Annotated in this window: 57 protein-coding genes and 2 tRNA genes (1 of these 59 running past the window's edge); 28 read left to right on the forward strand and 31 right to left on the reverse strand. The window is 69.4% G+C overall.

What is annotated here, in order from left to right:
- The first annotated feature begins 189 nt into the window (after positions 1–189).
- A tRNA-Met gene (locus tag QMZ16_RS12750) sits at positions 190–266 on the forward strand.
- A gap of 373 nt (positions 267–639) precedes the next feature.
- A complete protein-coding gene (locus QMZ16_RS12755) occupies positions 640–2,127 on the forward strand; it encodes a phospholipase D-like domain-containing protein (RefSeq protein ID WP_282603561.1) in 1,488 nt (495 codons plus the stop codon).
- On the opposite strand, the gene QMZ16_RS12760 is transcribed toward QMZ16_RS12755, so the two are convergent.
- On the reverse strand, positions 2,104–2,766 hold the full coding sequence (locus tag QMZ16_RS12760) for an autoinducer binding domain-containing protein (RefSeq protein WP_282603562.1): 663 nt from the start codon (positions 2,764–2,766) through the stop codon (positions 2,104–2,106). The two genes, QMZ16_RS12755 and QMZ16_RS12760, sit on opposite strands and share 24 nt — an antisense overlap.
- 356 nt (positions 2,767–3,122) lie before the next feature.
- Here QMZ16_RS12760 and QMZ16_RS12765 point away from each other — a divergent pair, with 356 nt between their 5' ends.
- Together QMZ16_RS12765 and QMZ16_RS12770 are read left to right on the forward strand one after the other, a co-directional pair.
- The gene (locus QMZ16_RS12765; RefSeq protein WP_282603563.1) at positions 3,123–4,181 is read left to right on the forward strand and encodes an aldo/keto reductase; all 1,059 of its coding nucleotides are present in this window, start codon (positions 3,123–3,125) and stop codon (positions 4,179–4,181) included.
- Between the two features lie 62 nt (positions 4,182–4,243).
- Entirely contained in the window at positions 4,244–5,140 is an 897-nt protein-coding gene (locus QMZ16_RS12770) for a DnaJ C-terminal domain-containing protein (protein WP_282603564.1), read from the forward strand.
- Here QMZ16_RS12770 and QMZ16_RS12775 read toward each other — a convergent pair.
- Genes QMZ16_RS12775 through ccmI form a run of 3 tightly spaced genes read right to left on the reverse strand, consistent with a single transcriptional unit; the run spans position 5,122 to position 6,978 of the window.
- Entirely contained in the window at positions 5,122–5,298 is a 177-nt protein-coding gene (locus QMZ16_RS12775) for a DUF1289 domain-containing protein (protein WP_282603565.1), read from the reverse strand. The two genes, QMZ16_RS12770 and QMZ16_RS12775, sit on opposite strands and share 19 nt — an antisense overlap.
- Positions 5,295–5,765: a Holliday junction resolvase RuvX gene (gene ruvX, locus QMZ16_RS12780; protein WP_282603566.1), complete on the reverse strand. Its 471-nt coding sequence runs from the start codon at positions 5,763–5,765 to the stop codon at positions 5,295–5,297. The genes QMZ16_RS12775 and ruvX overlap by 4 nt, the downstream gene beginning before the upstream one ends.
- Positions 5,755–6,978: a c-type cytochrome biogenesis protein CcmI gene (gene ccmI, locus QMZ16_RS12785; RefSeq protein ID WP_282603567.1), complete on the reverse strand. Its 1,224-nt coding sequence runs from the start codon at positions 6,976–6,978 to the stop codon at positions 5,755–5,757. Before ccmI ends, ruvX begins: the two co-directional genes overlap by 11 nt.
- 172 nt (positions 6,979–7,150) lie before the next feature.
- On the opposite strand from ccmI, the gene QMZ16_RS12790 reads away from it, so the two are divergent.
- The 9 genes from QMZ16_RS12790 to der all read left to right on the forward strand — a co-directional run bounded on the left by QMZ16_RS12790 (position 7,151) and on the right by der (position 16,977).
- Positions 7,151–8,416, forward strand: coding sequence for a sarcosine oxidase subunit beta family protein (locus QMZ16_RS12790; RefSeq protein ID WP_282603568.1), 1,266 nt, complete (start codon positions 7,151–7,153; stop codon positions 8,414–8,416).
- Between the two features lie 91 nt (positions 8,417–8,507).
- Positions 8,508–8,723 (forward strand): hypothetical protein, encoded by a 216-nt coding sequence (locus QMZ16_RS12795; protein WP_282603569.1) that lies wholly within the window; start codon positions 8,508–8,510, stop codon positions 8,721–8,723.
- Positions 8,724–8,819: 96 nt separating this feature from the next.
- Positions 8,820–9,158 carry a sarcosine oxidase subunit delta gene (locus QMZ16_RS12800; protein WP_022705755.1) on the forward strand — a complete coding sequence of 113 codons (339 nt, stop codon included), beginning with the start codon at positions 8,820–8,822 and terminating at the stop codon, positions 9,156–9,158.
- Positions 9,155–12,085: a sarcosine oxidase subunit alpha family protein gene (locus QMZ16_RS12805; RefSeq protein ID WP_282603570.1), complete on the forward strand. Its 2,931-nt coding sequence runs from the start codon at positions 9,155–9,157 to the stop codon at positions 12,083–12,085. The genes QMZ16_RS12800 and QMZ16_RS12805 overlap by 4 nt, the downstream gene beginning before the upstream one ends.
- Positions 12,078–12,584, forward strand: coding sequence for a sarcosine oxidase subunit gamma family protein (locus QMZ16_RS12810; protein ID WP_282603571.1), 507 nt, complete (start codon positions 12,078–12,080; stop codon positions 12,582–12,584). Before QMZ16_RS12805 ends, QMZ16_RS12810 begins: the two co-directional genes overlap by 8 nt.
- A 117-nt stretch (positions 12,585–12,701) precedes the next feature.
- A complete protein-coding gene (locus tag QMZ16_RS12815) occupies positions 12,702–13,301 on the forward strand; it encodes a superoxide dismutase (protein WP_022705752.1) in 600 nt (199 codons plus the stop codon).
- 160 nt (positions 13,302–13,461) lie between these two features.
- The gene (locus QMZ16_RS12820; RefSeq protein WP_282603572.1) at positions 13,462–14,130 is read left to right on the forward strand and encodes a hypothetical protein; all 669 of its coding nucleotides are present in this window, start codon (positions 13,462–13,464) and stop codon (positions 14,128–14,130) included.
- A 43-nt stretch (positions 14,131–14,173) separates the two neighbouring features.
- A complete protein-coding gene (locus QMZ16_RS12825) occupies positions 14,174–15,496 on the forward strand; it encodes a PQQ-binding-like beta-propeller repeat protein (RefSeq protein ID WP_282603573.1) in 1,323 nt (440 codons plus the stop codon).
- A complete protein-coding gene (gene der / locus QMZ16_RS12830; RefSeq protein ID WP_022705749.1) occupies positions 15,493–16,977 on the forward strand; it encodes a ribosome biogenesis GTPase Der in 1,485 nt (494 codons plus the stop codon). Before QMZ16_RS12825 ends, der begins: the two co-directional genes overlap by 4 nt.
- Here the strand turns inward: der and QMZ16_RS12835 are convergent, their stop codons facing one another.
- The 4 genes from QMZ16_RS12835 to QMZ16_RS12850 all read right to left on the reverse strand — a co-directional run bounded on the left by QMZ16_RS12835 (position 16,978) and on the right by QMZ16_RS12850 (position 19,926).
- Positions 16,978–17,772: a hypothetical protein gene (locus QMZ16_RS12835; protein WP_282603574.1), complete on the reverse strand. Its 795-nt coding sequence runs from the start codon at positions 17,770–17,772 to the stop codon at positions 16,978–16,980. It abuts the gene before it with no gap.
- Positions 17,773–17,815: 43 nt separating this feature from the next.
- Positions 17,816–19,108: a serine--tRNA ligase gene (gene serS, locus QMZ16_RS12840; RefSeq protein WP_282603575.1), complete on the reverse strand. Its 1,293-nt coding sequence runs from the start codon at positions 19,106–19,108 to the stop codon at positions 17,816–17,818.
- Between the two features lie 66 nt (positions 19,109–19,174).
- On the reverse strand, positions 19,175–19,537 hold the full coding sequence (locus QMZ16_RS12845; RefSeq protein WP_022705746.1) for a metalloregulator ArsR/SmtB family transcription factor: 363 nt from the start codon (positions 19,535–19,537) through the stop codon (positions 19,175–19,177).
- A 14-nt stretch (positions 19,538–19,551) separates the two neighbouring features.
- Positions 19,552–19,926, reverse strand: a complete 375-nt coding sequence (locus QMZ16_RS12850) for a SoxS protein (RefSeq protein ID WP_282603576.1) — start codon at positions 19,924–19,926, stop codon at positions 19,552–19,554.
- A 73-nt stretch (positions 19,927–19,999) separates the two neighbouring features.
- Here QMZ16_RS12850 and meaB point away from each other — a divergent pair, with 73 nt between their 5' ends.
- The 5 genes from meaB to QMZ16_RS12875 all read left to right on the forward strand — a co-directional run bounded on the left by meaB (position 20,000) and on the right by QMZ16_RS12875 (position 23,565).
- The gene (meaB, locus tag QMZ16_RS12855; RefSeq protein ID WP_282603577.1) at positions 20,000–21,037 is read left to right on the forward strand and encodes a methylmalonyl Co-A mutase-associated GTPase MeaB; all 1,038 of its coding nucleotides are present in this window, start codon (positions 20,000–20,002) and stop codon (positions 21,035–21,037) included.
- A gap of 73 nt (positions 21,038–21,110) precedes the next feature.
- Complete coding sequence (locus tag QMZ16_RS12860) at positions 21,111–22,190, forward strand: trifunctional transcriptional activator/DNA repair protein Ada/methylated-DNA--[protein]-cysteine S-methyltransferase (RefSeq protein WP_282603578.1); 1,080 nt, start codon at positions 21,111–21,113, stop codon at positions 22,188–22,190.
- A gap of 104 nt (positions 22,191–22,294) precedes the next feature.
- Positions 22,295–22,597, forward strand: coding sequence for a 50S ribosomal protein L28 (rpmB, locus tag QMZ16_RS12865; protein WP_022705742.1), 303 nt, complete (start codon positions 22,295–22,297; stop codon positions 22,595–22,597).
- 130 nt (positions 22,598–22,727) lie between these two features.
- Positions 22,728–23,159, forward strand: a complete 432-nt coding sequence (locus tag QMZ16_RS12870; protein WP_282603579.1) for a hypothetical protein — start codon at positions 22,728–22,730, stop codon at positions 23,157–23,159.
- On the forward strand, positions 23,098–23,565 hold the full coding sequence (locus tag QMZ16_RS12875) for a copper chaperone PCu(A)C (RefSeq protein ID WP_282603580.1): 468 nt from the start codon (positions 23,098–23,100) through the stop codon (positions 23,563–23,565). The genes QMZ16_RS12870 and QMZ16_RS12875 overlap by 62 nt, the downstream gene beginning before the upstream one ends.
- Here the strand turns inward: QMZ16_RS12875 and QMZ16_RS12880 are convergent, their stop codons facing one another.
- Both QMZ16_RS12880 and QMZ16_RS12885 read right to left on the reverse strand, forming a co-directional pair.
- A complete protein-coding gene (locus QMZ16_RS12880; RefSeq protein WP_282603581.1) occupies positions 23,566–24,219 on the reverse strand; it encodes an arylesterase in 654 nt (217 codons plus the stop codon). It abuts the gene before it with no gap.
- A complete protein-coding gene (locus QMZ16_RS12885) occupies positions 24,216–26,591 on the reverse strand; it encodes a heavy metal translocating P-type ATPase (RefSeq protein ID WP_282603582.1) in 2,376 nt (791 codons plus the stop codon). Before QMZ16_RS12885 ends, QMZ16_RS12880 begins: the two co-directional genes overlap by 4 nt.
- 377 nt (positions 26,592–26,968) lie before the next feature.
- Here QMZ16_RS12885 and QMZ16_RS12890 point away from each other — a divergent pair, with 377 nt between their 5' ends.
- Both QMZ16_RS12890 and mnmH read left to right on the forward strand, forming a co-directional pair.
- Positions 26,969–27,520, forward strand: a complete 552-nt coding sequence (locus QMZ16_RS12890; RefSeq protein ID WP_022705737.1) for a L,D-transpeptidase — start codon at positions 26,969–26,971, stop codon at positions 27,518–27,520.
- 2 nt (positions 27,521–27,522) lie between these two features.
- Positions 27,523–28,572 carry a tRNA 2-selenouridine(34) synthase MnmH gene (mnmH, locus tag QMZ16_RS12895; RefSeq protein WP_282603583.1) on the forward strand — a complete coding sequence of 350 codons (1,050 nt, stop codon included), beginning with the start codon at positions 27,523–27,525 and terminating at the stop codon, positions 28,570–28,572.
- Here mnmH and QMZ16_RS12900 read toward each other — a convergent pair whose 3' ends face one another.
- The 9 genes from QMZ16_RS12900 to QMZ16_RS12940 all read right to left on the reverse strand — a co-directional run bounded on the left by QMZ16_RS12900 (position 28,573) and on the right by QMZ16_RS12940 (position 36,309).
- Positions 28,573–29,376, reverse strand: a complete 804-nt coding sequence (locus QMZ16_RS12900; protein ID WP_282603584.1) for a purine-nucleoside phosphorylase — start codon at positions 29,374–29,376, stop codon at positions 28,573–28,575. It abuts the gene before it with no gap.
- Positions 29,360–30,388: an ABC transporter permease gene (locus QMZ16_RS12905; protein WP_282603585.1), complete on the reverse strand. Its 1,029-nt coding sequence runs from the start codon at positions 30,386–30,388 to the stop codon at positions 29,360–29,362. Before QMZ16_RS12905 ends, QMZ16_RS12900 begins: the two co-directional genes overlap by 17 nt.
- Complete coding sequence (locus tag QMZ16_RS12910; protein WP_282603586.1) at positions 30,385–31,485, reverse strand: ABC transporter permease; 1,101 nt, start codon at positions 31,483–31,485, stop codon at positions 30,385–30,387. The genes QMZ16_RS12905 and QMZ16_RS12910 overlap by 4 nt, the downstream gene beginning before the upstream one ends.
- Positions 31,485–33,134: an ABC transporter ATP-binding protein gene (locus QMZ16_RS12915; protein ID WP_282603587.1), complete on the reverse strand. Its 1,650-nt coding sequence runs from the start codon at positions 33,132–33,134 to the stop codon at positions 31,485–31,487. Before QMZ16_RS12915 ends, QMZ16_RS12910 begins: the two co-directional genes overlap by 1 nt.
- Positions 33,134–34,123 (reverse strand): BMP family ABC transporter substrate-binding protein, encoded by a 990-nt coding sequence (locus QMZ16_RS12920; RefSeq protein WP_282603588.1) that lies wholly within the window; start codon positions 34,121–34,123, stop codon positions 33,134–33,136. The genes QMZ16_RS12915 and QMZ16_RS12920 overlap by 1 nt, the downstream gene beginning before the upstream one ends.
- Positions 34,124–34,204: 81 nt before the next feature.
- A complete protein-coding gene (locus tag QMZ16_RS12925; RefSeq protein ID WP_282603589.1) occupies positions 34,205–34,627 on the reverse strand; it encodes a GNAT family N-acetyltransferase in 423 nt (140 codons plus the stop codon).
- A complete protein-coding gene (tsaB, locus tag QMZ16_RS12930; RefSeq protein ID WP_282603590.1) occupies positions 34,624–35,241 on the reverse strand; it encodes a tRNA (adenosine(37)-N6)-threonylcarbamoyltransferase complex dimerization subunit type 1 TsaB in 618 nt (205 codons plus the stop codon). Before tsaB ends, QMZ16_RS12925 begins: the two co-directional genes overlap by 4 nt.
- Positions 35,234–35,791, reverse strand: coding sequence for a NifU family protein (locus tag QMZ16_RS12935; RefSeq protein WP_022705728.1), 558 nt, complete (start codon positions 35,789–35,791; stop codon positions 35,234–35,236). The genes tsaB and QMZ16_RS12935 overlap by 8 nt, the downstream gene beginning before the upstream one ends.
- Before the next feature lie 62 nt (positions 35,792–35,853).
- Positions 35,854–36,309, reverse strand: a complete 456-nt coding sequence (locus QMZ16_RS12940; protein WP_022705727.1) for a universal stress protein — start codon at positions 36,307–36,309, stop codon at positions 35,854–35,856.
- A gap of 165 nt (positions 36,310–36,474) precedes the next feature.
- Here QMZ16_RS12940 and QMZ16_RS12945 point away from each other — a divergent pair, with 165 nt between their 5' ends.
- Positions 36,475–37,290 carry a sugar transferase gene (locus QMZ16_RS12945; RefSeq protein ID WP_348984668.1) on the forward strand — a complete coding sequence of 272 codons (816 nt, stop codon included), beginning with the start codon at positions 36,475–36,477 and terminating at the stop codon, positions 37,288–37,290.
- Here QMZ16_RS12945 and truA read toward each other — a convergent pair.
- The 9 genes from truA to tsaD all read right to left on the reverse strand — a co-directional run bounded on the left by truA (position 37,266) and on the right by tsaD (position 44,432).
- The gene (truA, locus tag QMZ16_RS12950; protein WP_282603591.1) at positions 37,266–38,042 is read right to left on the reverse strand and encodes a tRNA pseudouridine(38-40) synthase TruA; all 777 of its coding nucleotides are present in this window, start codon (positions 38,040–38,042) and stop codon (positions 37,266–37,268) included. The two genes, QMZ16_RS12945 and truA, sit on opposite strands and share 25 nt — an antisense overlap.
- The gene (locus QMZ16_RS12955) at positions 38,042–39,046 is read right to left on the reverse strand and encodes a 5-bromo-4-chloroindolyl phosphate hydrolysis family protein (RefSeq protein WP_282603592.1); all 1,005 of its coding nucleotides are present in this window, start codon (positions 39,044–39,046) and stop codon (positions 38,042–38,044) included. The genes truA and QMZ16_RS12955 overlap by 1 nt, the downstream gene beginning before the upstream one ends.
- Positions 39,047–39,198: 152 nt before the next feature.
- Complete coding sequence (lpxK, locus tag QMZ16_RS12960) at positions 39,199–40,185, reverse strand: tetraacyldisaccharide 4'-kinase (RefSeq protein ID WP_282603593.1); 987 nt, start codon at positions 40,183–40,185, stop codon at positions 39,199–39,201.
- Entirely contained in the window at positions 40,185–41,414 is a 1,230-nt protein-coding gene (locus tag QMZ16_RS12965; protein WP_282603594.1) for a glycosyltransferase N-terminal domain-containing protein, read from the reverse strand. The genes lpxK and QMZ16_RS12965 overlap by 1 nt, the downstream gene beginning before the upstream one ends.
- On the reverse strand, positions 41,414–41,659 hold the full coding sequence (locus QMZ16_RS12970; protein ID WP_022705721.1) for a DUF4170 domain-containing protein: 246 nt from the start codon (positions 41,657–41,659) through the stop codon (positions 41,414–41,416). The genes QMZ16_RS12965 and QMZ16_RS12970 overlap by 1 nt, the downstream gene beginning before the upstream one ends.
- Before the next feature lie 73 nt (positions 41,660–41,732).
- The gene (locus QMZ16_RS12975) at positions 41,733–42,155 is read right to left on the reverse strand and encodes an EVE domain-containing protein (protein WP_022705720.1); all 423 of its coding nucleotides are present in this window, start codon (positions 42,153–42,155) and stop codon (positions 41,733–41,735) included.
- On the reverse strand, positions 42,155–42,427 hold the full coding sequence (locus QMZ16_RS12980) for a YciI family protein (RefSeq protein WP_282603595.1): 273 nt from the start codon (positions 42,425–42,427) through the stop codon (positions 42,155–42,157). The genes QMZ16_RS12975 and QMZ16_RS12980 overlap by 1 nt, the downstream gene beginning before the upstream one ends.
- On the reverse strand, positions 42,427–43,365 hold the full coding sequence (locus tag QMZ16_RS12985; protein WP_282603596.1) for an NAD(P)H-dependent glycerol-3-phosphate dehydrogenase: 939 nt from the start codon (positions 43,363–43,365) through the stop codon (positions 42,427–42,429). Before QMZ16_RS12985 ends, QMZ16_RS12980 begins: the two co-directional genes overlap by 1 nt.
- A complete protein-coding gene (gene tsaD / locus QMZ16_RS12990) occupies positions 43,362–44,432 on the reverse strand; it encodes a tRNA (adenosine(37)-N6)-threonylcarbamoyltransferase complex transferase subunit TsaD (protein ID WP_282603597.1) in 1,071 nt (356 codons plus the stop codon). Before tsaD ends, QMZ16_RS12985 begins: the two co-directional genes overlap by 4 nt.
- A gap of 54 nt (positions 44,433–44,486) precedes the next feature.
- Here tsaD and QMZ16_RS12995 point away from each other — a divergent pair, with 54 nt between their 5' ends.
- The 4 genes from QMZ16_RS12995 (at position 44,487) to QMZ16_RS13010 (ending at position 48,387) form a co-directional block, all read left to right on the forward strand.
- Entirely contained in the window at positions 44,487–45,152 is a 666-nt protein-coding gene (locus QMZ16_RS12995; RefSeq protein ID WP_282603598.1) for a uroporphyrinogen-III synthase, read from the forward strand.
- A gap of 95 nt (positions 45,153–45,247) precedes the next feature.
- On the forward strand, positions 45,248–46,486 hold the full coding sequence (locus tag QMZ16_RS13000; protein WP_282603599.1) for a mitofilin family membrane protein: 1,239 nt from the start codon (positions 45,248–45,250) through the stop codon (positions 46,484–46,486).
- A gap of 10 nt (positions 46,487–46,496) precedes the next feature.
- Positions 46,497–48,212 carry a heme biosynthesis HemY N-terminal domain-containing protein gene (locus QMZ16_RS13005; protein ID WP_282603600.1) on the forward strand — a complete coding sequence of 572 codons (1,716 nt, stop codon included), beginning with the start codon at positions 46,497–46,499 and terminating at the stop codon, positions 48,210–48,212.
- Positions 48,213–48,311: 99 nt separating this feature from the next.
- Positions 48,312–48,387, forward strand: a tRNA-Thr gene (locus QMZ16_RS13010).
- Positions 48,388–48,428: 41 nt separating this feature from the next.
- Here the strand turns inward: QMZ16_RS13010 and QMZ16_RS13015 are convergent.
- From QMZ16_RS13015 to secG, 3 genes are all read right to left on the reverse strand, one after another.
- Positions 48,429–48,962, reverse strand: coding sequence for a DUF3578 domain-containing protein (locus QMZ16_RS13015; RefSeq protein WP_282603601.1), 534 nt, complete (start codon positions 48,960–48,962; stop codon positions 48,429–48,431).
- A gap of 41 nt (positions 48,963–49,003) precedes the next feature.
- Complete coding sequence (locus QMZ16_RS13020; RefSeq protein WP_022705712.1) at positions 49,004–50,647, reverse strand: CTP synthase; 1,644 nt, start codon at positions 50,645–50,647, stop codon at positions 49,004–49,006.
- Positions 50,648–50,800: 153 nt separating this feature from the next.
- Positions 50,801–51,325, reverse strand: coding sequence for a preprotein translocase subunit SecG (gene secG / locus QMZ16_RS13025; protein ID WP_282603602.1), 525 nt, complete (start codon positions 51,323–51,325; stop codon positions 50,801–50,803).
- Positions 51,326–51,397: 72 nt separating this feature from the next.
- Between secG and QMZ16_RS13030 the strand changes: the two genes are divergently transcribed.
- From QMZ16_RS13030 to rnhA, 3 genes are all read left to right on the forward strand, one after another.
- Complete coding sequence (locus QMZ16_RS13030; protein ID WP_282603603.1) at positions 51,398–52,828, forward strand: cobyric acid synthase; 1,431 nt, start codon at positions 51,398–51,400, stop codon at positions 52,826–52,828.
- Positions 52,829–52,928: 100 nt separating this feature from the next.
- Positions 52,929–53,534 carry a glutathione S-transferase family protein gene (locus QMZ16_RS13035; protein ID WP_282603604.1) on the forward strand — a complete coding sequence of 202 codons (606 nt, stop codon included), beginning with the start codon at positions 52,929–52,931 and terminating at the stop codon, positions 53,532–53,534.
- Positions 53,527–53,663, forward strand: partial view of a ribonuclease HI gene (gene rnhA / locus QMZ16_RS13040; RefSeq protein WP_028725435.1) — the 5' portion only. 313 nt of this gene lie beyond the right edge of the window; the window shows 137 of its 450 coding nt (coding positions 1–137); the start codon lies at positions 53,527–53,529; its stop codon lies beyond the right edge, outside the window. Before QMZ16_RS13035 ends, rnhA begins: the two co-directional genes overlap by 8 nt.

The raw sequence follows: 53,663 nt of genomic DNA on the forward strand, positions 1-53,663 counted from the left end.
CCCCCCCCCCCCCCCCCCCCCCCCCCCCCCCCCCCCCCCCCCCCCCCCCCCCCCCCCCCCCCCCCCCCCACCCCCCGGCCGTTTCAAGCCCTGCAAGGGGCGTTCCGGAAAAATGCACCGGGGGCGCAGATTTCGTGCCGAATGCGCTTGACCTTGTTCGCGGCACGCCGTACATCGCCCGCACTCCGTGGCGGAGTAGCTCAGTTGGTTAGAGCAGCGGAATCATAATCCGCGTGTCGGGGGTTCAAGTCCCTCCTCCGCTACCATTTCCCCCATCGTCGTTGATACGCGCCACACGGCTGGTGGCATGCCGCCTGCGGAATATCGTGATCGGGCTATGTGCCCTGTCGGTGGGGCAGAACAGACCGTCGCACCCCCGATTGCGCAGGCGATCGCATTGCGCGCCTTGCTGCCGTTGCGTTGCGGGGGTTCCTGAACCATCGCCTCGTTCGGTCGCGTTTCCTGTCCGCAAGGCGGCGCGCAGGCCATCATTGCCGATCGCGCCGCGAGACCCGCCGAACATCGCGGCTGACGGTCGCGGGAACGACCCTTGCGCGGCAGACGTTGTCACGCCGCGCGGGACGCGGCATCCTGCGCGAAAATCGCACGCACACGGACGAGGGGGCGCAAGACAGCTGCATGGAAGGTTCGACGACCCGCCTTACGCGTCCCGGTCACAATTGCTGGCGGATCGAGCAGTCGAACCGCTTTGCCTTCATCGTCGATGCCGACACCTATTTCACCGCCGTGCGGCAGGCGATGCTGCAGGCGCGGCGCAGCATCCTGATGATCGGCTGGGATTTCGATGCGCGGATCGAGCTGGGCAACCCCGAGGATGGAGGCCCCGCGAAGCTGGGCGATTTCGTGCGCTGGCTGGCGGACCGGAACGACGGGCTGCAGATCCGCTTGCTGCGGTGGGACACGGGCGCGCTCAAGGCGATGTTCCGGGGCAACACGCTGCTGACCATCCTGCGCTGGAAGGCGCATCCGCGCATCACGCTGCGGCTGGACGGCAAGCATCCGATCGCCAGTTCGCATCACCAGAAGATCGTCGTCATCGACGATTGCCTGGCCTTCTGCGGCGGCATCGACATGACCGAGGGGCGGTGGGACACGCGCGAGCACCGCGACGACGATCCCCGCCGCGTGGCGCCCTCGGGGGCGGCGCTGAAGCCCTGGCACGACGCGACCTCGGCCTTCGACGGGCCTGCGGCGCGGGCGCTCGGGGATCTGGCGCGGGACCGTTGGCGGATCGCGACGGGGCAGGACCTTGCGCCCGTGACGGATGCGCAGGGCTGCTGGCCGCAGATCCTGACGCCCGAGTTCCGCGACATGCCGCTTGCCATCGCGCGCACGCGGCCCGACATGCCCGACGTGCATCCCAGCTTCGAGATCGAGCAGATGTACCTGGACCTGATCGCGCGCGCGCGGCGCACGATCTATGCCGAGAGCCAGTATTTCGCATCCCGCCGCGTGGCGCAGGCCATCGCGCGCCGCCTGATCGAGGACGACCCGCCCGAGATCGTGATCGTGAACCCGGTCTCGGCCCAGGGCTGGCTGGAGCCCATCGCGATGGACAGCGCCCGCGCCAAGCTGTTCGAGGCGCTGAAGCGGCTGGATCACCGCGACCGGCTGCGCCTGTATCATCCGGTGACGGACGGGGGCGAGGACATCTATGTCCATGCCAAGGTGACGGTTGTGGACGATCTGTACCTGCGTGTCGGGTCGTCGAACTTCAACAACCGCTCGATGCGGCTGGATACGGAATGCGATGTCGTGCTGGCGGCGGACCGACCCGGGGCCGAGGGCATCGGCCCGCGCATCACCGCGCTGCGCGACGATCTTCTGGCCGAACATCTGGGCCTGTCCCCGGACGACATGACCGCGGCCATCCGGGATCATGGCGGCCTGATCCCCGCGATCGAGGCGCAGCTGCGTCCGCGCGGGCAGGGGCGCACGCTGGTCCCTTATCAGATTCCGGATCTGAACGGCTTCGTCGAATGGCTGGCCGAGAACGAGATCCTGGATCCCGACGGCCCCGACCAGATCTTCGAGGCCCCCGCCAGGCGCGGCCTCAGGCTGGGCTGGTTCCGCAGGCTGCGGTCACTTCGCCGGTCCCGTCGGTAGGCCATGCGCGATGCCGGCCGGGCTGTCGCTGGACAGCAGGCCGGATTCGATCGCCTTCTGGATCGCCTGGCGATTGTCCTGCGCGTCCAGCGCCTCTCGGGCGGCGTTCAGCCGGTATCGCAGGGCGGTGCGCGAGATGCCCAGATGGGCGCAGGCCTGTTCGTGGGTCATGCCGCAGGCGATGGCCTCCAGCGCCTCGATCAGGATGGGGCGCAGATGCAGGTCGCGGCCCACGATCTCGTGGCCGCGCCGGACCAGGTCCAGCAGTTCCTCGATCTCGGCGTCGCTGAATTCGCGGCTGCCATGCGCGACGCCGCAGACGGTGCGCGACTGCGGATCGCCCACCCCGATCGACAGCCCGTAGGCGACGCCGAAGCTGCGCGCCATCGCCATGACACCCATCGGATCGTCGCAATGCCGTTCAAGCGTGCTCCAGCGCAGGGCGCCGTCGTTCATCATCCCCCAGATCACCGAGGGGTCCGCCACGATCATGTTCCGCCGGGTATATTCCTGCGTCCATTCCGTGGCATAGGTCGTGACCCTGCGCACCGGCCGCGAGAAGCGGATATGGTATCCGCACATGAAGCCGCGCGGGGCCAGCGTGCTGATCCTGTCTTCGATATCCTGAATTTCGTTCATTGAATAAGCGCCTGAAATACACGCGTTTGTTGTAATTGAATGGATCGCTTCCCGCTGCAGGGAAGCCAGAATATACTTTGGAATAGAGCTATCATTCGGTGGGCCCGTGTCCAACAGGCAACATAGCCCCAATGCGCTATGGAAACGACCGTTTTGTCTATTTAATTGACCTGTGCGTCACCGGCGCGGGCGTTGATTGGTTTTGCCGTTTCGGCAGTTTTTGTTGGTTCAGGCATCCCCGTCGCGGGGTGCCGGCGTCCGCCCGGTGCCGCCTGCGATCTGCTTGCGCTCCGCGCCGCGATCGCTAGCTTGCCCCCCGAAACGTCGTTCCGACACGGATTTGCGGAGAGAGCAGCATGAAACGCGTGAAACTTGGCGGCAGCGATGTCGAGGTCAGCGAGATCTGCCTGGGCACCATGACCTTCGGCAACCAGACCCCCGAGGCCGAGGCCCATCGCCAGATGGACATCGCGCTGGATGCCGGCATGACCTTCATGGACGTGGCCGAGATGTATCCCGTGAACCCCGTTCGCCGAGAGACGATCGGCGTGTCGGAACAGATCATCGGCAACTGGCTGGCCCGCACCGGCAATCGCGACCGGGTCGAGATTGCGACGAAGATCACCGGCCCCAGCCAGATCCTGCGCGACGGCAGGCCCTACGACGGGGCGACGGTGCGCGAATGCATCGACGTCTCGCTGGCGCGCCTTCAGACGGACCGCATCGACCTGTACCAGCTGCATTGGCCGGTGCGCGGGTCCTGGGCGTTCCGCCAGAACTGGCGCTACGACCCCTCGGGGCAGGACAAGGCCCGCACGCTGGACCACATGGCCGATGTGCTGGACGCCCTGCACGAGGCCGTCCGCGCGGGCAAGCTGCGCGCCATCGGCCTCTCGAACGAGAGCGCCTGGGGCACCGCCCGCTGGTGCGACGTGGCCGACCGCACGGGTGCGCCGCGCATGGCCGCGATCCAGAACGAGTATTCGCCGCTCTATCGTCTGTTCGACACCGATCTGGCCGAGACGGTCGTGAACGAGGACCTGACGCTGCTGTCCTATTCCACGCTGGCGGCGGGGCTGCTGACGGGGAAATACGCAGGCGGCGCCATGCCCGAGGGCAGCCGCGCATCGGTGGACAAGGCAAGCGGCGGGCAGGGCAACCTGGGCGGTCGCAAGACGGCCGCGGGCATGGCCGCCGCGCAGGATTACGTCGATCTGGCCGCCGAGCACGGCTGGGACGTGGTCCACATGGCGACCGCATGGCAGCTGACGCGCCCCTTCAAGGTCGTGCCGATCATCGGCGCGACCACGGTGCCGCAGCTGACGCACCTGATCGAGGGTCTGGGCCGCGAGCTGCCCGAGGAGCTGGTCCGCGGCATCGACAGGCTTCACCGCGCGCATCCGTTGCCCTATTGATACCCGCCGGGCCGCGTCTATCTTGGGTGCAGCCCGGTTGATTGCACAAATGGGGACCATGCATGGCAAGCGATCCATATGCGGCGCTTGGTCTGTCGCGCGGTGCCGGCACCAGCGACATCAAGAGCGCCTATCGCCGTATCGTCAAGACCGACCATCCGGACGTGAACCCGGACCCGGAGGCGACCGCGCGCTTCAAGGCGGCGACCGCCGCCTATGACCTGCTGAAGGACGAGGACCGCCGCCGACGCTTCGACGCCGGAGAGATCGACGCCGACGGCAACGAGAAGATGGCGGGCTGGGGCCGTGGCGGCGGCAACCCCTTCGGCCAGGGGCCGTCGCATGGCGATCCCGACCTGTCGGACATCTTCGCGGACCTGTTCGGACAGGCGCAGTCCCAGCAGGGGCGTCGCGGCGGCTTCGGGGGCTTCGGCGGCTTCGGCGGCGGCACCCGGCGCGGAGAGGATCTGCGCATGGCCATGCGGGTCGATTTCATGACCGCCGCCACCGGCGGGCGCAAGCGCATCACGCTGCCCGATGGCAGCACGCTGGAGGTGGCGATCCCCAAGGGCGTGCGCGACGGTCAGTCCATCCGCCTGCGCGGCAAGGGAGAGCCGGGCATGGGCCGCGGCCCGGCGGGCGACCTGTACCTGGAGGTGTCGGTCGATCCGCATCCGCAGTTCCGCCGCGAGGGCGACGACATCCATGTCATCCTGCCCATCACCATCGACGAGGCCGTGCTGGGGGCCAAGGTCGCCGCGCCGACCATCGACGGTCCGGTGCGGCTGTCCATTCCGGCGGGTGCGACCTCGGGTCAGAAGATGCGCCTGCGCGGACGCGGCATCAACGGCGGCGACCAGCATGTCGAGCTGCGCGTCGCGATGCCCGAACCCGACGAGGAACTAGCGGCCTTCCTGACCGAATGGCGCAAGACCCGCGGCTACGACCCGCGGAGCTGATCCTTCCGCCGCGCGGGCAGGTCGTCCATCACCGCGCGGCGTTCCGCATCCGACATCCCCGCCCATGACGCGATCTCGGACAGGGTGCGCAGGCATCCCGCGCACAGCTGGCTGTCCGGGTCGATCCGGCAGGTCCCGATGCAGGGGCTGCGTGTCATCCGCGCAGGTGGCGCAGCCGGTCCAGCGCGCCCTGCAGGATGTATCCCGCCGCGACCTGGTCGATCACCTCGGCGCGCTTCCTGCGCGAGGTGTCGGCCTCGAGCAGGGCGCGTTCGGCGGCGACGGTCGACAGGCGTTCGTCCCAGAACCCGATGGGCAGCTCGGTCAGCCGCGACAGGTTGCGTGCGAAGGCGCGGGTGGACTGGCAGCGCGGGCCTTCGGACCCGTCCATGTTGCGCGGCAGGCCAAGGATCAGGCCCTTGAGGTCGCGGTCGGCCACGATCTCCAGCAGCGCCTGCGCGTCGAGGCCGAACTTCTTGCGGCGGACCACCGTGATCGGCGTCGCGACCGAGCGCATCCCGTCGCTGACTGCGACCCCGATGGTCTTGGTGCCAAGGTCGAGCCCCGCGATCGCGCCCATCGGCGGCAGGGCGGTCATGAAATCGGCGATGTCGTCATGGACCATCCGGGGTCCCTTTCGTGTCGGGGGCGTCAAGGCCCGCGCGGCTGGCTGCCGCGTTGATGCTGTCCAGCGCGGATGCGCTGTCCTCGAATATCGTGCGGGCCTCGGACAGGACCGCGTTGGCGTCCGCCGTCCGGCCCTGGACGGCCAGCGCGCCGATCAGCCGCGCCCATTCGGCGGGGCTGCCGCCTTCGCGGGCCAGGCGGTCGCGCAGGCCCTCGACCATGCCGTCGATCATCTGCGCGCGTTCCTCGTCGCTCAGATCGCCTGCGGCGGCGATGTCGTCGGCGGTGGGGCCGGGACGGGCAGGAAGCTCGTAATCGGGCTGCCCCGCAAGCCAGGCCAGTTCGGGCAGGGTCGCGCGTAGGAAATCGTTCCAGGGCGCGTCCTCGGGGCCGGTCTCCAGCAGGTCGCGCCAGATCGGAAAGGCGCGGTCGGGCCGCCCGTTCTGCACCATCAGCACGCCCTGCAGGTATCGCGCCTGCGGCTGGCCGGGATCGGCGCGCAGGCTGCGGGCCAGCTCGGCCTCGGCCTCGGGGGTGACGATGCCGCCCGCCGCCTCGACCATGACCGAGGCAAGCCGCGCGTGGTTCAAGGCCGAGGGCTGCAGATCGGTCAGCCGCTGCTGCGCGTCGCGCGCGGCGGCAAGGTTGCCCAGGTTCGCCTCGCTCTCGGCCAGAAGGGCAAGGCCCTGCGGGTCGTCGGGGCGGTCGGCCACGCGGTCGCGCAGGCGGTCCACCAGGTCGCGGTAATCCTGGTCCGCCTGAACCTGCGGGGCCGGGGCCAGCGTTTCGGCCTGCGCCTGCGACGGGCGGTTGCGATAGGCGTCCTCGGCGGCCTCGAACCGCGCCTGCAGGGGCAGGTCGCGCGCGCCGGGCACGCCCTGCCACAGATACAGCCCGACCCCTGCCGCCATCAGCACGGCCAGCACCGCCACCGCGACGCGCCCGCCCGCCGCGCCGCCCGAAGGTGCGGCCCCCGTCATGCGGCGGTCGGCATCCAGCACCTTGCGGCCGATCTCGCGGCGCAGACGCTCGGCATCCTCGGGGGCCAGTACGCCGCGTTCCAGGTCGCGCTCCACCTCTCGCAGCTGGTCGCGATAGACGCGCAGGTCATAGGCCGCCGCCGGTTCGGCACGCGCATCCGCACGGCGCAGCGGCATCGCGATTGCGGCTGCGGTCGCGGCGATCATGGCTGTCCCGACGATCCAGAACATCTGTGTCCCCCTTGGCTTCGCTGCCCTGACTATCGCCATTCCCGCCCGATCGAAAGCGGCGGCGTGACGCGCCCATCGGCGGGATGTCGCATTTTGCCGCGATCTGCCGTTCGCCGCCTTGCCCGTGGGGCTGGTCGCCGCCATGCTGCCCCGAAACACCGATGAGGCCCCCATGCCCGATACCGCCCGTTCCGGCCGCTACTCCGTCTTCGCCATCGCCCGCGAGGCGCTGCGCCAGCACAAGGGCTGGAACCGCGCATGGGCCAGCCCCGAACCGCGCGACCGCTACAAGGTAATCGTCGTGGGGGCGGGCGGACACGGGCTGGCCACCGCGTATTACCTGGGCAAGAACTTCGGCATCACCGATGTGGCCATCATCGACAAGGGCTGGCTGGGCGGCGGCAACACGGGCCGCAACACGACGATCATCCGCTCGAACTATCTGCAGGATCCGTCGGCGGCGATCTATGACAAGGCGCTGAAGCTGTATGAAGGTCTGAGCCAGGACCTGAACTACAACGTCATGTTCAGCCCGCGCGGCCTGATCATGCTGGCCCAGACCGAACACGAGGTGCGCGGCTACAAGCGCACCGTCTATGCCAACAACCTGCAGGGCGTCAGCACCGAATGGGTCGATCCGCAGCGCCTGAAGGAGCTGGTGCCGATCATCAATATCGACGGGCCGCGATACCCCGTGCTGGGCGGGCTGTACCAGGAACGCGGCGGCACCGCGCGCCATGACGCGGTGGCATGGGGCTATGCCCGCGCCTGTTCCGACATGGGCATGCACATCATCCAGAACTGCGAGGTGACGGGGGTCGAGACCGAGGGCGGGCAGGTCCGCGCCGTCAACACCAGCAAGGGCCGCATCGGCTGCGAGAAGCTGGCGATGGTCGTGGCGGGCCATTCCAGCCAGCTTGCGGAAATGGCGGGCTTCCGCCTGCCCATCGAAAGCGTCGCCCTGCAGGCCCTGGTCAGCGAGCCGATCAAGCCCTGCATGGATGTCGTCGTGATGGCCAACACCGTTCACGGATACCTGTCGCAATCCGACAAGGGCGAGATGGTCATCGGCGGCGGCACCGACCATTTCAACAACTTCACCCAACGCGGCAGCTGGCACCATGTCGAGGAAACCGTCCGCGCCCTGGTCGAGACCTTCCCGATGATCGGGCGCCTGAAGATGCTGCGCCAATGGGGCGGGATCGTGGACATGACGGGCGACCGCTCGCCCATCCTGTCGACGACGCCCGTGGGCGGGGTCTTCGTCAATTGCGGCTGGGGCACGGGGGGCTTCAAGGCGATCCCCGGATCGGGCTGGGCGATGGCCGAACTGGTCGCCAAGGGCCGCCCCGGGCCGCTGGCCGCCGATTTCGGGCTGGACCGCTTCCGCGAGGGGCGCTTCATCGACGAATCCGTCGCGGCAGGAGTGGCACATTGAGCACGGTTTCGCCGCGTGTCGCGCCCCCGGAAACCCGAGGCGGGGTTTCCGCATTAGCTTTTCGCAACTCCGAACGGAGAAAGGAAAGCCAATGTCCGATCGCAACAACAACGGTCTTTACTTCATCGTCGGCGGCCTCGTGGTCGTCGTGGCACTGCTGTTCTTCTTCCTGGCGGGCGGCGATGCCGAGATGCCCGCAGCCGGTGGCGGCGACAGCACCGAGGTCAACGTGGATGCCGGCGGCGGTGAGCCTGCCGAGGCGCCCGATGTCTCGGTCGAGGCCGAATCGCCCGAACCGGCGAACTGATACCGCGCGACCGCGCGTGATTTCGAACGGCACCGCCGGGGTTTCCCCGCGCGGTGCCGTTTCGCGTTCCGACACCCTGCCTGCAAGGACTGCCCCATGCTGATCCTGACCTGCCCGCATTGCGGCATCCAAGCCGAGGAAACCGAACTGCACAACGGCGGCGAGGCGCATCTGAAGCGCGTCGGCCCGGATGGCAGCGACGAGGAATTCGAGGGCTACATGTTCGCCCGCAGGAACCCGCGCGGCGTCCACCTGGAACGCTGGCGGCACGCCTATGGCTGCGGCAAGTGGTTCATCGCCGCCCGCTGCACGGTGACGCTGCAGGTCTTCGGGACCTATGCCGCGCAGACGACGACGCCCCCCGACCATATCGTGCAGGCCGTCCGCGCCGCGCGTCCCGACTGGAACCCGACCGAAGAAGGCGCCTCCGAATGACCCATGTGCCCCCCTTCCGGCTGCCGCGGGGCGGCCGCCTGATCGACCGCTCGGACCAGCTGGGGTTCCGCTTCGACGGTCGCCACCTGCGCGGGCTGCGCGGGGACACGCTGGCATCGGCGCTGCTGGCCAACGGCCAGATGATGATGGGCCGGTCCTTCAAGTATCACCGCCCGCGCGGCCCCGTCGCTTCGGGGGCCGAGGAGCCGAACGCCCTTCTGGGCCTGGGGCAGGGCGGCCGGTTCGAGCCGAACCAGCGCGCGACGACCACTGCGCTGGTGCCCGGCATGGTGACGCGCAGCCAGAACTGCTGGCCGTCGCTGGATGCCGATATCGGGGCGGTGAACGACTGGCTGTCGCCGCTGCTGCCGGCGGGCTTCTACTACAAGACCTTCATCCATCCGCGGCCCTTCTGGAAGCATGTCTTCGAACCCGTGATCCGGCGCAGCGCGGGTCTGGGCAAGGCGCCGACCGATCCCGATCCCGATCTCTATGAACAGGCATACGGCTTTGCGGACGTGGTGGTCGTCGGCGGCGGCATCGCGGGGCTGCAGGCCGCGCGCGACGCGGCGGCAGGGGGCGGCACGGTCACCGTGCTGGAGCAGTCGCCGCATTGGGGCGGGCGCACGCCCACCGATCATGCGGGCGGGCAGGACGCCATCGACGCGCTGCTGACTGATCTGCGCGCCATGCCCGGCGTCACCCTGCGCCGCAACTGCATGGCCACGGGGCTTTACGATCACGGCTATCTGATCGCTCGAGAGGCGCTGGCCGATCACGATCCGAACCAGGGCATCCCGCGCCAGCGGCTGTGGCGCATCCGGGCGGGCCGCGTGATCACCGCGACAGGCGCGCTGGAACGTCCGCTGTCCTTTGCCTGCAACGACGTGCCGGGCGTGATGCTGGCCTCGGCCATGCGCGATTTCATCGACCTGCACGGCGTCGCGCCGGGGCAGCGCATCGTGGTGGTCACGAACAACGACGACGCCTATCGCACGGCGCTGATCGCCGCCGATGCCGGGCTGGACGTGGCCGCCATCGTCGATGCCCGCCCGCAGGCGACGGGCGATCTGCCGCAGGCGGTCCGCGACCGCGGGATCGAGGTGCTGACCGGCAGCGCGATCGCCAAGGTGAAGGGCCGCCGCCATGTCGAGGCGGTCGCCATCTGCGATCAGGACGGCGAGGGGAAGATCACCCGCACCGTCGAATGCGACGCGGTGGCGATGTCGGGCGGCTGGTCGCCGGTCGTCCATCTCTACAGCCATTGCGGCGGCAAGCTGACCTGGGACGAGGCGCAGGCCCTGTTCCGCCCCGACCCTGACCGCCCGCCGCTCGGGCCGGACGGGCAGGGGATCGCGCAGGCCGTTGGCGCGGCGAATGGCGATCTGTGCTGCGCGGGCGATCTGGAACGGCCCGAGGGCGCGACCATGCCCGTCTGGGTGATGCCCGCCCGCGCGCCCCACAAGCTGCGTGCCAAGATGTGGCTGGATTACCAGAACGACGTGAAGGTCACCGATGTCGAGCTGGCCGCGCGCGAAGGCTATGCCTCGGTCGAACATACCAAGCGATACACCACCCTTGGGATGGCGACCGATCAGGGCAAGCTGAGCAACATCAACGGGCTGGCGGTCCTGTCGGGCGCGCTGGACCAGCCGATCCCGGCCACGGGGACCACGACCTTCCGCCCGCCCTATACGCCGCTGACCCTTGCGACCATCGCCGCCGATGCGCGGGGCGAGGCGTTCCAGCCGCTGCGCAAGACCCCGATGCATGGCTGGCACGAGGCGAAGGGCGCATCCTGGGAACCTGTCGGCCACTGGCGCAGGCCCTATGCCTATCCGCAGGGCGCCGAGGACCGCGAGGCCGCCGTCGCGCGCGAGATCCTGGCCGTGCGCAAGGGTGTCGGCACGCTGGATGCATCGACCCTGGGCAAGATCGTCGTGAAGGGGCCGGATGCGGGCCGCTTCATGGACATGATGTACACGAACATGATGTCCACGCTGAAGGTCGGGCGCTGCCGCTATGGGCTGATGTGCAACGAGAACGGCTTCCTGATGGATGACGGCGTCGTCGCGCGCCTGTCCGACGACACCTGGCTGTGCCACACCACGACCGGTGGGGCCGACCGCATCCATGCCCACATGGAGGATTGGCTGCAATGCGAGTGGTGGGACTGGAAGGTCTTCACCGCCAACCTGACCGAGCAGTACGCCCAGATCGCCGTGGCGGGCCCGCAGGCGCGCACCCTGCTGGAGCGTCTGAACGGCAGCATAGACCTGTCGGCGGATGCGCTGCCCTTCATGGCCTGGGCCGAGGGCGACCTTGCGGGCATTCCCGCGCGGATCTTCCGCATCAGCTTCTCGGGCGAACTGAGCTTCGAGATCGCAGTCCCGGCCGCGCGCGGGTTGGAGCTGTGGGAGAAGCTGCACGACGCGGGCGCCGATCTGGGGATCACCCCCTATGGCACCGAGGCGATGCATGTCATGCGCGCCGAGAAGGGCTTCATCATGATCGGCGACGAGACGGACGGCACGATCATCCCGCAGGATCTGGGGCTGGACTGGGCGATCTCGAAGAAGAAGGCGGATTACATCGGCAAGCGCGCGCAGCGCCGCCTGCACATGGTCGATGGCACCCGCTGGAAGCTGGTCGGTCTGGAAAGCCTCGACGGGCAGGTGCTGCCGGACGGCGCCTATGCCGCGACCGACCAGGTCAACGCCAATGGCCAGCGCGTGACCGAGGGGCGCGTGACCTCGAGCTACCGCTCGCCCACGCTGGACCGTCCCGTCGCGATGGGGCTGGTGCGCCACGGCCCCGCGCGGATGGGGCAGGTGCTGGAATTCCCCATGCCCTCGGGGGCGGTGATGAAGGCGCGGATCGTCGATCCGGTATTCTACGACAAGGAAGGGAGCCGCCTGAATGGCTGAGCATCTGGCCCGCATTTCCCCCGTGACCGATCTGGGCATGATCGCCCTGCGCGGCGACCTGGCCGCGATCGCGGATGCCGCCGGGATGGCTGCGCCCGAACGGACCTGCATCGCGACCGACGGCCCCCGCAGCCTGGCTTGGATGTCCCCCGACGAGGCGCTGCTGATCCTGCCCGCCCCGCAGACCCCGGAGGCGGTCGAGACCCTGACCCTGGCGCTGGACGGCCAGCACGCGCTGGTCGCCGACGTTTCGGATGCGCGCGCGGTCTTCGACGTGGTCGGGCCGGGGGCCGCCGACGTGATCGCCAAGCTGGCGCCGGTCGATGCGGCGGCGATGCCGCAGGGCCACCTGCGGCGCACCCGAATGGCGCAGGTCGCCGCCGCGATCTGGCGCATCGAGGGCGGCTTCCGCGTGATCGGGTTCCGATCCACCGGCGATTACCTGGGACTGATCCTGCGCAATGCCGCGATCGCCGGCAGCGGGCTGGCCCCGCGTTGATCGGGCGGTGATCGGACGGTGATCGGGCGGGGAACCCCGCCCTGACCCCTTGCGTTGACGGGCCGAATACGGGACTGTGCGCCCGGACTGGTCCAACCTATTCAGAAAGGACGGAAAATGGCCTTCACGCTTCCCGATCTTCCCTATGCACACGACGCGCTTGCCGCAGGTGGCATGTCCAAGGAAACGCTGGAATTCCACCACGACAAGCACCACAACGCCTATGTCACCAAGCTGAACGAGCTGGTCGCCGGCACCGAGTGGGAAGGCAAGTCGCTGGAAGAGATCGTCAAGGGCACCTATCAGCCCGACGCGGTTGCCCAGAACGGCATCTTCAACAATGCCAGCCAGCACTGGAACCACAGCCAGTTCTGGGAAATGATGGGCCCGAACCCCGGCCCGATGCCCGCAAACCTGGAAGCCGCGATCACCGAGAGCTTCGGTTCGGTCGACGAGTTCAAGAAGAAGTTCACCGAGAACGGCGTTGGCCAGTTCGGTTCGGGCTGGGTCTGGCTGGTGAAGAACAGCGACGGCAGCCTCGAGGTCACCAAGACCGAGAACGGCGTCAACCCGCTCTGCTTCGGTCAGACCGCGCTTCTGGGCTGCGACGTGTGGGAGCACAGCTACTACATCGACTTCCGCAACGCGCGTCCGAACTACCTGTCGAACTTCCTCGAGAAGCTGGTGAACTGGGACAACGTGGCTTCGCGCCTCTGATCGCCCACGTCATCCACATGGCAGGGCCCGTCGCATCGCGGCGGGCCCTTCTGCATGGTTGCAACACCGTGAATGGCCTGCAGGCCCGTGCGGCATTGGCTTTTCCGCCCGTCGCGGTATATGACCAGACGGACTGCCACCAGATCGGACAATCGCCGCCATGGCCAACCAGAACGACAGCTTCATCGACGAAGTCACCGACGAACTGCGCCGGGACCGCCTCTATGGTGCATTCCGCCGTTTCGGCTGGATCGGCGGCGTGGTGATCCTTGCCATCGTCGGCGGGGCTGCGTGGCGCGAATACAGCAGCAGCCGCGACAGCGCCTCGGCGCAGGCATTCGGCGATGCGGTCCTTGCCGCCGAGAATGCCGGCCCGGCCCAGATCGCGGAGCTGGACCCCGAGGGCAGCGCCGCGCGTGCCGCCCTGATCCAGCTGCTGGCATCGGGCGCATGGCGTGCCGAGGGCGATGACGAAGCCGCCATCGCCGCGCTGCAAGAGGCTGCGACCGCCGCCCCCGAGGGCGACATCCTGCGCGATCTGGCGCAGTTGAAGCGCGTCATCGCGGCGGGCAACTCGATGGATGCATCGGAACGCGACCAGATCCTGACGCGCCTGTCGCGCGCGGGCGCCCCGTTCGAGCTGCTGGCCCTGGAACAGAAGGCCGTGGCGCTGGTCGATGCGGGCCGGACCGAGGATGCGATCACGCTGATCCGCCAGATCCAGCAGAAGAACGGGCTCAGCCAGGCCTTGCGCAACCGCCTGACCGAGATGATGATCGCCCTTGGTGCGGACCCCGCGCCGAATGACGACATGGCCTCGGGCAGCTGATCCGCGGCCCTGGCAGCAAGAACGGACGAGGGAGATTCGGGGAATGACCGCGACCTTGCGATTGACGCTGGCGATTGCCACGGCCTTCGGGCTGGCAGCCTGCGACCGCGACGAGAAGCTGCCGGGCCAGCGGCTGGACCCGCTTGCCGTGACCTCGCCCGACGGTCCGGGATACGAGGGCGCGGCCGGGATCACCGGCACGGCCCTGTCGCTGCCGGGCATCAGCGGCAATTCCGAATGGACCCAACGCGCGGGCAATGCCGCGCATGCGCCGGTCCATGCCGCGATCGGGCAGGGCACGAACCGCATCTGGTCGGCCCCCATCGGGCAGGCCCAGTCCAAGCGTCACCGCATCACCGCCGATCCGGTCGTGGCGGGTGGCCTCGTGTTCACGCTGGATGCGCAGGCGCGCGTCACCGCGACCTCGGTCGGGGGCGGGCGGGCCTGGTCCACCGACATCACGCCGGTGCAGGAAAACCCGGCAAGCGCCTCGGGCGGGGGCCTCGCCTATGAAGGCGGGCGCATCTTCGCGACCACGGGCTTCGGCGAGCTGGTCGCGCTGGACGCCACCAGCGGCGCGGTGCTGTGGCGCCAGCGCGTGGACAACGCCATCGGCGGCGGGCCCGCCGTCAGCAACGGCATGGTCTATGTCGCCTCGCGCAGCAGCGTCGGCTGGGCCGTGCGCGCCAGCGACGGTCGCGTGATGTGGCAGACCTCGGGGTCGCCCTCGACCTCGGGGGTGATGGGCGTATCGACCCCGGCGGTCGCGGGCGACACGGTGATCTTCCCGTTCTCGTCGGGGCAGCTGGTGGCCGTGGATGCGGCCAGCGGCCTGACGACCTGGACCTCGCAGATCGCGGGGCGGCGGGCAGGGCGCAGCATCGGCTATATCCGCGACGTGACGGGCGATCCGGTCGTCTCGGGCGGGCGGGTCTTCGGCGGCACGTCCTCGGGGCGGATCGACGCGGTGGACCTGGCCAGCGGCCTGCGCGGCTGGTCCGCGGATGACGGCGCCTCCAGCCCCGTCGTCGTGGCGGGCGGGTCCGTCTTCGCCGTCAACGACCAGGCAGAGCTGATCCGCCTCGACGCCGCGACCGGCGGCGTCATCTGGCGCCAGCCCATGCCCTATTTCACCACCGAGCGTGTTCGCCGCCAGTCCGGCATCCACGCTCATTACGGCCCCGTCCTTGCAGGCGGTCGGCTGTTCGTCGCCTCTTCGGATGGCGTGCTGCGGGTCTTCGACCCGGCGTCCGGCACGCTGACGGGGAAGGCTGAAATTCCCGGCGGGGCCGCCTCTGCTCCTGCGGTCGCCGGACAGACCCTCTATGTCGTCGGACGCGACGGCCAGTTGCACGCATACAGATGACCTTCACACTCGCCATCGTCGGCAGACCCAACGTGGGCAAGTCGACCCTATTCAACCGTCTCGTCGGCAAGAAGCTGGCGCTTGTGGACGACCAGCCGGGGGTGACCCGCGACCTGCGCGAAGGCGCGGGCCGCCTGGGCGACCTCCGCTTTGTCGTGATCGACAGCGCCGGCCTTGAAATGGCCGAGGATGACAGCCTTCAGGGGCGCATGCGCCGCCTGACCGAACGCGCCGTGGACGAGGCCGATATCTGCCTGTTCGTCGTGGATGCCCGTGCGGGCATCACGGCGGCGGACGAATATTTCGCCGACATCCTGCGGCGCCGCGCCAAGCACGTGATCCTGGCCGCCAACAAGGCCGAGGGTCGCGCGGGCGAATCCGGCGCGCTCGAGGCCTATGGCCTGGGCCTGGGCGAACCGCTGCGCATCTCGGCCGAACATGGCGAGGGGATGGACGATCTCTATTCCACGCTGGTTCCGCTGGCCGACGAGGTCGAGGCCGCGCGCCCCGCGCCCATCGCCGCCGAGACCGACGTGACCCTGTCCGACGAGGATGCCGAGACCGGCGAGGGCGAGGAGGACTGGCGTCCAAGCGCCGCGCGCCCCCTGCAGCTGGCCGTGATCGGGCGCCCGAATGCGGGCAAGTCCACGCTGATCAACAAGATCATCGGCGAGGATCGCCTGCTGACCGGCCCCGAGGCCGGCATCACCCGCGATTCCATCAGCGTGACCACGCAGTTCATGGATACGCCGATGCGGATCTTCGACACTGCGGGGATGCGCAAGCGCGCCAAGGTCACCGACAAGGTCGAGAAGCTGTCGGTCGCCGACGGTCTCCGCGCCGTCCGCTTTGCCGAGGTTGTCGTCGTCCTGCTGGACGTGGCCATCCCGTTCGAGCAGCAGGACCTGCGCATCGCCGATTTCGCCGAGACCGAGGGCCGTGCCGTCGTCGTCGCCGCGAACAAGTGGGACCTCGAGGACGACAAGCCGCACAAGCTGAACGAGCTGCGCGCCAGCTTCGAGAAGCTGCTGCCGCAGCTGAAGGGTGCGCCGCTGGTCACCGTCTCGGCCCGCACGGGCAAGGGGCTGGACCGCCTGCACAACGCCATCCTGAAGGCGCACGAGGTCTGGAACCGCCGCGTCAGCACCGCCCGCCTGAACCGCTGGCTGGAGGCGATGACCGAGAGCCACCCGCCCCCCGCGCCGGGCGGCCGCCGCATCCGCCTGCGCTACATGACGCAGGTCAAGACGCGCCCGCCGGCCTTCATCGTCAAGGCGACGCATACGGATCACATTCCCGACAGCTATCAGCGCTATCTGATCAACGGGCTGCGGATCGATTTCGACATGCCCGGTACGCCGATCCGGCTGTTCTTCCGCGACCAGGGTCAGGACAACCCGTACAAGGCCAAGGCGCAGAAGATCAATCAGTCCGGCGCGCTGTCCAAGCACAAGAACCGGCAGAAGCCCAAGGGCGGCTGATCAGCTGGCCGCCCGGATCAGCACCGCCGCCATCCCGGAAATCCCCAGGATGGCGGCGAATGCGATGACCGGATCGCTGCCCATCGCGGTCAGCGCGATCGCGCAGAAGGCCCAGATCAGGGCGGTGGAATAGCCGATGCTGGGGCCGATCCAGATCTGCGCCGCCATCCCGATGGCCGTGCCCGGCAGGATCGCCAGCGCCGCTACCGCCTGCGTCTGAAGGCTCAGCGCGCCTGTCAGCGCACCGGCCAGCGTGGCCGAGAACAGCGCCGTGGCCCAGCCCGCGACGAAGCCCACCGCAGGCCGCTTGCGTCTCGCCGCCCGTCGCGCGGCCCATATCGTCAGAATCATTCCCGCCCCGTTCGCCGCCAGCAGCGCATCGCGCTGATCCAGCAGGAACCACGGCGCCGCCGACAGCACGACCAGCCCCGCAACCAGTTGCGGCCAGATGCGGCAACGCCCGTTGCGCAGATCGCGGCGATCGCTTGGGAACAGCCACTGGCCCGCGGCGTCCATCGCGACCGCGGCCCAGATGGTCAGCAGCAGCCCCCACATCAGGAAATTCGCCGGATCGAGGTACAGAAGCGGGATCGTCATCCCCTCGGCCAGTTCCGGCGCGCCGGGGCCCAGCTCGGCCGAGGTGACGTTATAGGGGTTCATGAAGCTTGGCAGCGGCAGCAGCGCAGGGGTGAAGACCGGCGGATGCGTGCGCCATGCAAAGACGATGCCCCCGATCACGAAGATCGCGGCGGCAAGGCTTTGAATGATCGCGTTGGCCAGTTTCATCCCGGCCAACGCGCGAAGGCGTCCCCGGTTGCAACCGGGGTGCGACACCTTATCAGGCCAGCTGGCCGTCGGTGGTCAGGCTGCGCTTGCCGCCCAGATAGGGCCAGAGCACCTCGGGCAGGGCGACCGAACCGTCCGCTTGCTGGCCGTTTTCCAGCACCGCGATCAGCGTGCGGCCCACGGCCAGGCCCGAACCGTTCAGCGTGTGCACGAATTCCGGCTTGCCGCCGCCCTCGGGGCGATAGCGGGCATTCATGCGCCGCGCCTGGTAGTCGCCGCAATAGCTGACGCTGGAAATCTCGCGATAGCGGTCCTGACCCGGCAGCCAGACCTCCATGTCATAGGTGACACGGGCGCCCGCGCCCATGTCACCCGCACAGAGGATCATCGTGCGATAGGGCAGGCCCAGCTTCTCCAGCACGGTCTCGGCGCAGCGGGTCATGCGCTCGTGTTCGGCCAGGCCGTTCTCGGCATCGGTGATCGAGACCATCTCGACCTTCTCGAACTGGTGCTGTCGCAGCATGCCGCTGGTGTCGCGACCCGCGCTGCCCGCCTCGGAGCGGAAGCACTGGCTGTGGGCCACCATGCGGCGGGGCAGGGCGGAATGGTCGACCAGGTCGCCATGGACGGTGTTCGTCAGCGTCACCTCGGACGTGGGGATCAGCCAATAGCCCTCGCGGGTCTTGTAGCTGTCCTCGCCGAATTTCGGCAGCTGGCCGGTGCCGGTCATCATGTCTTCGAGGACCAGGACGGGGGTCCAGGTCTCCTGCAGGCCGTGTTCGTCGACATGAAGGTCGATCATGAACTGCGCTAGCGCACGATGCACGCGGGCGACCGCGCCCTTCAGCACGACGAAGCGGCTGCCCGACAGCTTGGCGCCGGTCTCGAAATCCATGCCGGGGACGACGCCCGCGATCTCGTAATGCTCGCGCGGCTTGAAGTCGAAGGCGCGCGGGGTGCCCCAACGGCGCAGCTCGACATTGTCGTCCTCGTCCTCGCCGTCGGGGACGGTGTCCAGCGGCAGGTTCGGAATGCCCATCAGCAGATCGCGCAGCCGGGCGTCCAGCTCGTCTGCCTCGGACTGCATGCGCGCGATATCGGCCTTTTTTTCGCCCACAAGGGCGCGGAGGCGCTGGAACTCGTCCTCGTCGCCGCGTGCCTTGGCGGCGCCGACTTCCTTGCTTGCCTTGTTCTGTTCGGCCTGCGCGGTCTCGGCTGCGCTGATGCGGGCGCGGCGTTCGGAATCCAGCGACAGGATCTGGTTGCTGAGCCCGCTGAGGCCGCGCCGGTTCAGCGCGCGCTCGAAGGCTTCGGGATTTTCACGGATGGCCCGGATATCATGCATGGCGTCGATCCTGTCGCTTGGGAACGCTGCATGCCTAACCCAAGCCCGCGCAGGACAAAAGCCCGCTTAGCGGTCGGGATCGCAGAACAGCTTGTACATCAGGCCCACCACCTCGGCGGCGCGGGGGTCCGACACGGAATAGAGCCGCGCCTTGCCGTCGCGCCGACATTCCACCAGCCCCTCCGAGCGCAGGCGCGCAAGCTGCTGGCTGACCGCGGCCTGGCGCAGCCCCAGCAGATGTTCCAACTCGCCCACGGTACGTTCGCCCGAGGACAGGTGGCACAGGATCATCAGGCGCCCCTCGTGGGCCAGCGCCTTCATGAAGCTGCTGGCCTCGGCGGCGCGCTTGACCATGTCGGTCCGGGCCATCGCGACGGGCGACGGTTCGGATCCGGGTACGGAACGTTCGATATATGCAATCTGATTCATGAAATTCCCCCCATTCAACCCCCGGCCACGGCCCGGTCCAGCACATGGCGCAGCCTTGCGTCGAACGAAGCGGGGTCGGAATATCCCTCGAAGCGGTCGATCTCGATGCCGTTCGCAAGCAGCAGGAAGCTGGGCGTCACGCGCGGCATCCGTCCGATGGCCAGCCCGTCGGGCCAGGGCGCATCCAGCGGCTGCTCGAACATGGGGGCCATGCGCGCAGCCGCGCTGGCACCCGGTGCGTGCATCACCTCGCGGCGGAAGGCCGCGCTTTCGTGGCAGTCGTCCGCAGTGATCACCATCAGCCGCAGATCCGTCGCGGCGCGGGCGGCAAGGGGCAGGAACCCCAGGGCCAGACCGGCAATGACGGCGCGTCGGGATGGCGACTGCATCGGAACAATTCTCCTTCGCGGGATGCCGAATGCTACCCTTTTGATGTATTGCCTGTCTAGGGAACTGCACGGGATGCAGCTATTGCCCGCCGGTCGCGGCTGGTCCAGTCTGGCGCAAAAGCGCGGGGACAGGGCCATGGATCAGCTTCTTCAGCCAGTATTGCAAGGCGATCGGCGTGCCCTGTCGCGTGCGATCACGCTGGTTGAATCGACCCGAGCGGATCACCGCGAACGGGCGCAGGAGCTGATCGCGGCGCTTCCACCGGCGGAAAACAGCCTACGGATCGGGCTGTCCGGCACGCCCGGCGTGGGCAAATCCACCTTCATCGAGTCGTTCGGCACCGCGCTGACCGATGCGGGCCTGCGTGTCGCGGTCCTTGCGGTCGATCCGTCATCGACCCGTTCGGGTGGATCAATCCTGGGCGACAAGACCCGGATGGAGACGCTGTCGCGCAACCCCCGCGCCTTCATCCGGCCCAGCCCCTCCAGCGCGCAGCTGGGCGGCGTCGCCCGCCGCACCCGCGAGGCCCTGCGCCTGTGCGAGGCCGCCGGCCACGACATCGTGCTGATTGAGACCGTCGGCGTCGGCCAGTCCGAGACGCTGGTCGCCGAGATGACGGACCTGTTCGTCCTGCTGCTGGCGCCCGCGGGGGGCGACGAATTGCAGGGCGTCAAGCGTGGCATCATGGAGATGGCGGACCTCGTGCTGGTCAACAAGGCCGATGGCGACCTGCTGCCGACGGCCCGCCGGACGGTCGCGGATTACGCGGGCGCGCTGCGCCTGCTGCGCAAGCGGCCCCAGGACCCCGAGGGGTTCCCCAAGGCGCTGCCGGTTTCGGCCGCGACGGGCGACGGCCTGCCCGAGGCGTGGCAGCAGATGCAGGCATTGGCGAAATGGCGGCGCGAGCATGGGCATTTCGACACGAACCGGGCGCAGCAGGCGCGTCACTGGTTCATGGCCGAACTGCGCGCGGGGCTTCTGGCACAGCTGGACACGCCCGATGCGCGGGGGCGGCTGGACCGGCTGGGGCGCGGTGTGGCGGCGGGCGATCTGCCCCCCGGCCAGGCCGCGCGGCAGATGCTGGACTGGCTGGCCGGACGGCGGGCGTGAAATAGCTGCCCGATTTGCGGCCCCGTCACGGGTCGATCCGTGCGATGATCGCCCTATGACGAAAGGTGGACCCATGCGCGATCTGACGGATGACATGCTCTATCGGGCGCTTCTGGCCCGCGACCCCGCCTACGAGGGGCGGGCGCTGGTCGGCGTGACCTCGACCGGGATCTTCTGCCGCCTGACCTGTCCGGCGCGCAAGCCCTTGGCCCGGAACTGCCGCTGGTTCGCGGATGCGGCCTCGGCGCGGGATGCGGGGTTCCGGCCCTGCCTGCGCTGCCGCCCCGAGCAGGTCGCCCTGCCGCCCGTCGTGGCCGATCTGCTGGCCGCCCTCCGCGCCGATCCCGAACGCCGCTGGTCCGAGGGCGACCTGAAGGCGCGGGGGCTTGATCCCTCGACCGTCAGGCGGCAATTCCGGCAGCATATGGGGCGCAGCTTCCTGCAGATGGCGCGGGACGCGCGCCTGCGCCAGGGCATGGGACGTATCGCGATGGGGGACGATGTGATCGAGGCACAGCTTGATGCGGGGTTCGACAGCGCCTCGGGGTTTCGCGCGGCGTTCCGGCGGCTGTTCGGCCATGCGCCGCAGGATCTGCGCGGCGGTGGCGACCTGGCGGCGGAATGGATCGAGACGCCCCTTGGCGGAATGATCGCGATCGTGGACGACAGCTCGCTGCACCTGCTGGAATTCGTGGACCGCAAGGCGCTGCCGCAGGGGCTTGCGCGGCTGTCGCGGATGGTCGGCGGGCGGATCGGGCTGGGGCGCAGGCCCATGACCGACCGGGTCGAGGCCTCGCTTGGGGATTTCTTCGCGGGGCGCAACGGGCGGCTGGACCTGCCGGTGACGCTGCACGGGACCGAGTTCCAGCGCGCCGTCTGGACCGCGCTGCGCGACATCGCACCGGGCGCGACCTGCAGCTATGCCGGGCTGGCCGCGGCCATCGGGCGGCCAAGCGCAGTCCGCGCGGTCGCCTCGGCCAATGCGAACAACCGATTGGCGCTGGTGATTCCCTGCCACCGCGTGATAGGCAGCGACGGTAGGCTTGCCGGCTATGCCGGGGGGCTGTGGCGCAAGGAGCGTCTGATCTCGCTCGAGGCGTCCTATCGCGATCCGGGGGCGAATCGGGTTGACGCAGGGCTTCTGCCGCTGTAATCACCCGCGAACGGAATTCCGGGCGCTGCCTCGCGGCGCCCTTTCACATTGGGACGGACCCACTGCCGGGAACGCCCGCAAAGCTGAGACGAAGGAACAACACCATGTCGCGCGTCTGCGAACTGACCGGCAAAGGCCCGATGACAGGCAACAATGTCAGCCACGCCAACAACAAGACCCGTCGCCGTTTCCTGCCGAACCTGAACGACGTCACGCTGATGTCGGAAAAGCTGGGCCGCGGCTTCTCGCTGCGCATTTCGGCCGCAGCACTGCGTTCGGTCGACCACCGCGGTGGCCTCGATGCCTTCCTGGCCAAAGCCAAGGACACCGAGCTTTCGGATCGTGCGCTGAAGATCAAGCGCGAGATCGCGAAATCGGACGAGGGTGCGGCAGCACTTTCGGCCTGAGGCATGAACGGCAGGGACGCCCTGCCGACACGCCCTGCGCAATGCCCCGCCATCCGGCGGGGTTTTTGCATTTGCGGCTGCGACCGATTGGCTGCTGACCTTGCCGGGACCGGCTGCTAGGGTCCGCGCCATGTTGCGTCCGCTGCCCATCCTTCTGGCCATCGTCATCGCGCTGACCTCGGTCGGTGTCGGGTCGGCGCGCGGGACCGCGCGGATCGGCGGGCAGGTGGTCATCTGCACGGGCGAGGGCGTGATCAGTGTGCCCGACCCGCGCGGCGGACAGGTGCATCTGTGCCCCGACATGGCGCTGGCATTGTTAAGTGCCCCGATGCCCGAGGGGGTGTCGCTGCCCCGTCCCGCCCCGGTTCCCGCAGGCGTCCTGCGCCCCGCGGTCCGGCCTGCGCCGCACGCGGTCGGTGCCCGTGCCTTTCGCGCCCGCGACCCGCCTGTCGTTCCGACCGCCCAATCACACGCGAAACGACAGACCAAGGACGAACATCATGAAGACCCTCATTTCCGCCAGCCTTCTGGCGATCCTGCCCGTTGCGGCGCTTGCCCATGACGGGATGCACGTGAACGACGCCTATGCGCGCAGTGCGAACCCGGTGACCGGCGCGATCTTCATGCAGCTGGAAAACCACCGCCAGACCGCCTGCACCCTGCAGGGCGTCGCATCCGACGCCGCCGAGAAGGTGGAACTGCACACCCATACCGAGGATAACGGCGTCATGCGCATGGGCGCCATCGAAGGCGGTATCGAGATCCCCGCGGGCGAGACGCACGAGCTGGCGCGCGGCGCGGACCACGTCATGCTGATGGGGCTGGCGCAGCCGCTGAACGATGGCGATCCGGTCGCCCTGACGCTGGATTTCGGCGATTGCGGCATGGTCGAGGTCGAGGCCGTCGTGGACAACGACCGCGAGGCGGATCACGCGGGCCATGGGCATGACGCCCATGCCGGCCACTGATCAGGCGGCCAGCCGTCCGATCAGCTGTGCCGTGACGGGGCCAAGCTCGGCCACGATGCGGCGCACGCCCTCGGCAGATGCATGGATGCCGTCGGGCTGCAGCAGCGGCCCGCGCAGATCGGGCGCGACCGCCGCCAGCGGCGCATAGAGATCGGGCAGCAGCAGCGCGCCGTGACGCGCGGCGATGCGGGGCCACATCTCGGCCCAGTCCGCGCGCCAGTCGTCCGGGCCCTTGGGGGCCTGGATCCCCACCAGCAGCAGCGGCCTGCCGCCGCGACCCGCGCGGGTCAGGATGGCATCCAGGTTGGGTTCCGCATCGGCGGCGGTCCAGCCGCGCAGCATGTCGTTCCCGCCCAGCTCGACGATGACGGCATCGGGCTCGTGGCGGGGCATCGCCAGCTCTATCCTGATGCGCCCGCCATAGGTCGTGTCGCCGGACAGTCCGCCGTTCAGCAGCGTCGCGGGCCGGTCGGCGCGCGTCAGCCAGTCCGACAGCTGCGGCACCAGCCCCTGATCCGCACCCAGCCCATAGCCCGCCGTCAAGCTGTCCCCGAAGCACAACACGCGCGGCGCGCCCTGCGCCGTGGCGGGCAGGGCGGGCGCAAGCACCGAGGCGGCGGCGATGGACAGCAGGTGGCGGCGGTTCAGCTTCATGCGGCGGACCTCAGGCGAAGGGCGTTGGTGATGACGAAGACCGATGACAGTGCCATCGCGCCAGCCCCCAGCATAGGCGAGAGTTGCGGCCCCCCGAAAGGCACCAGCACCCCCATCGCGACCGGGATTAACGCGACGTTATAGGCGAAGGCCCAGAACAGGTTCTGCCGGATGTTGCGCATCGCCGCCCGCGACAGGCGGATGGCGCGCGCCACGCCCTGCGGGTCGCCGGACACGAGGACCGCGTCGGCGGCCTCGATCGCGATGTCGGTGCCCGTGCCGATGGCGATGCCCGTGGGGGCCGCCGCAAGCGCGGGGGCGTCGTTGATGCCGTCGCCGACGAAGACGCCGCCCGCGCCAAGGTCGTGGATCAGGCGCAGCTTGTCCTCGGGCAGCAGGCCGCCCTCGACCCGGTCGATCCCCAGGCGTCGGGCCACGGCCTGCGCGGTGGCGGGGCGGTCGCCCGACAGGATCGCGGTGCGGATGCCCATGCGGTGCAGGTCGTCCACCGCGCGGGCCGCGCCTTCGCGTTCGCGGTCGGCAAGGGTCAGCGTCGCTGCGTGGCGACCGTCGATCGCCAACAGGACCTCGGTTCCCTCGTCCTGCGATGTCAGGCCGGGGGTGATGCCCGCGTCCAGCAGCGCCTCGCGATTGCCTAAGGTGATGCGGTGCCCCTCGACCGTGGCGGCGATGCCGCGTCCGGGCATGGCCGTGACGCCATGGGCATCGGGCAGATCTCCGTCATGCGCGGCAAGGATCGCCGCTGCCAGCGGGTGTTCGGACCGCGCCTCGACCGCGGCGGCAAGGCGGAGCGCCTGTGCCTCGTCGATGCCATCGGTGCGGATGCTCGTCAGGCGGGGGCGTCCCTCGGTCAGGGTGCCGGTCTTGTCGAAGGCCACGATGCGCGTATCGGCCAGACGTTGCAGCGCATCGCCGCGCCGGAACAGGATGCCCAGCTGCGCGCCGCGCCCGCTGCCGACCATGATCGCCACGGGAACCGCCAGCCCCATCGCGCAGGGGCAGGCGATAATCAGCACCGCGACGGCGGCGACGACCGCATGGGCAAGCCCCGGCCCGAAGGCCAGCCACAGCGCGAAGGTCGCCAGCGACAGGCCGATCACGGCTGGCACGAAGACCCGCGTCACCCGATCGACAAGCGCCTGCACGGGCAGACGCGCCGACTGCGCATCCTCGACCATCTGCACGATGCGGGCCAGAATCGTATCCTTGCCGGTCGCCGTCACGCGATAGGTCAGGGCGCTTCGCCCGTTCAGCGTGCCGCCCACCAGCCGGTCTCCGGGGGCCTTGGCGACGGGCAGCGGCTCGCCCGTCAGCATGGATTCGTCCAGATCGCCATGCCCCTCGAACAGCTCTCCGTCCAGGGCCACGCGTTCGCCGGGGGCAAGGCGCAGCAGGTCGCCCGGAACCAGCGTCGCGACCGGCACCTGCCGCGGCTGGCCGTCGCGCAGCAGTGTCACGTGGTCGGGCGACAGGTCGATCAGCTGCCTGATCGCCTGTCCGGCGCGACCGCGTGCGCGGGCCTCGAGCCAGCGGCCGGTCAGGATCAGCGTGACGATGACGGCGGCGGCCTCGAACCAGACGTTGCGTGACGGCTCGGGGACGATCTGCGGGACCAGCACGACCACGACCGAGAAGGCGAAGGCCGCCCCTGCGCCAAGCGCCACGAGGCTGTTCATCTCGGGGGTGCCGCGCAGCAGCGCCGGGATGCCTGCGCGGAAGAAGCGACGCCCCGGACCGGCAAGCACCGCCAGCGCAAGGATCATCTGGATCGCCCACAGCCCGCGCGTCGGGACCAGCGCATGCAGCCAGTGGTGAAAGGCCGGGAACAGGTGGCCGCCCATTTCCGTCACGAAGATCGGCAGGGTCAGAAGCGCTGCGATGGCCGCGTCGCGCGCAAGGGGCGCGGCCTCGTCCTCGGGGGGCGCGGCGGCATCGGCGCGGGGGCGCGCCTGATAGCCCAGATCGCCCACGATCCCCGCCAGCGCGGCGGGGTCGAGGCTGGGCGCATGGGTGATGCGGGCCTCGTGGGTTGCAAGGTTCACCTGCGCCTCGGCGATCTCGGGACGGGCCTCCAGCGCGCGGGCGATGCGGCCCGCGCAGGACGCGCAGCTCATGCCCTGGATCGCAAGCCGGGTTTCCTGCAGCGCCGCGGGATAGCCCGCCTCGGACAGGGCGTCGCGGATCCGGGCCAGCGATGCGCTGCCCATGTCGATGCGGGCGATGCGCGTCACGGGGTTCACGGATTGCGCGCCGATGCCCGGCACGGCGTCCAGCGCGCGTCCCACGCGGGATGCGCAACCGGCGCAGCTGATGCCCGGAACGGGCAGGTCGATTTCAGTATGCGATGTCATGTCTTGCCTCATCAGGTTTGCAGGAACGGGCTGCGGCTGATGGGGCAGGGGGGGCCTGGGGCGGCGATGGGGCGCGGGCGGGGGGATCGGTCGCGGGACGGATCACCGCATGCGGCAGGGGCCTGCGCGGGGGGCGGGACGCCTGTCTGCGATCCGCGACATGGCAGCGGCAGGACCGGTCGCCCCGTCCGCGGCAGCTGTGACGGGGGCGGGCGGTGGCCTTGCGTGCCGTGCAGGTCGGGGCCGTTTCCATGTGCAACAGATGTGGACCTGTTGCGTTATGGTCAAGCCCCGCGTGCCCTTGCGCCCGTCTCAGTTGCGGGCAAAGCCGGTTTCGCGCTATTGCAGGGGCCAAGACAGACAGAAGGATACGGACCATGAACCGCCGTCAGATGATCCTTTCGGCCCTGCCGCTGATCGCCATGCCCGCCCTGGCATCCGCGCAGGACGCCCCCGCCGCCGACCCCTATGTCCCGACCGAGGTCGCCATCCGCGACGATTTCGAGGTCGGCAGCATCGTCGTCGTCAGCAAGGACTTCTTCCTCTATCACGTCGTGGCACCGGGTCGCGCGGTCCGTTACGGCGTGGCCGTCGGCACGGCCGAGCTGGTCTGGAAGGGCAAGGCCACCATCGGTCGCAAGGTCGAATGGCCCAGCTGGCGTCCGACGCAGGACATGATCAAGCGCAATCCCGACGCCTACGAGAAATATGCCGATGGCATGCCGGGCGGTCCGCAGAACCCTCTTGGGGCGCGCGCGCTGTACCTGTACGACAAGAACGGCAACGACACGGCGATCCGCATCCACGGCACGACCAACCCCGGATCGATCGGGCAGGCGGTGTCGAACGGCTGCCTGCGCATGCGCAACGAGGCCGTGATCGCGCTGTTCGAACAGGTGCCGGTCGGCACGCCCGTCTACGTCTTCTGATCTTGGCACTTCGTCTTGAGGGAATCTCGGGGCCCGCGCTTGCGGGCTTCGACGACGTGATCGACGTGCGCGCCCCGGCCGAATTCGCCGAGGATCACCTGCCCGGCGCGTTCAACCTGCCGGTGCTGAGCGATGACGAGCGCGCGCAGGTCGGCACGATCTACAAGCAGGTCTCGCCCTTCGATGCGCGGCGGATGGGGGCGGCGATGGTCGCGGCCAATGCCGCGCGCCACATCGCGGGGCCGCTTGCGGATCGCGACGGGGGGTGGAAGCCGCTGGTCTATTGCTGGCGCGGCGGTCAGCGGTCCGGCAGCTTCGAGGTGATCCTGAAGCAGATCGGCTGGCGGGTGAACCGCATCGAGGGCGGATACAAGGCGTGGCGCGGGCTGGTCGTGGACCTTCTGCAGAACGGCCCGATACCTGCGCCCGTCGTCGTGCTGGACGGCAATACCGGCAGCGCCAAGACCGAGATCCTGCACATCCTTGCCGCGCGCGGGCACCAGGTCATCGACCTCGAAGGTCTGGCGCGGCATCGCGGCAGCCTGTTCGGCGCGGTGGCCGAAGGCCAGCCCGGCCAGAAGCTTTTCGAGGGACGCCTTGCCGCCCAGATCGAGGCGCTGGACCCCGCGCGCCCCGTCATCGTCGAGGCCGAGAGCAGCCGCATCGGCAACATCACCATTCCCAAGGCCATGTGGCAGGCCATCTGCGCCGCGCCCCGCCTGAGGCTGGAGATCCCGGTCGAGGCCCGCGCGGCCTATACCGCGCTGCGCTACGACGACATGGTGGCCGATCCCGACCGCGTGCAGGCGATCCTGACGCGCCTTGCCCCCCAGCACCCCGCCGAGCGGATCGAGGCATGGCGCGGCCAGCTGGCACGGCGGGAATGGAAGGAACTGTCGCAGGGGCTTCTGCGCGATCACTATGATCCGCGATACCTCAAGCACCGCCTGCGCTATGCCGAACGCGAACGCGGCGTGCTGGCGGTCGAGGGTTTGGACGACCTTGAAAGGGTGGCGGACCGCGTTCAGGACGCCCTGGCCCGCCTTCCCTGATCACTCGCCCGCGCGCAGGAAGCGGCGCAGCAGCTTCTCCAGCTTGGCGGCCCCGATGGGGGCCATCGCCTTGGTGTGGTCGTGGCTGATGGATTCGTCCGACAGCCCCGCCCCCATGTTCGTCACGACCGAGATCGCGGCCGCGCGCAGCCCCAGGAACCGCGCCAGGATGATCTCGGGGACGGTGGACATGCCGACCGCGTCAGCGCCCAGCACCCGTGCTGCACGGATCTCGGCGGGGGTCTCGAAGCTGGGCCCCGAGAACCAGCAATAGACGCCCTGCGGCAGCGCGACCCCTTCGGCCTTCGCGGCGGCCAGCAGGCCTTCGCGCATCGCCGCGTCATGGGCGTCGGTCATGGGGACGAAGCGGGCATCCGTGGCCTCGCCGATCAGGGGGTTGGCGCCCGCGAAGGCGATGTGGTCGTTCAGCAGCATCAGCCCGCCGGGCGGGATGTCGGGGCGCAGCGACCCCGCCGCGTTCGTCAGGATCAGCCGCTTGCAGCCAAGCGCCGCCAGCACCTCGAGCGGCAGGCGCATCGCGTCCGCCCGCCCGGATTCGTAGTAATGCGACCGCCCGCCGAAGACCGCGACGCGCCGCCCCTCCAGCTGGCCGATGACCAGCTGCGGCACATGGCCCGACACGCCCGCATGGGGAAAGCCCGGCAGGTCGTCATAGGGGATGGCGGTGCCCTCGACCTTCTCGGACAGGTGGCCCAGCCCCGATCCCAGGATCAGGGCGTATTCGGGGGCCTCCTCACCCGCGCGGTCGCGGATGAGGGCTGCAAGCTCAGCGCTCCTTGACATAGGGCTCTCCTCCGGCGCGGGGCGGGATCGCGCGGCCCACGAAGCCCGCAAGGATGATCACCGTCAGGATGTAGGGCAGCGCGTTCATGAACATGGACGGCACCACGATGATCCCCAGGTCCAGGTTCGGATAGAGGTTCGCGATCGCCTCGAGCAGGCCGAAGAGGAAGGTCGCGAACAGCGCCTGCCACGGCTTCCACTTGGCGAAGATCAGCGCGGCCAGCGCGATGAAGCCGCGACCGGCCGTCATCTCCTTGACGAAGCCCGCCGACAGGCCCGTGGCAAGGTATGCGCCCGCGATCCCCGTCAGCACGCCGCAGATCGCCACGGCGGCATAGCGCAGCCGCGTGACCGACACGCCCGCCGTATCGACCGAGGCGGGGTTTTCTCCGACCGCCCGCAGGCGCAGGCCGAAGCGGGTGCGGAACAGCACCCACCAGGTCAGCGGCACCATCGCGAAGGCGACATAGACCAGGATCGTCTGCCCCGAGATCAGCCCCGAATAGACCGGCCCGATCAGCGGCACGCCCGACAGGGTTTCCGCGAAGGGCAGGTCGATCGGGTTGAACCGGCCCGCCCCGCTGAGCGACGGCGTCCGCCCGCCCAGCCCGAAGGCGTTCTGCCCGATCAGCACCGTCAGCCCCGAGGCCAGGAAATTGATCGCGACGCCCGCGATCAGCTGGTTGCCCCGGAAGGTGATCGAGGCCAGCCCGTGGACCAGCGACAGCGCCAGCGCGCCCGCGATCCCGGCCAGCAGCCCCAGCCAGGCGCTGCCGGTCAGATAGGCGGCGGATGCGGCGGTGAAGGCCGCCATCAGCATCTTGCCTTCCAGCCCGATGTCGAAGACGCCAGCGCGTTCGGAATAGAGACCCGCAAGGCAGGCCAGCAGCAGCGGCGTCATCAGGCGCAGCGCGCTGTCGATGCCCTGCTGGGCCGCGCGTGCATCCACGAAGGCCCAGACCAGGCAGATCGCGACGACGATGATGGCGGTGAGGGAATCCTTGATCCTCATTCCGCGACCTCCTTCCGGCGCAGGCGCAGGAACAGTCGTTCCAGCGGCATCCGCACCATGTTGTCCAGCGCGCCGGTGAACAGGATCACCAGGGCCTGGATGACGATGATCAGTTCCCGCGGGATCGAGGTCCAGAGCGCAAGCTCGCCCCCGCCCTGGTAGAGGAACCCGAAGAGAAGGGCGGCCAGCAGCACGCCGAAGGGGTGGTTGCGCCCCATCAGCGCCACGGCGATGCCGATGAAGCCCGCGCCCTCGACCGCGTTCAGGACAAGGCGCTCGGCCTCGCCCATGACGTTGTTGATGGCCATCATCCCGGCCAGCCCGCCCGAGATCAGCATCGCGATCACGGTGATCCGCACGGGGTTGATGCCGGCATAGACGGCGCCCGGTTCGGATTTGCCCAGGGCCCGGATCTCGTAGCCCATGCGCGTGCGCCAGATCAGCAGCCAGACCAGAAGACAGGCCAGCAGCGCGATGAAGAAGGTGACGTTGGCGGGGGTGTTGCGGCCCCACTCGATCCCGATGGATGCGAAGGCGTCGGACAGCGACGGCAGGTTCGTCGCCTCGGGGAAGCGGGCCGATGCGGGGTCCATGCTGCCCACGGGGCGCAGCAGCCGCACCAGCACATAGTTCAGCGCCGCGGCGGCGATGAAGTTGAACATGATCGTCGTGATGACGATGTGGCTGCCGCGTTTCGCCTGAAGGATCGCGGGGATGAAGGCCCATGCGGCCCCCAGGATCGCGGCCCCGACCATCGCGACCGGCAGCGCCAGCGCCCAATGCGGCAGGGGGATGTAGAGCAGCGCCAGCGCGACGCCCAGGCCCCCCATCGCGGCTTGGCCCTCACCGCCGATATTGAACAGGCTGGCGTGATAGGCGACCATGACGGCCAGCCCGGTGAAGATGAAGTTCGTGGCGTAATACAGCGTGAACCCCCAGCCATAGCTGGAACCGAGCGCACCCTGCACCATGGTCTTCATCGCCTCCCACGGGCTCTCGCCGATGGCGAGGATCACCAGCGCCGAGATCGCCATCGCCAGCACCAGCGAGATCAGCGGGGTCAGGATGACATCGGCCCATTTCGGCATCTTGTCCATCAGCGGGGCTCCTGCGGCAGTCCGTCGACATGGGCGTGTTCGGGCGGGATGCCCTGGTCGTCGGGGGTGTTCTTCGTGTCGGTGACGCCCGCCATCAGCAGGCCCAGTTCGCCCGTGGTGGTCGATGCGGGATCGCGTTCGCCCATGATGCGCCCGTCGAACATGACGGCCACGCGGTCGGACAGGGACAGGATCTCGTCCAGTTCCACGCTGACCAGCAGGATCGCCTTGCCCGCGTCGCGCAACTCGACGATGCGCTTGTGGATGAACTCGATCGCGCCGATATCCACGCCGCGTGTCGGCTGGCCGATCAGCAGCAGGTCGGGATTGCGCTCGATCTCTCGGGCGACGACGATCTTCTGCTGGTTCCCCCCCGAGAAGTTGCGCGCGGCAAGGTTCGGGTTGCGGGGACGCACGTCGAAGCGTTCCATCTTGTCGGCCGCGTCGCTGCGGATGGCGGCATTGTCCATCAGCCAGCCGCGGTTGAATTCGGGGGCGTCCTGCCAGCCGAAGGCGACGTTCTCCCAGGCGGCGAAGTCCATGATCAGCCCCTCGACCTGGCGGTCCTCGGGGATGTGGCCCATGCCTGCGCGACGGCGCGACGCGGCATCGCAGCCGCGGCCCGACAGGGGCAGGGGGGCGCCGTTCATGGTCACGGTCCCCTCGACCTTCGATCCCTTCGGGGGATAGCCGCCGAGGATCTCCAGAAGCTGGGTCTGGCCGTTGCCGGACACGCCCGCAAGGCCCAAGATCTCTCCGGCGCGGATCTGCAGGTCGATGCCGCGCAGGCGCTCGACCCCGTCATCGTCGATCATGCGCAGGCCCTCGACCTGCAGGACCGGCTTGGTGGGGGTGGCGGGCACCTTCTCGACGTTCAGCAGGACCTTGCGGCCGACCATCAGCTCGGCCAGCTCCTCGGGGTCGGTCTCGGCGGTCTTGACCGATGCGACCATCTCGCCGCGGCGCATGACGCTGACATTGTCGGTGATGTCCATGATCTCGCGCAGCTTGTGCGTGATCAGGATGATCGTCTTGCCCTCGTCGCGCAGCCCTTCGAGGATGCGGAACAGGTGATCGGCCTCGGCGGGGGTCAGCACGCCCGTGGGCTCGTCCAGGATCAGGATGTCGGCCTGGCGGTACAGCGCCTTCAGGATCTCGACCCGCTGCTGGTGGCCGACCGACAGTTCCTCGATGCGTTCGTCGGGATCGACGTTCAGCTGGTATTCCTGCGCCAGCCGCTTCAGCACGCCGCGCGCCTTGGACAGGGACGGGCGCAGCAGCGCGCCGTCCTCGGCCCCGAGGATCACGTTTTCGACCACGGTGAAGTTCTGGACCAGCTTGAAATGCTGGAACACCATGCCGATGCCCGCGCGGATCGCGGTCTGGCTGTCGGTGATGGCGATGGGCTGGCCGTTCACCAGGATCTCGCCCGCGTCGGGGCGATAGAAACCGTAGAGGATCGACATCAGGGTCGATTTCCCCGCGCCGTTTTCCCCGATGATGCCGTGGATGGTGCCCTTCGGCACGCGCAGATTGATGTTCCGGTTCGCCTGAACCGGGCCGAATGCCTTCGAGATGCCGCGCAGCTCGATTGCAGCGGGGGCGGCCGCGTCCGACCGCCCCCCCGTCATTTCGCCTGCGGCAGTCATTACGAAGCCGGGCAGCTGTTGTCGGTCATATAGTCGTGGACCTTGATCTCGCCCGAGGCGATGCCCGCCTTGGCCTCGTCGATGGCGGCCTGCATCTCGGCATCGACCAGCTCGGCATTGGAGTCGTCGATCGCGACATCGACGCCGCCCGCGGCCAGGTCCATGACCTTGATGCCTGCCTCGACATCCGCGCCCGCCGTGAAGGCGTCGAAGACCGCGTTGTCCACGCGCTTGACCATCGAGGTCAGCACCTGGCCCGGATGCAGCGCGTTCTGGTTGCTGTCCACGCCGACCGACAGCACGCCCTCGTCTGCGGCCGCCTGAAGGACGCCGATGCCGGTGCCGCCCGCCGCCGCATAGATCACGTCGGCCCCCTGAGAGATCTGCGCGCGCGCCAGTTCGCCGCCCTTGACGGGGTCGTTCCAGGCCGCCGGGGTGGTGCCGGTGAAGTTCAGGAAAACCTCGCCCTCGGGCTGGGTGGCCTTGAAGCCCTGCGCGAAGCCGCAGTGGAACTTGTGGATCAGCGGGATGTCCATGCCGCCGATAAAGCCGGCCTTGCCGCTGTCGGAGGACATCGCGGCCATCACGCCGGCAAGATAGCTGCCCTGTTCCTCGGTGAAGACGACGGACTGAACGTTCGGGGCGTCGACCACCATGTCGATGATGACGAATTTCGTGTCGGGATAATCGGGCGAGACCTTGGTCAGCACGTCGCCGAAGGCAAAGCCGGTCATCACGATCGGGTTGGACCCCGTCTCGGCCAGGCGGCGCAGGGCCTGCTCACGCTGCGCCTCGGACTGCATCTCCAGCTCGCGATAGGAGCCGCCGGTCTCCTCGACCCAACGCTGCGCGCCGACATAGGCCGCCTCGTTGAAGGACTTGTCGAACTTGCCGCCCAGATCGAAGATCAGCGCCGGATCGGCCAGCGCGGCAGCCGAAGACAGAACAGTCAGCGCAGAACCCGCCAGAAGCGTTTTCATGAAAGACATCGAGGAACCTCATCCTGTTGGTGCGGGCGATTCAGATTTGCCCGTCTGATGACGCGATTAGGGCGCATCGGTCGGGGTCGGTCAACCGCCTTGTTGGGCCGCGACGGGGCACGACCGCATCACGATCGCATCCGTCACCGGCCCGTAATAGCGGGGCCTGAGACCCGCTTCCACCCATCCATTTCGCAGGTACAGCGCCCGTGCCGCGACGTTGTCCGACGCCACTTCCAGGAATGCCTCTTCGGCGCCCGTTTCGCCCGCGTGACGGGCAAAATGAGCAAGCAGACGCTGCCCGTGACCCTGCCTGCGCATCGCGGGCGAAACCGCAAGGGTCAGCAGCTCGGCCTCTCCGGCAAGGCTGCGGCCCAGAAGAAAGGCGTCGGGATCGCCCAGCAGGAAGGTCCCGCGCGCGGCAAGCAGATCGTCGAACTCGGCCGCGGTCCAGGGACGCGGCGTCACGAAGCAGGCGGCATGGGTCGCGGCCAGGGCAGCGCTGTCGGTCACGGCAGGATGCGGGGGGGCGCGTCGCGACCCGGCGCGGCATCGGCGGGCCGAAGATAGACGGGCGCGGGGCGGGGCTGGGGTCCGCGATCGGCCAGCATGGCGGCGATGTGCGCCACGCCCTCGGCGATCGCGACCGCCGGCGCAGCCGGCGCGGGGCCGGGCGGCAGCGCGCCGGTCGCAGCCTGCTGCGGCCGGCCCCCCGCCACCGGTTCCCCGGCCTGCGGGGGCTCCTGCCCGAAATCCTGCCAGATCACGGTATCCCCGCGCGACGGTATCTGGATGCGGCACGGGCGGGGCAGACCCCATGCCAGCGCCTCGGTCGCGCTGACGCCGATCGCGGGCACCCCCATCGCCAGCGACAGCCCGCGCGCCGCCGCCACCGCGACGCGGATGCCGGTGAAGTTGCCGGGCCCGGTGCCCACGCCGATCACGTCGATCTGTCGGAAGGTCACGCCCGCTTCGGACAGCAGTTCCTCGATCATGGGCATCAGCCGTTCGGCCTGGCCCTTGGCCATCTCCTCGTGGCGGCTGGCAAGCAGGCGGTCGCCACGCAGCAAAGCGGCCGCGCAATGCGCGGCCGACGTGTCGAAGCCCAGTGTCAGGCGGTCAGGCAACGGGGCGCACCTCGACCACCTCGGGGATATAGTGGCGCAGCAGGTTCTCGATCCCCATCTTCAGCGTCAGCGTGCTGGACGGGCAGCCGGCGCAGGCGCCCTGCATGTGCAGATAGACCACGCCGCGGTCGAAGCCGTGGAAGGTGATGTCGCCACCGTCCTGCGCCACGGCCGGACGCACGCGGGTGTCCAGCAGTTCCTTGATCTGGCCGACGATCTCTCCGTCGGGGCCGTCATGCTCGGCATGGCCGTCGCTCTGGGCCGAGCCTTCGACCGCCGGGGCGCCCGACTGGAAATGCTCCATGATCGCGCCCAGGATCGAGGGCTTGAGGTGGTCCCAGGGGGCGGTCTCGACCTTGGTGACGGTCACGAAATCGCGGCCCAGGAAGACGCCGGTCACGCCCTCGACCGCGAAGACGCGGCGGGCCAGCGGCGAGGTCGCCGCGCTGTCGGGCGTCGGGAAATCGGCCGTGCCTGCACCCAGCACGGTCTCGCCGGGCAGGAACTTCAGCGTTGCGGGGTTCGGGGTCGTTTCGGTCTGGATGAACATGGGCGGCTCCTTTGAGGCCCGATATGGCGATGCGCGGCCCTTGGGTCAAGCGGGCCTGCCCCTCAGGTGATCGCTTCCAGCCGTTCCTTGGACAGGTCGCCCGGCACGACCGTGATCGGGCAATGCAGCACCCCCGGATCGCGCAGCAGGCGGTTCAGCACCGGGTTCGGCCCCGCCTTCTCGGGGCTGAGGCCCAGCACCACGATGCCGATATCGTCGTCCTCGGCGATCTGGGCGATCAGCTCCTCGGCGGGGTCGCCCTCGCGGATGACCAGCTCGGGCTCGATGCCGGGGCGGGACCGCATCCATTTCGCGAAGACCTCGAAATGCGCCTCGATCCGCTCGCGGGCCTCGGCGCGCATGACATCGGCCACGCCGAAGCCGTGCTGGATCTCGTCGGCGGGGATGACGGACAGGATGACGACCCCGCCTTCGGTCCTGGCAGCGCGCATCGCCGCGAAGCGCATCGCGTTCAGGCATTCCCGGCTGTCATCCAGCAGAACGAGGAACTTGCGCATGTTTTCGCCTATCCTTTGCCCGGAATGGACCATATTTCGCGATGACAGTGGCCGATGCGCCATGCTTGTGCAAGATCTGCTGCCGAATCCTTCGGCAGACGTTCCCATGCCGCGGCAACTGTGTTAGCGGCGAAGGGGCGGCAACATCCATGATTGGACGGTAGCGTGACGATTCACCACGACTGGGACAAGAACGACGCGGCGCGTCTGGCCGGCCTGACCGCCCCCAGGATGGGCTGGTTCATCGGCGAGGCTTCGGCCCCCGGCGTAGAACCCATGCCCCGTTCCAAGCGGATCTTCGACTTCACCTTCGCGCTGGTCCTGTTGATTCCGCTGTCGGTGGTGATGCTGGTCGTGGGCTGCCTGCTGCTGATCCTGCAGGGGCGTCCGATCTTCTATACCGCCCACCGGATGCGCGGCCCTAACGAGGCGTTCAACCAGTTCAAGTTCCGCACCATGCTGTGCGAGGAACATGATTTCGGCGCGACCGGTGCGCACAAGGCGTGGCGAATCACGCCCATCGGCCGCTTCCTCCGCCGGTCCCGCATCGACGAGCTGCCGCAGCTGTTCAACATCCTGCGCGGCGACATGAGCTTTGTCGGACCCCGCCCGCCGCTGCGCGAATACGTGGAACGCTTCCCCGCGGTCTATGCGCAGGTGCTGCACAGCCGTCCGGGCGTGACGGGTTTTGCCACGCTGATCTATCACCGCCACGAGGACCGCATCCTTGCGCGCTGCAAGTCCGCGCAGGCGACCGAGGCCGCCTATTACCGCCGCTGCCTGCCCGCCAAGCTGAAGATCGACCTGATCTATCAGCGGCATCGCAGCACGCGGATGGACCTGTGGATCCTGTGGCACACGCTGAAGATCGTCGTGTCGCGCAAGGACGAACGCCCGCGCCGCCGCCGGGGCGAACGCGTGTGGCTGCCGGTCGGTCCGGCCAGCCGCCAGCGTCGTCAGGCGAAGGGATCGCGCGGGTAACCCACCCCCGTCAGGTACAGCCCCTGCGGCGGGCAGACCGGCCCGCAGGCCGCACGGTCGGCCGCCTGCAGCGCATCGCGCACGCGATCCGGGGTCCAGGACCCTGCGCCGACCCTCTCCAGCGTGCCCACGATGGACCGGACCTGGTTGTGCAGGAACGACCGCGCGCGCAGGTGGAACCGGTATTCGGTCCCGTGCGGGATGGGCAGGGCCTCGATGGTGATCTCGTCGATGGTCTTGACCGGGCTTTTCGCCTGGCAGATCGAGGATCTGAAGGTGGTGAAGTCGTGCAGCCCGACCAGATGCGCCGCACCTTCGCGCATCGCGTCCAGGTCCAGCGGGTTCTGCACCTGCCAGATCTGCCCCTTCTGCGTCGTAATCGGCGCGCGGCGGCTTACCACCCGGAACAGGTAGCGCCGTTCATGCGCCGAGAAGCGGGCGTGGAATTCGTCCTCCACCCGTGCCGCCGCAAGGATCGCCACCGGTGCGGGCTTCAGATGGAAGTTCAGCGCCTCGGACAGGCGGAAGGGGTCCCAGTCGCGCAGCAGATCGGCATGGGCGACCTGGCCCGTGGCATGGACGCCCGCATCCGTGCGACCGGCCGCCGCGATGCGCGCGCCTGCGGCAAAGCCCGCGTCCAGCCGTGCCAGCGCGGTCTCGATCGCGCCCTGCACCGATGGCTGGTCGGCCTGCGCCTGCCAGCCGGCAAAGGGGGCGCCGTCATATTCGACCTTCAATGCGAAGCGCGGCATCAGTCCTGCCCGTTCCCTGTCTTCTGGCCGGGAAACGATGCCGAGAGCAGCTGGTCCAGAGTCTGGGCCTCGTGGCTTTCCAGCCGGGCGCGGTCGGCGGGGTCAACCTGGGTGGCGGCCCCCGTCAGCCCCTCGCGGGCAAGGCGTTCGCGCAGGACCGACATCTCGATGTCCAGCGCCTCGCGGTTGCCGTCCAGAAGGCGGTCGGCGCGCGCGATGAAATCTTTTTCCAGATCGTCCAGAAAACTTGCATAGGCCTGCCGCGCAGCCTCGTCGCGGGTCTGGGAATAGAGGTCGGCGAAGCGGCTGGTCGCGTCCCGCGCGCCCATCAGATACACGCCCATGTAGCGCCGCACCGATGCCAGCCCCGAGGGGTTGGCGCGCACCCGCTCGAACAGGTGGCGGACGCTGGCCTCGAACATCGACACGCGGGCCTCGATCGGGCGGTCGCCCGCGCGGGCGATGGCGTCGCGCATCTCGCGCAAGTAGGTCTCGCCTTCCTCGATCATGCGGTCGGCGCGTTCCTGCTGGAAATCGTCCACGCCCTCGGCGCCCTTGTCGCGCCAGGGGTCTAGCCCGAAGGCCAGCTGGTGCAGCACCAGCCCCGCCGCGCCGATTAGGCCGGTGCCCGCGATCGCGCCGGGTTCCGCCGCGCCGATGCCCAGGCCCAGTCCCGCCAGCACGCCGCCGAACAGCTTGCGCGGGATGGCGGGGCGCTTGGCCACGCGGCGGGCCTCGAAGGCGGCCTGCGCCTCCAGCCCCTCGCGGGTCATCCACATGCCGCTGGCGATCATCCCGAAGGCCGCAAGATCGGCGACCATGCCGCCCGCGGATTGGAAGAACGCGCCCAGCAGGAAGGGGCTGGCAGCCAGCGTCACCCATTTCGGGCGACCTTCATGGGGATGGCGCGGCACCTGCGGCAGGTCGGGCCGCGCCGTGCCGTCGGGCAGGTTGTTCCTCAGCATGTCACGGGGCGAGAAGCGCCCCCCGTATTTCCGTGCCATCATGCCCCCCGGGTCAGGCCGCGCCCGCGAATGACGCATAGAGCGTCAGCAGCAGAAGCAGGTAGAAGCTGAGCCTTGTTCTGGCCTTGGACGACATGGGCACCCCTTTCGCGGCGGTTCTCACCCTCTATATCGGCCAAGAGCAGCGGATTTCAAACCGCTTCGGGCCAGATCGCGTCCAGCGCGTCGCGGAGGGGCGCGTCGTCCTGCAGCCACATCCGGACCGGCAGCGCCATCACCTTGGGGCGGAAGGCACGGGGCAGGCGGGCCGCGTCCTTTTCTGTGGTGACCAGCTGCGCGCCGACCATGCGGGCCTCGGTCTCCAGCCGGGTCAGCAGGGCGGGGGTGAAGGGCTGGTGATCCTCCAGCGCCTCGTGGCGGAGGATGTCGGCGCCAAGATCGCGCAGGGTGGCAAAGAACTTCTCGGGGTGGCCGATGCCCGCGAAGGCAAGGACGCGGTGACCGCGCCAGTCGAAGCCCGTGCGGATCGGGCGCAGCGTCCCGCGCAGATGCGCGGGCGCGCCTTCGGGCGTCGCAAAGCGCGCCTGCGCCGCGTCCGGGCCGACCGACAGCAACAGGTCCGCGCGCGCCAGCCCCGCCGCGACGGGTTCGCGCAGCGGCCCCGCCGGCAGGCACAGCCCGTTGCCGAAGCCCTTGGCCGCATCGACCACGACGACCGACAGGTCGTGATGCAGCGCCCCGTCCTGGAAGCCGTCGTCCAGGATGATCGCCTGTGCGCCCGCAGCCACCGCGGCACGGGCACCCGCGACGCGGTCCTTGGCGACCCAGGTGGGGCCGAAGGCCGCCATCAGCAGGGGCTCGTCCCCGGTCAGGGCGGCGTCGTGTTCGCCGTCCAGCACGCGCAGCGGGCCGGTCGCGCTGCCGCCATAGCCCCGTGACACGACATGCGCCGCGATCCCTCGCGCGGCCAGTTCCATCTGCAGGTGGATCACGGTGGGCGTCTTGCCCGTTCCGCCCGCGTTCACGTTGCCGACGCAGATCACGGGCACGCCGACGCGCGCCCTTGCGCCGCCCGCCAGCCTGCGCGCGGTCGCGCGGGCATAGATCGCGCCAAGGGGCGCCAGAAGCCGCGCCTTCGGGGTGGGGGGCGTGACGAACCAGAAACCGGGGGTGCGCATCAGCCTGCCTCCGATGTTGCAACGGGTGGGGGCGGGGCGGGAAATCCGCGTGCGGGGGGCGTGCCGTCCACGAAGGCCAGCACGCGGTCCGCGATGCGGATCGCGACATCGGCCCCGCCGGTGCTGACACGCCAGGCATTCGCGGCCAGGGTGGCGGCGAATTCGGCCTGGGTCAGCTCGACCAGCGCCGTGGCAAGCCCTTCGGGACCGGTGACACGCCGGGCCGCGTGGGCGCCGTCAAGCTGCTGCCATTCGGTCTGGAAGCTGCCGGTCTCGGGGCCGTGGACGATGGCCGACCCCAGGGCCGCAGGCTCGAACGGGTGGCGCATGTCCTCGGTGCCGCTCAGTGTGCCGCCCATGAAGCTGACGGGCGCAAGGCGGTACCACAGCCCCATCTCGGTCAGGCCGTCGGTCAGCATCACCTGCACTTCTTCCGAGGGCTCCTCGTCCTCGTCCCGGCGGGCAAGAATCAGGCCAGCATCTTCGATCTTGGCGGCAAGCTGCGGGATGCGGCCCGCGTCGGCGGGGGCGATGAACAGCAGCGCGCGGTGGGAATGCTGCGTCACCTCCTGGTGGGCGGCGATGACGGCGTCCTCCTCGGCCTCGGGAAGTGCGGCCGCGAACCAGGCATGGCGGCCCGTGATCAGCTGGGCCAGCGCCTGGCGCTCGGGCTCGGTGCAGTGCAGCGGCTCGCGGATTTCCGATACGGGGCCGGTCATGTGCAGCCGCCATGCGGGCAGCCCCATGCGGCGGGCGGCGGCATGGCTGGCAGCGTCGGTCAGCTGCAGCGCCGAGGCCTTGGCCAGAAGGCTGCGACGGATGCCCGCCTGCATCCCCCAGGCAAGGTCGCGCGGTTCCAGCCGCAACTCGGCCAGGATGACGGGAATGTCGTGCCGTGCCGCCACCGCGATCAGCGCGGGGGGCAGGGCGTTGCCCAGGGCCAGCACGGCCACGGGGCGGGCGCGGTCGATCAGCGCCTCGATCAGCGAGGGGTCGCCCGCGGGATCGGGCTGGTCGTCCTCGGGGGACAGATCGACGATGCGCAGTTCGGGGCGGGCCTGCGTCAGCCTGCGCCGGACCTGCGCTTCCGCCTGTCGGGCGTCGGGGGCCACGTGCATCAGCAGCACGGGGCCCGCGCCCTGCGGGATGCGGGGCAGGGCCTGCGCATTGTCGCGGCCCTGGCGCAGATGCCACCAGAGCCCCAGCCTGCCCAGCCCCGACCCTGCCATCAGCCGCCCAGTTCCTCGGTCGGGCTGACTTCGCGTTCCTCGTCGCGCAGGCGGTGCAGATGCGCGATGAAGTAGCGGGTATGGGCGCTGTCCACGGTGCGCTGCGCTTCGGCCTTCCATGCGGCATAGGCGGCGTCGTAGCTGGGGAAGACGCCCACGACGTGGATGTCGTCCGTGTTGCGGAACTTGGTCCCTTGCGGGTCGATCAGCTCGCCTCCGAAGACGAGATGCAGGCGCTGGCTCATGTTGGCTCCTGTTGGTCTGGGGTGACGGCGGGCTGCAGGGAACCCGCCGCGAAGGATGGGGGCGCGGGGCCGATCAGTCCTGATCGGCGCCCGACAGCTCCATGATGACCGCCCATTCGGCATCCGTCACCGGCTGCACCGAAAGGCGGGTATTGTTCACGAGGACCATCTCGGCCAGGCGCGGCTCGGACTTGGCCTCGTCCAGGCTGACGGGGCGGGGCAGCTTGCGCACCGCGCGCACGTCCACGCATTCCCATTTGGGATCGTCGGCGGTGCTGTCGGGATGCGCCTCGGCGATCACCTCGCAGATGCCGACGGCCTCCTTGCCGATGTTGGAGTGGTAGAACAGTCCCAGGTCGCCCTTCTTCATGGCCCGCATCATGTTGCGCGCCTGATAGTTGCGGACCCCGTCCCATTCCTCGCCCGCGTCGCCCTTGGCGATCAGGTCGTCCCAGCCGAAGACGTCGGGTTCGGACTTGAACAGCCAATAGGCCATCAGCCGATCACCTTCTTCCACTCGATCACCTCGACCGAGGCGAAGAGACCGGCCTTGCCATAGGGGTCGTTGTCGGCCCAGTCCTGCGCGGTCGCAAGGTCGGGCGTTTCCAGGATCACGATGGATCCGCGCATCTCGCCTTCCTCGATCAGGGGGCCGGCGACGAAGACGAGGCCGCTGTCGCGCAGATGCGCCAGGTGGGCGTCGCGGTTGTCCAGGCGGGTCTGCAGGGCGCCGGGCTTGTCCCGGCAGATCACGGCGTAATGGGGCATCATTCCTCCTTCAAGGGGCGGCTGAGCAGGTGGTCCATCGCCTTTTCCACGGAAACGCCGCCTTGGGCAAGCCGCGCGACCATCGTGGCGATGGGCAGGTCCAGGCCGTCGCGCAGCGCCATGCGGGCCAGCGCCTGAGCGGTCGCGGCGCCCTCGACCGTGGTGGCGCTGTCGAATTCGGCACCCGCGCCAAGCGCCTGCCCGAAGCGGAAATTGCGCGATTGCGCGGATGTGCAGGTCAGCGTCAGATCGCCCAGGCCCGACAGGCCGGTCAGCGTCTCGGGGCGGGCGCCCAGATGGGTGGCAAGGCGCGTCATCTCGGCAAAGCCGCGGGTGATGATGGCGGCGCGCGCGCTGTCGCCAAGGCCCGCGCCGATCACCGCGCCCGCCGCGATGGCAGCCACGTTCTTCAGCGCGCCGCCCAGCTCGGCCCCGGTCACGTCGGTGGTCCTGTACAGCCGCAGCACCGGCGTCGACAGCCGCGCCTGAAGCGCCGCCCCGGCATCGGGGTCGGTGCAGGCCAAGGTCAGCGCGGTGGGCAGGCCGCGCGCGATGTCGGCGGCGAAGGACGGCCCCGTCAGCAGTGCGACCGTCGCGCCGGGGCAGGCATCCGCGATCAGCGCCGATGGTCCCGTCAGGCGCTGCATGTCGATGCCCTTGGCGGTGTTCACCAGGCGCTTGCCCGCAAGGGCCGCGCCATGCTGCGCCAGGAACCCGCCAAGCGCCTGCGCGGGCAGGGCCAGCAGGATCGTGTCGGCCTGTGCGGCGCGGCCAAGATCGTCTGTGGGGGTCACGCTGCCCGGAACGGTCACGCCCGGCAGGCGCGGGTTCGCGGGCCACCACGCGATGTCGCGGCCCCACAGCGTGACGGGCCCCCGCGCGCCCAGTGCCGCGGCCAGCGCGGTCCCGAAGGCCCCTGCGCCCAGGACCGAGATCACGCCTTGGCCCCTTTCTTGCCGCTGCCCAGCATGGGCGCGGCCTTGCGGTCCAGCGGCCAGCGGGGTCGGGCGGACAGGTCCATCCCGTCGCGCTGACCGGCCAGGAAACGCTCGATCCCCGCCCAGGCGATCATCGCGCCGTTGTCGGTGCACAGCCGCAGGGGCGGCGCAAGAAAGCGCGTGCCCGCATCCTCGGCCACCCTGGCCAGCGCGGCGCGGATCTGCGTGTTGGCGGCCACGCCCCCCGCCACGGCCAGCACCGGCACGGGGCTTGCGGCCAGCGCGCGGCGCGACTTCTCGGCCAGAACCTCGGCCACGGCGGTCTGGAACGCGGCACAAAGATCGCGGCGGTCCTGCTGGCGCAACCCGCCCTGTTCGGCGATCAGCTGGTCGCGCAGGCGCAGCGCGGCGGTCTTCAGCCCCGAAAAGCTCATGTCGCAGCCGGGGCGGTCCAGCAGCGGGCGCGGCAGGGAGAAGCGGGTATCGTCGCCAAGCGCGGCCTCGGCCTCGACACTGGGGCCACCGGGCTGGGGCAGGGCCAGCAGCTTGGCAATCTTGTCGAAGGCCTCGCCGGGGGCATCGTCGATCGTGCCGCCCAGCCGCGTGAAATCGTCCGAGCCGTCCACCCGCAGGAACTGGCAATGCCCGCCGGACACCAGCAGCATGACATAGGGACAGTCGATCCCGTCGGTCAGCCGCGGCGTCAGCGCATGGCCCGCAAGGTGGTTCACGCCCACCAGCGGCAGGCCGGTCCCGGCGGCGATGCCCTTGGCGCACATCACGCCCGCCATCACGCCCCCGATCAGCCCCGGTCCCGCCGTCACGGCGATTCCGTTCAGGTCCGCCAGCGACAGGCCCGCATCAGCCAGCGCCTGCTCGACCGCGATGTCCAGGCGTTCGGCATGGGCGCGGGCCGCGATCTCGGGGACGACGCCGCCGAAATCGGCATGCAGCTCGGTCTGGCTGCTGACGACATTCGCCAGCACGCGGCGGTCGCCCGTCACGATGGCCGCGGCGGTGTCGTCGCAGCTGCTCTCGATGCCCAGAAAGATCAGATCCTTGCCCATGGCACGCCCCATGCTTACCCCTGAGGGCACTAGCACCGGCGCGAAAGGATGCCAATGCCGACAAGGATGCGCCCGACCCTGCTGCTGACCCGCCCGCACGAGGATGCGCGGCGGTTCCTGGCGACGATGGGGGACTGGCCCGCCGTCATCTCGCCCGTGATGCGGATCGAGCCGGTGGCCCATGACGGCGCGATGCTGCGCGATGCGGCGGGGTTGGTCTTCACCTCGGGGCATGCGGTCGCGGCGGCGGGGCCGGGGCGCGGCAGGCCCGCGATCTGCGTGGGCGGGCGCACTGCCGATATCGCGCGGGCCGCGGGCTTCGACGTGACCGAGGGGGCGGGCAGGGCGGACAGCTTGCTGCCCCTGATCCACGCGGCGGCGGTTCCGCTGGTCCATCCGCATGGGCGCCATGTCGCGCGGGCACTGCCGGTGCCGGGGATCGTCGTCTATGACCAGGTGCCCCAGCCGCTGAACGCGACGGCGCGGACGCTGCTGGCGGGGGATGCGCCGGTGATCGCGCCGGTCTTCTCGCCGCGTTCGGCGGATTTGTTGTCGCAGGCGGTCGCGGATGCGCGGGCGCCCCTGTGGCTGGTCGCGATCAGCGATGCGGCGCGCGCGGCCTTTCATTCGCGGGCCGCGCGGGTCGAAACCGCGTGCCGCCCCGACGGGCAGGCGATGCGCGATGCCATCCGGCGGATCGCCCGTCAGGAACAAAGCTGAAAGCGGCGGGTTGAGCGAAGGCTTTTCGCTAAGTAGGCTGCGGCAGACGCGCCACAGCGGCCATCAGGCGCATGGCATGAAGACGGGGACAGCACGTGACAAAGCCGACAGACAAGAACGCGGACAAGAACGAGGCGACCGGGAAGGCCGAAACCGGCAGCGGTCGCAAGGCGGCGGCGGCACCGGGCGTGATCGCCTCGACCGATATCGGGCAGGGCAAGCCCGCGCAGGCCGGACAGCCCGGTGAACTGCGCCCCATCGAATCGCAGCTTCTGGGCGACGGCACCGATGGCCGCCCCGCAGCCGCGAAGAAGACCGAACCCAAGCCCGAAGCCGCTGCGGCACAGCCTGTATCGCAGCCCGCCCCTGCGGCGGCGCCCGTGAAGAAGACCGGTTTCTGGCCCGTCGTCCTGGGCGGTGTCGTTGCCGCGGGCCTTGGCGCGGGCGCGACGATCCTTGCGCTGCCGCACCTGCCCGCAGGCATGCTGCCGCCCGGTCCCGGCGCGGCCCAGCCCGCCCCCGCCGAATTCGACAGCCAGGCCGTGATCGACGAGGCCGTCGCCGCCGCGCGCGAGGCTGTCGCCAACATGCCCGCCGCGCCCGCCTCGTTGCCCGACGATCTGGCCGCGCGTCTGGATGCGCTGGAACAGTCGCCCGACCTGGCAGCGGAACTTGCGGCCCTGCGGCAAGAGCTGGAGGACCAGAAGGCGCAGATCGCCGCGATCCCGTCGCAATCGGCGTCCAGCGACGCGACCGACCGCATCGAGGCCGCCGCAGCCGAGGCCGAGGCCCGCCTGCAGGCCGCCCGCGACGAGGCCGAGGCCCTGCAGCAGGCCGCCGCCGAGACGACCCGCCGCGCCGAGGCCGTCGCCGCCGTCGCCTCGCTTCAGGCGGCGCTTGATCGTGGCGTGACCGCCGACGAGGCGAAATCGACGCTGGAAGGCGCGGGCATCGACGCACCCGACGCGTTCAGCCAGGACATCCCCAGCCTGGGCGATTTGCAGGATGCCTTCCCCGAGGCCGCACGCGCGGCCCTGCGCGCGGACCTGTCCAGCAGCAGCGCCAGCGGCGAGGGCAACGTTCTGACGAATTTCCTGCGCGCGCAGACGGGCGCGCGTTCGGTCGCGCCGCGTGAAGGCGACGATACCGACGCCATCCTGTCGCGGGCCGAGGCCACGCTGAACGGCGGCGATGTCGCGGCCACCGTGGCCGAGCTGGAGGCTCTGCCGCAGCCCGCCGCAGAGGCGCCCGCGATGGCCGATTGGCTGACCCGCGCGAAAACCCATTCCGAGGCGCAGTCGGCCCTGTCCGATCTGTCGTCGACCCAAGACTGAGGGCCGCCCGATGCTGTTGTCTCTGATTAAGATCATTGCGTTCTTCGCCGTCGTTCTGGCGATCGCACTGGGTGCGCAGCACCTGTCCGAAACCGCGCAGATGCTGCAGATCCGCTATGGCGGGACCGAGATCGCGCTGACCCCGGTCAAGGCGGTCGCGGCGCTTCTGGTGCTGATGGTCCTGGCCTGGCTGATCTTCAAGATCCTGGGCCTGATCGTCGCCGTCCTGCGCTTCCTTGCCGGCGACGAGACGGCGGTGAACCGCTATTTCTCTCGTGCGCGGGAACGCAAGGGCTATGCCGCCTTCGCGGAAGGCATGCTGGCCGTCGCCTCGGGCGAGGGGAAGCTGGCGCAGGACAAGGCCGCCCGTGCGGGCCGTTACCTGAACCAGCCGCATCTGACGAACCTGCTTGCGGCGCAGGCCGCCGAAACGGCGGGCGATTCGAAGCAGGCCGTCGGCATCTATCGCCAGCTGCTCGAGGATGACCGCACCCGCTTCGTGGGGATTCGCGGCCTGATGCGCCAGAAGCTGGCCGAGGGCGACACCCAGAAGGCGCTTCTGCTGGCCCAGAAGGCCTATGCGCTGAAGCCCCGCCATGCCGAGGTGCAGGACACCCTGCTGGACCTGCAGACCCGCGAGCACGACTGGAAGGGTGCCCGCAAGACGCTCAAGGACAAGCGCAATCAGGGCCAGCTGCCCAAGGCCGTGGCCCTGCGCCGCGATGCCGTCCTTGCCCTGAAGGAGGCCAGCGACGTTCTGGCCGAGGGTCAGTCCGCCAGCGCGCGCGAGGCCGCGATCTCGGCCGCGAAGGCGTCGCCGGACCTGATCCCCGCGGCCGTCCTGGCCGCCCGCAGCTATATCGGGCAGAAGGATTTCCGAAACGCCTCGCGCATCCTGGAAAAGACCTGGTCGGTGCGTCCGCATCCCGATGTCGCCGGCGCCTATGCCGAGATCGTCCCCGACGAGAAGCCCGCCGCCCGCCTGCGCCGCTTCGAGAGGCTGATCGCCAAGAACCCGCAGCACGAGGAATCGCGCCTGCTGAAAGCCGAGCTGCTTCTGGCCGCCGAGGACTTTCCGGGCGCGCGCCGCGCCCTGGGCGATCTGGCCGAGACGCATCCCACCGTGCGCACGCTGTCGATCATGGCCGCGATCGAGCGCGGCGCGGGTGCCGACGATGCCGTCGTGCGCGGCTGGCTGACCAAAGCGCTGACCGCCTCGCGCGGGCCGCAATGGGTCTGCGACAAGTGCCACAACGTCATGGCCGAATGGTCGCCCGTCTGCGACAGCTGCGGCGGCTTCGACACGCTGACCTGGCGCGAGCCGGATGCGGCGCGCCAGGCCGCGACGGCCTCGGCCACCGGCGCCGAGATGCTGCCTCTGTTGGTCGGCAGCCCGCGCAAGGATGTCGAGGATGCGCCCGACCTGTCCGAGCCGGTGCAGCCACACCCGCCGGGCCCCGCCGAACCCGAGGGGCAGCGCCGCGAATCCGCGACGCCCAATGTCGCGCCCGGCATGGTCCCGCGCGAAGAGGATTACGTGACCGCAAGCGACCCCTCGGCCACGGTGACCGACCCTGAACCCCAGACCGAACCGAAGCCCGAGCCCGAGGTGATCGCGCCCGAACCGGCCCCCGAACCGGTCGCCGAGGAAGAGCCGCAGATGGTGCGCCCCGATGCGCAGCCCGCGGACGAGGACGACTGGTCGCAGCCGGGCAAGGGCAAGTAAGCTCGGGTCCGATGAAAAAAGACGGGGGCGTGCGAAAAAATGCGCGTCCCCTCTTTTCCCCGCCGGTGAAGGGTGCTAATTCGCGCGGCACGATCTGATGCCGGTGTAGCTCAGCTGGTAGAGCACGTCATTCGTAATGATGGGGTCGGGGGTTCGAGTCCCTTCACCGGCACCAGATCGCGGAACAGGCCGTCCTTCGGGGCGGCCTTTCGCGTTTCAGAACATCCCCGCATCGACCATGGACGCATATCGCGCGGCCAGCGCCGCGAAGGCGTCGGCGGCCCCTGTGGGGGCCAAGTCGCGATACCAGATCGTCCCCGCCTGATACCCGCGCGGAAGGGGTGCCACGGCCCCCAGAACGGACGGTCCGGGCCGCATGTCGGGAAGCGGCCCCGTGATGGCGCGCAGCCGTTCCGCCCGCTGCGACAGCGCGCTCAGACCGCCTTGCATGCCGTGGCGCTCCAGCATGTCCTCTGCCCCGTGCTGAAGGGCGAGTGTGACCAGGCCGGGGATGGGCCTGATGAACAGGGCGACATAGACGCCGCGCTTCATGCTGCGGGTGATGCGCGGGTCGAAGCAGGCCAGCCAGGGCACGGCGGCCCAGCCGCGTGCTCCGGGACTGGCGCGGCACAGAAGCGATGTGTTGAGGGGAAGAAGCGCCGCCGCCGCAAGGGGCAGGTCGCGCCGGAAACGCGCGGCATAGGGGCTGGCGCCGATCGGCCCGCGGATGGCCGCGGCGTGGTGGGACACGGCCCAATCAAGGGCCGCGTCCAGATCCTGCGGGGGCTGGCTCAGACCAGGCGCCCTTCCTCCATCGCGGCGCGGATGAAGCCCGCGAACAGGGGCGCCGGATCGAAGGGCTTCGATTTCAGCTCGGGGTGGGCCTGGACGCCGATGAACCACGGATGGTCGGGATATTCGATCACCTCGGGCAGCTTGCCGTCGGGCGACATCCCCGAGAAGCTGAGGCCCGCCTTCTCCAGCTGCTCGCGATAGGTGGCGTCCACCTCGTAGCGGTGGCGGTGGCGATCCTCGATCTCCAGCGCGCCGCCGTAGATCTCGGAGATGCGCGAGCCCTCGTTCAGCACGGCGGTATAGGAACCCAGGCGCATCGTGCCGCCCTTGTCGTCGCCGACCTTGCGCTTGACGGTATAGTTGCCCTGCACCCATTCCTTGAGGTGATAGACGACCGGCGTGAAGCGGGTCTTGCCAGCCTCGTGGTCGAATTCCTCGGAGCCCGCATCGGGCATGTCGGCCAGGTTGCGCGCGGCCTCGATCACGGCCATCTGCATCCCGAGGCAGATTCCCAGATAGGGGACCTTCTTCTCGCGCGCGTATTTCGCCGCGGCGACCATGCCCTCGGTGCCACGCTCGCCGAAGCCGCCCGGAACGATGATCCCGTGGTATCCGTCAAGCAGATGCGCGCCTTCGCCTTCCAGCTTCTCGCTGTCGACCCAGTTCGCCTTGACGCGGACGCGGTTGGCCATGCCGCCATGGGTCATGGCCTCGGCGATGGATTTGTAGGCGTCCTCCAGCTGCGTGTACTTGCCCACGACCGCGATGCGGACCTCGCCCTCGGCATGGTCCAGGCGGTCCATGACGTCTTCCCACCGTGCCAGGTCGGGACGCGGCGCGGGGCTGATGGCGAAGGCGTCCAGCACCGCACGGTCCAGACCCGCGCGGTGATAGGCCAGCGGCGCCTCGTAGATGGTCTTGAGGTCGTATGCCGGGATCACCGCATCGGGGCGCACGTTGCAGAACAGCGCGATCTTGGCGCGTTCCTTTTCGGGGATCGGCTGTTCGGACCGGCAGACCAGCACGTCGGGCGCAAGGCCGATCGACTGCAGTTCCTTGACGCTGTGCTGGGTCGGCTTGGTCTTCAGCTCGCCCGAGGCCGCAAGATAGGGCAGCAGGGTCAGGTGCATCAGGATGCACTGGCCGCGCGGACGCTCGTGGATGAACTGGCGGATCGCCTCGAAGAAGGGCAGGCCCTCGATGTCGCCGACCGTGCCGCCGATCTCGCAGAGCATGAAGTCGACCTCGTCCTCGCCCACGGCAAGGAAGTCCTTGATCTCGTTGGTGACGTGCGGAATGACCTGGATGGTCTTGCCCAGGTATTCGCCCCGGCGTTCCTTTTCCAGCACGTTGGAATAGACCCGACCCGAGCTGATGCTGTCGGTGCGGCGCGCGGCCACGCCCGTGAAGCGTTCGTAATGCCCCAGGTCCAGATCCGTCTCGGCGCCGTCATCGGTGACGAAGACCTCGCCATGCTCGAACGGGCTCATGGTGCCGGGATCGACGTTCAGATAGGGGTCCAGCTTGCGCAGGCGGACGGTGAAGCCGCGGGCCTGCAACAGCGCGCCCAACGCGGCCGATGCCAGGCCCTTGCCCAGGCTCGAGACCACGCCGCCGGTGATGAAGATGTAACGCGCCATTAAGGCCCCCGTGATGTGCAATTCGAACGATCTGCGGGCCGCCGAAACGACAAGACCACGGGATTCGGACAATAGTCGATTCGCCCCGTGGCCGCAACGGACCGCAAGTGGATGTGGGGCGGTCGGATGCCGCCCCCAGCTATGGTGGAAGTCTTAGTTCGCCGGTGCCTCGACCGGCTGGGTCGTCTCGGGCGCGGTATCGGCACCTGCCTCGGCCTCCGGGGCGGGCGGGGTCAGCGCGTCGGCCGCCGGTGCTTCGGGCGCCTCGGCAGCCGGTGCCTCGGCAGCGGGTGCCTCGGTTGCCGGCGCCTCGGGGGCGTCGGGCGCGGGCGGGGTCAGCGGGTTGCCGCTGGTCGCGGGCGGGGGCGTGTAGGCCGGTGCCGCAGGCATCCCGTCGGTCGCGGGCTGGCTGTCGGATGCGCCGAACTGGTCCATGATCGAACCGTTCGAGGCTTCGCGCGCGGCAAGGATCGTCAGCGCGATCGAGGTGACGAACAAGGCGACGCCCAGCATCCAGGTCACGCGGGTCATGGCGTTGGCCGCCTGGCGTCCGCTCATGACGCCGCCACCGCTGCCGCCGCCCATGCCAAGTCCGCCCCCTTCGGAGCGTTGCAGCAGCACGGCCCCGGCCAGAAGCACGGCAAGGATCAGATGGACGGTCAGAATGACGTTTTCCACGGCTTTCGGCCTTTCATTTGCGGACGCGCCTATCTAGTCACCCTGACAGGTGATGGCAAGCAAGAGTAACCCATGCGCGCACTGATGATTCAGGGGACGGGCTCGAACGTGGGAAAATCCCTGCTGGTCGCGGGGCTTTGCCGCGCCGCGCGGGCCCGTGGCCTGTCGGTCGCGCCCTTCAAGCCGCAGAACATGTCGAACAACGCCGCCGTCACCCCCGAGGGCGCCGAGATCGGCCGCGCGCAGGCGCTTCAGGCGCGCGCCTGCGGGATCGCGCCCCATGCCGACATGAACCCCGTCCTGCTGAAGCCGGAAACGGATACCGGTGCGCAGGTCGTCGTGCAGGGCCGTGCGATCGCGCGGGCCGAGGCGCGCGACTATGCCGCGCTGAAGCCGCGCCTGATGGTTGCCGTGCAGGACAGCTTCGCGCGGTTGCGTGCGGCCCACGACCTGGTGATCGTCGAGGGTGCGGGCAGCCCCGCCGAGGTGAACCTGCGCCCCCGCGACATCGCCAACATGGGCTTTGCCCGCGAGGCGGACGTGCCCGTCATCCTGGCGGGCGATATCGACCGGGGCGGGGTGATCGCGCAGATCGTCGGCACGCAGGCCGTGATCGATCCTGACGATGCCGCGATGATCGCGGGCTTCATGGTCAACAAGTTCCGCGGCGACGTGCGGCTGTTCGACGACGGCTATCGCGTGATCCAGGATCGGACCGGCTGGCGCGGCTTTGGCGTGCTGCCCTGGTTCGCGGAGGCCCACCGCCTGCCCGCCGAGGATGCGGTCGATCTGCGCCATGGCCGGGGCGAGGGGCTGCATGTCGTCTGCCTCACCCTGTCGCGGATCGCGAATTTCGACGATCTGGACCCGCTGGCCGCCGAACCCGGCGTGCGGCTGACGATGCTGCGTGCGGGGCAGGCCATTCCGGGCGATGCGGACCTGGTGATCCTGCCGGGATCGAAATCCACCATCGGCGATCTGGCATTCCTGCGCGCGCAGGGCTGGGACATCGACCTTGCGGCGCATCACCGGCGCGGCGGGCATGTGCTGGGCATCTGCGGCGGATACCAGATGCTGGGCCGCAGCATCGACGACCCGCATGGCACGGATGGCAGGGCGGGGCAGGTGCCGGGCCTCGGGCTGCTGGACGTACACACTGTCATGTCGCGAGACAAGCGCGTGACGCCCGCATCGGGGCGGGCCCTGGGGCAGGACGTCACCGGGTACGAGATCCACATGGGCCGCAGCGCTGGTCCCGATTGCGCGCGTCCCTTCGCGCATCTGCCCGAACCCGACGGCGCGATCGCGGCCGATGGACGGGTCATGGGCAGCTATCTTCACGGGCTGTTTTCCGATGACGGCTTTCGCGCCGAGTTCCTGCGCCGTCTGGGCGCGCCCTCGCAGCCGGGCTACGAGGCGGGCGTGGATGCCGCGCTGGACGATCTTGCCGCCCATATGGAGCGTCATCTGGACGTGGACGGCATTCTGGCCGTCGCGCGCTGAACTGGACGAACGCGGCCGCAGCCATTAGTCCGAAAGGGGTCATGCCCGCCATCGCGATGCGACCCCGGCGGCGAAACGCGCAGCCAGTGAAGGGAATGTCATGCGGCTCTATTCCATGCCCTCGTCGGGGAACAGCTACAAGGTGCGGCTGCTTCTGGCGCTGACCGGGCGCGACTGCGAGATCGTCGATGTCGAGGACGCGTCCGAGGCGCTGATCGCAGCCAAGACCGCGGGCGCGCTGCCCTTCGGCAAGGCGCCGGTCCTGCATCTGGACGACGGGCGCGTGCTGCCCGAATCGAACGCGATCCTGTGCTGGCTGGGCGAGCAGACGGCCTTCTGGCCCGCCGATCCCTTCGACCGCGCCACGATGATGTCCTGGATGTTCTGGGAACAGAACCAGCATGAAGGCGTGATCGCGGTGCGCGGCGCTCTGAACTTCTATCCCTCGCGCGCCAGCCTTGCGACGCCCGAGCGGATGGAGGACCTGCTGATCCGCGGCCACGCGCTGCTGTCGGTGATGGAGCGCAGGCTGCAGGAGGCGGACTGGCTGGCGGGCGATGCGGCGACGCTGGCCGACATCGCGCTTTATGCCTATACGCATACCGCCGGCAGCCGGGGCGGGTTCGAGATGGACCGCTTTGCTGCCGTGAACGCGTGGCTGGCGCGGATTGCCGCGCTGCCGGGATATGTTGGACTGGATGACTGAACTTTACGCATGGACCGACGGCGCGTGCAGCGGCAATCCCGGCCCCGGTGGCTGGGGCGTGCTGATGCGCGCCATGGAAGGCGAGGCGATCCTGAAGGAACGCGAATTGCAGGGCGGCGAGGCCCAGAC

The organism is Paracoccus sp. PARArs4 (assembly GCF_947311865.1).
GTDB lineage: Bacteria > Pseudomonadota > Alphaproteobacteria > Rhodobacterales > Rhodobacteraceae > Paracoccus > Paracoccus zeaxanthinifaciens.

Bases quoted from the DNA above. Each gene is read 5' to 3' on its own strand.
- QMZ16_RS12755 (WP_282603561.1), top strand. From the start codon at position 640: ATGGAAGGTTCGACGACCCGCCTTACGCGTCCCGGTCACAATTGCTGG.
- QMZ16_RS12760 (WP_282603562.1), bottom strand. From the start codon at position 2,766: ATGAACGAAATTCAGGATATCGAAGACAGGATCAGCACGCTGGCCCCG.
- QMZ16_RS12765 (WP_282603563.1), top strand. From the start codon at position 3,123: ATGAAACGCGTGAAACTTGGCGGCAGCGATGTCGAGGTCAGCGAGATC.
- QMZ16_RS12770 (WP_282603564.1), top strand. From the start codon at position 4,244: ATGGCAAGCGATCCATATGCGGCGCTTGGTCTGTCGCGCGGTGCCGGC.
- QMZ16_RS12775 (WP_282603565.1), bottom strand. From the start codon at position 5,298: ATGACACGCAGCCCCTGCATCGGGACCTGCCGGATCGACCCGGACAGC.
- ruvX (WP_282603566.1), bottom strand. From the start codon at position 5,765: ATGGTCCATGACGACATCGCCGATTTCATGACCGCCCTGCCGCCGATG.
- ccmI (WP_282603567.1), bottom strand. From the start codon at position 6,978: ATGTTCTGGATCGTCGGGACAGCCATGATCGCCGCGACCGCAGCCGCA.
- QMZ16_RS12790 (WP_282603568.1), top strand. From the start codon at position 7,151: ATGCCCGATACCGCCCGTTCCGGCCGCTACTCCGTCTTCGCCATCGCC.
- QMZ16_RS12795 (WP_282603569.1), top strand. From the start codon at position 8,508: ATGTCCGATCGCAACAACAACGGTCTTTACTTCATCGTCGGCGGCCTC.
- QMZ16_RS12800 (WP_022705755.1), top strand. From the start codon at position 8,820: ATGCTGATCCTGACCTGCCCGCATTGCGGCATCCAAGCCGAGGAAACC.
- QMZ16_RS12805 (WP_282603570.1), top strand. From the start codon at position 9,155: ATGACCCATGTGCCCCCCTTCCGGCTGCCGCGGGGCGGCCGCCTGATC.
- QMZ16_RS12810 (WP_282603571.1), top strand. From the start codon at position 12,078: ATGGCTGAGCATCTGGCCCGCATTTCCCCCGTGACCGATCTGGGCATG.
- QMZ16_RS12815 (WP_022705752.1), top strand. From the start codon at position 12,702: ATGGCCTTCACGCTTCCCGATCTTCCCTATGCACACGACGCGCTTGCC.
- QMZ16_RS12820 (WP_282603572.1), top strand. From the start codon at position 13,462: ATGGCCAACCAGAACGACAGCTTCATCGACGAAGTCACCGACGAACTG.
- QMZ16_RS12825 (WP_282603573.1), top strand. From the start codon at position 14,174: ATGACCGCGACCTTGCGATTGACGCTGGCGATTGCCACGGCCTTCGGG.
- der (WP_022705749.1), top strand. From the start codon at position 15,493: ATGACCTTCACACTCGCCATCGTCGGCAGACCCAACGTGGGCAAGTCG.
- serS (WP_282603575.1), bottom strand. From the start codon at position 19,108: ATGCATGATATCCGGGCCATCCGTGAAAATCCCGAAGCCTTCGAGCGC.
- QMZ16_RS12845 (WP_022705746.1), bottom strand. From the start codon at position 19,537: ATGAATCAGATTGCATATATCGAACGTTCCGTACCCGGATCCGAACCG.
- QMZ16_RS12850 (WP_282603576.1), bottom strand. From the start codon at position 19,926: ATGCAGTCGCCATCCCGACGCGCCGTCATTGCCGGTCTGGCCCTGGGG.
- meaB (WP_282603577.1), top strand. From the start codon at position 20,000: ATGCAGCTATTGCCCGCCGGTCGCGGCTGGTCCAGTCTGGCGCAAAAG.
- QMZ16_RS12860 (WP_282603578.1), top strand. From the start codon at position 21,111: ATGCGCGATCTGACGGATGACATGCTCTATCGGGCGCTTCTGGCCCGC.
- rpmB (WP_022705742.1), top strand. From the start codon at position 22,295: ATGTCGCGCGTCTGCGAACTGACCGGCAAAGGCCCGATGACAGGCAAC.
- QMZ16_RS12870 (WP_282603579.1), top strand. From the start codon at position 22,728: ATGTTGCGTCCGCTGCCCATCCTTCTGGCCATCGTCATCGCGCTGACC.
- QMZ16_RS12875 (WP_282603580.1), top strand. From the start codon at position 23,098: ATGAAGACCCTCATTTCCGCCAGCCTTCTGGCGATCCTGCCCGTTGCG.
- QMZ16_RS12880 (WP_282603581.1), bottom strand. From the start codon at position 24,219: ATGAAGCTGAACCGCCGCCACCTGCTGTCCATCGCCGCCGCCTCGGTG.
- QMZ16_RS12885 (WP_282603582.1), bottom strand. From the start codon at position 26,591: ATGACATCGCATACTGAAATCGACCTGCCCGTTCCGGGCATCAGCTGC.
- QMZ16_RS12890 (WP_022705737.1), top strand. From the start codon at position 26,969: ATGAACCGCCGTCAGATGATCCTTTCGGCCCTGCCGCTGATCGCCATG.
- QMZ16_RS12900 (WP_282603584.1), bottom strand. From the start codon at position 29,376: ATGTCAAGGAGCGCTGAGCTTGCAGCCCTCATCCGCGACCGCGCGGGT.
- QMZ16_RS12905 (WP_282603585.1), bottom strand. From the start codon at position 30,388: ATGAGGATCAAGGATTCCCTCACCGCCATCATCGTCGTCGCGATCTGC.
- QMZ16_RS12910 (WP_282603586.1), bottom strand. From the start codon at position 31,485: ATGGACAAGATGCCGAAATGGGCCGATGTCATCCTGACCCCGCTGATC.
- QMZ16_RS12915 (WP_282603587.1), bottom strand. From the start codon at position 33,134: ATGACTGCCGCAGGCGAAATGACGGGGGGGCGGTCGGACGCGGCCGCC.
- QMZ16_RS12920 (WP_282603588.1), bottom strand. From the start codon at position 34,123: ATGTCTTTCATGAAAACGCTTCTGGCGGGTTCTGCGCTGACTGTTCTG.
- QMZ16_RS12935 (WP_022705728.1), bottom strand. From the start codon at position 35,791: ATGTTCATCCAGACCGAAACGACCCCGAACCCCGCAACGCTGAAGTTC.
- QMZ16_RS12940 (WP_022705727.1), bottom strand. From the start codon at position 36,309: ATGCGCAAGTTCCTCGTTCTGCTGGATGACAGCCGGGAATGCCTGAAC.
- truA (WP_282603591.1), bottom strand. From the start codon at position 38,042: ATGCCGCGCTTCGCATTGAAGGTCGAATATGACGGCGCCCCCTTTGCC.
- QMZ16_RS12955 (WP_282603592.1), bottom strand. From the start codon at position 39,046: ATGGCACGGAAATACGGGGGGCGCTTCTCGCCCCGTGACATGCTGAGG.
- lpxK (WP_282603593.1), bottom strand. From the start codon at position 40,185: ATGCGCACCCCCGGTTTCTGGTTCGTCACGCCCCCCACCCCGAAGGCG.
- QMZ16_RS12965 (WP_282603594.1), bottom strand. From the start codon at position 41,414: ATGGCAGGGTCGGGGCTGGGCAGGCTGGGGCTCTGGTGGCATCTGCGC.
- QMZ16_RS12970 (WP_022705721.1), bottom strand. From the start codon at position 41,659: ATGAGCCAGCGCCTGCATCTCGTCTTCGGAGGCGAGCTGATCGACCCG.
- QMZ16_RS12975 (WP_022705720.1), bottom strand. From the start codon at position 42,155: ATGGCCTATTGGCTGTTCAAGTCCGAACCCGACGTCTTCGGCTGGGAC.
- QMZ16_RS12980 (WP_282603595.1), bottom strand. From the start codon at position 42,427: ATGCCCCATTACGCCGTGATCTGCCGGGACAAGCCCGGCGCCCTGCAG.
- tsaD (WP_282603597.1), bottom strand. From the start codon at position 44,432: ATGGGCAAGGATCTGATCTTTCTGGGCATCGAGAGCAGCTGCGACGAC.
- QMZ16_RS12995 (WP_282603598.1), top strand. From the start codon at position 44,487: ATGCCGACAAGGATGCGCCCGACCCTGCTGCTGACCCGCCCGCACGAG.
- QMZ16_RS13005 (WP_282603600.1), top strand. From the start codon at position 46,497: ATGCTGTTGTCTCTGATTAAGATCATTGCGTTCTTCGCCGTCGTTCTG.
- QMZ16_RS13020 (WP_022705712.1), bottom strand. From the start codon at position 50,647: ATGGCGCGTTACATCTTCATCACCGGCGGCGTGGTCTCGAGCCTGGGC.
- QMZ16_RS13030 (WP_282603603.1), top strand. From the start codon at position 51,398: ATGCGCGCACTGATGATTCAGGGGACGGGCTCGAACGTGGGAAAATCC.
- QMZ16_RS13035 (WP_282603604.1), top strand. From the start codon at position 52,929: ATGCGGCTCTATTCCATGCCCTCGTCGGGGAACAGCTACAAGGTGCGG.